Origin of the sequence: Pseudoalteromonas sp. S3178 (genome assembly GCF_005886985.1) — a bacterium.
Taxonomy (GTDB): Bacteria; Pseudomonadota; Gammaproteobacteria; order Enterobacterales; family Alteromonadaceae; genus Pseudoalteromonas; species Pseudoalteromonas carrageenovora.
In genome coordinates this window covers 1-57,671 of sequence record NZ_PNCW01000025.1, presented here as the reverse complement: position 1 = coordinate 57,671, position 57,671 = coordinate 1, and the positions used below count along the sequence as shown (strand labels likewise).

Here is a 57,671-nt window from a genome sequence, read left to right as displayed (position 1 = left end):
TTAATTAACCTTTTGGAATATTTTATTTACAAAAAATCGGTGATGAATTTATAACCGATTACTAGAGATTAGGATTATACCCATTTGTTAACAAGAAAAAACAAATTGGATAAAAATAAAACAGTAGGGTATCCAAAGTCTACAAAAAAGGGCTGTGCAAAAACTACTGTTTAATTGATATATTCATGGATGTAGTCATTTGAATCATAAAGTCGAAGCCATTTTCCTTTGATAATTGATACATCCACCAATCAAATAAGGTACTTAAAATAATCAGACTAATTCAAAGCGAAATTATATCATTTTCTAACCTTTCATCAATGTATGTGATACAGCAAAGCCAATAAAGTTCATAATTTGCTTGGTAATATTTATTTAATGTAATTAAATAATGTTACTTGTTTACCACATGCATTCTAAATGAGGTCATTAAATACTAATTCAAGGATAAATTTTAAATAAATGCACTTTTAAGTGATCTTTATTTAAGGAATCGTAATTATAAATCGAGTGCCGTGTTTCTCTTCAATATCAAACATTATTCTGCCACCTAGCGCTTGGGTAACTAAATTATAAACTAGGTGCATGCCCAAGCCGCTGGCGCCTTGCCCGCGTTTTGAGGTCACAAAAGGATCAAATATTCTGTTTTTAATATTTTTATCAACGCCTTGGCCGTTATCAGAATAAACAATAGTTAACTTTTTCCCTACCAGCTCTACATCAAAGCGAATTTCATTATTTTCTTTCCCTACAAAGCCATGTATTACAGAGTTCATAAGTAACTGCTGAAATACTTGTTGTAATGGCTCCGACTTACTTTGAATGGCTAAATCGGTAGGGCAGTTGATAACAACGACGGGTTTTTTAGGGAGCAACTCCGATTGTATTGATGTTAAAACATCACTAATTAATTTATGTATATTTATGTGAGTGTTAACCCCATCATCTTGAATAACAGCAACTTTTTTAAAGTTTGAAATGAGATCTGCTGCACGGTTTAGATTTCGATAAATTAAATCTAAGTTTTCAATACCTTCGTCAATAAAGCGTTTTAAGTGGCTTGAAGTCAGCTTTTTGTCATTAAAGCTTTGTTGAATATCAGCCAGCTTATCGCGTAGAAGAGTTGAGCCCGTTATACCGAGCCCTATAGGAGTATTAACTTCATGAGCAACACCTGCGACCATTTGTCCCAACGAGGCCATTTTTTCGTTTTCAACTATCTGTGTTTGGTATTGATGCATTCGCTCAAGGGTAGATAGTAGCTCTTGATTGGCCTCTCTAAGAGCGATAGTTCTTTGATTTACTTTTTCTTCGAGGCTTTGGTTTAGCTGCTTTATTTCTTGTTTGTCTTTTTCATGGCGCTCAAGTTGCTTTTTAGTGCGTGTAAGCATGATATTTAAACTGTTAGACAGGGCAGTAATTTCTTTTACATCAGTAATGGGAGCGCGTGCATCGTAATTATGATTTTTTGATACATCTTGCAATAACATACTTAATTGCTCTATCGGGCTGGCAATGCGGCGCTGAATTTTAGCTGCAATAAAGTACACAACTGCAAGTATCAACAGTGTGAGTAATACATCAATTAAGATTTTTTGCTCTATGTATACTTCTAGGCTTTCTAAACTGCCTCGCATATATACATAGCCAATTACCTTTTCATTATTATAAATAGGGCGTGTTAGCTCTATATGCTCGCTGGTAACTCGCGGCGTAGTTAGCTCATCTACACTATCAATTCTTAATGGTACTGGCGGGGTTTTTTTTGCATTAAAGCTGATAAAAAAAACGGGTTTTTGAGATGTTTTTTCTATTGAGTAAATATGAATGTTTTTTACTAAAGGAATATTTTCGAATGATTTAAGGCGTTTTTCTTCTGTTTTTCGATCATCTTTGGCTACTGAATCTCCGGCATCAAAAGCGACAATTTCCGAAAGGATCACAAGCTTATTGATAATTAACTGCTTTTGCTCTTTAACACTTAAGTATGTCGATATCGAAATAGATAACGACAGACAAATAGCTGTTATAAGCATAATCAAATTTATTAGTGCTTTTCGGATGCTACTTTGATGTACTTTTTTAGGCATTATTTCAATATCGCCTGAGTCAATATTAATTATTTAGAGTTTTAGTTTAGCAAAGACAGCAGAAAAGGAAGGAAAAAAACTAAATTAATTCTTATATTTATTCGAAAGTTAGCTTAAGCACTTTTAGTGCTCAAGCTTTTCGTAAAATCAAACTAGCTGCTATATACCGCAAATTTATTATTCTTAAATACTGTTTGATAGTTTTCAAACTGAGTTTCTAAAATTGGCGGGTATTTTAAAAAGCTATTAGCTACTATATTTAGCTTTCCTGCTTTAGTTAAGTGCTGTTTTGCATTAGCTAAAAATGTTTCTGCTACGGTGTAATCTGTTGCAATCCCTGTGTGAAACGGTGGGTTGCTCACTATTAAATCAAACTTACCAGTAATATTTTTAAGCCCATCACTTAATACCGCTTCGCCTTTAATATTATTTAGCTTTAGTGTTTGCTCTGTAGCGTAGGTAGCTAAAGCACTTACGTCTGAACATACAAATTCAAGTGCTGGGTTTTGTAGCCCTAAAAAGGTGGCAATTAAGCCAGCGCCGCAACCAAAATCAAGTACTTTGCCTTGCTTAACTGTTGGTGCATTTTCAAGTAGCATCTTTGTACCAGCATCTAATCCACCGTGGTTAAACACGCCTGGTACGCTAATAGCTGTAAAGGAAGTATTGGCTACATCAATAGTAAACTGCTTGTGATAAGTGCTTATATCAAAATGTGCATTTAGCTCAATGTCGCTAAAAGAATAAAGTACACAATGTTTTGCAGAGTCTATTTTATTGCTAAAGCCAGCCTTACCCGTTAATTGTTTTTCAATTGATTTAACACCACTTTTGTTCTCGCCAACCACGAGTAACTCAGCGTCTTTAGTTATTACCGCACGAATATTATCTAGCGCCATTAATAGTTCGGGCTTAGATTTAGGATAATAAAGAATAACTAAATCGTAACCTTCGCCATTAATAGTGTGGTTAATACATACATCAACACCTTTAACGTTTTTAGCAAAATCGCCATTGGCATGGTTGTAGCTAAACGCTGTAATATTACTTTGCGGGTTTAGTGCTTTAAGTTCATTTAAAAAGCCATCTTGAACAAAGTTGACCACCAAGATTGATTTACCCGTTAACTCTTCACTATTTCGAAGTAACAGTAAACTTGGGTTGGTTAATACGCTCATAAATGGCTTTGCCTTACAATGTGTTAAATTAATATAAAAGTGTAATTACTTAGTGCGTTCAAACATTAAGTCCCAAACGCCGTGACCTAATCGGTGGCCGCGTTGCTCAAACTTAGTAAGTGGACGTAAGTCAGGGCGAGGCACGTAATCGTTAGTCTCTGATTGGTTTTTATAACCGGGGGCAGCTTGCATTACTTCTAGCATATGTTCTGCGTAGTTTTCCCAATCAGTAGCCATATGAAAAACACCGCCTATTTTTAATTTAGAACGTAGTTTTTCAGCAAATTCAGTTTGTACAATACGGCGTTTATGATGGCGCTTTTTATGCCATGGATCTGGGAAGAATAATTGCAATGTAGTAAGGCTCTCATCACTTAAGCAATCAGCAAGCACTTCTACTGCGTCGTGTTCAAACACGCGTAAATTAGTTACACCAGCTTCATCGGCATCCATTAAACATGCGCCAACGCCCGGACGGTGTACTTCTATACCAATAAAGTTAAGGTGCGGTGCAATTTTTGCCATTTCAACAAGTGACTTGCCCATACCAAAACCAATTTCTAGCACCACATCGTTGTTGTTACCAAACACTTGGGTTAAATCAAGTAAGCCATTTTTGTGCTCAAGGCCCATAGTTGGCCAGCATTTTTCAATCGCAGCGGCCTGACCTTTGGTTAATCGGCCTTCGCGTTTTACAAAACTACGAATAGTGCGGATGTACTTACCTTCTTGCTTAGCTTGCTCAAGGTTGTTGTTACTTGATTCACTCATATTATTGGCCTGACAAAAACAATGTGTTTAAAAATGGTTGCGTATTATCCCTGACCAAGACGCCAATCACAAGTATTAGCGTATTATACAGCCCACATAGCTTGATCTTTTTATTAACTACAATAGACTGAGCCGCCATTGAGCATGAGTAAAAGCGTAATATGTTAGATTTAGATAAAAAGCAGTCTGATTGGTTTGCCAGCCAAGTAGTTGATTGGTATCACCTCCATGGGCGTAAAACATTGCCGTGGCAATTAGGTAAAACCCCTTATAAAGTGTGGGTATCTGAGGTGATGTTACAGCAAACCCAAGTTGTTACTGTAATCCCATATTTTGAAAAATTTATGGCAAGCTTTCCTGATATTGTTGCTTTAGCTAATGCTGATGAAGATTTAGTACTGCATCACTGGACTGGCTTAGGTTATTACGCGCGTGCGCGCAATCTACATAAAACCGCTAAAATAGTACGTGATAAGTACCATGGTGAGTTTCCGCAAACACTTGATGAGGTAATGGACTTACCAGGAATAGGGCGCTCTACAGCTGGAGCTGTGCTGTCGCTTTCGCTTGGACAGCATCATCCAATTTTAGATGGCAATGTTAAGCGTGTATTAGCACGTTACTTTATGATTGAAGGCTGGTACGGCGTTAAAAAAGTAGAAAACCAGTTATGGCATTTATCTAATCAGCTTACACCTAAAAATAGCGTAACTGAATTTAATCAAGCCATGATGGATTTAGGTGCAAGCCTTTGCTCTCGTAGCCGCTTTGATTGCCAGGCATGTCCGTTAAATTCAGGCTGTGGTGCTTTTAATGCAGGTAAGGTAAAAGAATTTCCGCACTCTAAACCTAAAAAAGCAGTCCCTAAAAAAAGCTGCCATCAATTAATTATTAAGTGTGATGAAAAAGTCTTAATGGAAAAGCGCCCAAGCAGTGGGATTTGGGGAGGTTTGTTTGGCTTTTTTGAATTTAACGAGTTCAGCGACCTTGAACTATTTTTAGCTCAGCAAGGCATTAATAGCGATCTCGATTTACTAGAACCTTTTACTCATGTTTTTTCGCATTTTGAATTAACTATTAATCCGCATGTACTTAATGTTAAGCAAATTCCAGATGTAGTAAACGATAAACAATTAGTGTGGTATCCGCTTGATCAATCTGTAGAGGTTGGCTTAGCTGCACCCACTAAAAAGTTGGTTAAACAAATTAGCCCAATAGGTTAAACTATTAGCATTTAGCGCTTAAGAGAGTCAATTATGGCACGTACAGTATTTTGTCAAAAGTTACAAAAAGAAGCCGAAGGGCTTGGTTTTCAGTTATACCCAGGTGAACTTGGCGAGAAAATTTTTAACAATATTTCTAAAGAAGCTTGGGGGCAGTGGCAGCATAAGCAAACAATGCTTATCAATGAAAAACACTTAAATATGATGGACCCAGAGCACCGTACATTTTTAGAAGAGCAAATGGTTGGCTTTTTGTTTGAAGATAAAGATGTTGAAATTGAAGGTTACCGACCGCCTGAAAAGTAACTCTATTATTTAAAGTTATAAAAAAAGGGCTATTTAGCCCTTTTTTATTATCAAATTAGCTTACTCGCGTTATTGTTAATCGGTCAGCTCGTCCTCTTGCTCATCTTCAGCTGTTCTTACTTGCTCTTTTAAAAATTGAGCTGCTTTAGAGTATTCAATTTCAAGCTTATCGCGTAAATCTATTAACTCATCAGTGCTTAGCTCATCTTCTTTACATTTATCTTCAAATGCATTTGCAAGCTCAGATACCATTTGTGCGCCAATTGTTTTAGAAATTGATTTTAATTGATGGCACCCATCAATGATCTCACTTAAATCGTTAACCATCACACCAGAGTTAATACTTTTAATTAGCCCTTGGCTTTGTTCTAAATACATTTTGAAAAAGCGAATTTGTTTAGCTGTATCGCCATTTACATATTTAGTAACGGCTTCCATATCAATAGGCAATGCTGTTGTTTGATGAATAATTACATTTTGGCTTTGGTTTTGCTTATCGCTCCAACGTTTTAAAGTATCTTCTAGTGCGTTAAGTTCAATAGGTTTAGTAATAAAGTCATTAATACCTACAGCTAAACATCGCTCTTTTTCACCTTTAAGTGCGTTTGCGGTTACAGCAATAATATAAGGTTGTGCATCTACTGATTCTAATAGCTCGGCTTCGTTACGAATTTTTTCGACCATATCGTAGCCCGACATTTTAGGCATATGTAGATCGGTTAAAATAAGTGAGTAGTCACCTTTTCTCCACATATCTAGACCTTCTTCACCGTTGTTAGCTATTTCAACGCCAAATCCTAGTATGTGTAATTGGTCAGTTAATACTTGCTGATTTAAGAGATTGTCTTCTACTAACAAAATTAACTTGTTAGATTTACGAGCTTGCTCAACATTTAAGTAGTTATTAAGTGACTTGGTTTTTTTAATTTGCTTAGGAGTGTGCAGACCCGCAGCAACTAAAATAGAAAGCATAAAATTAGATTTACACAAAGGTGAGGCATTTATATAAAAAATATTTTTATGATTTATAGCCGCTTCATCAAGCTTACTTAATACCACGACTTGTTGGTTATAATCTTCTAATGAATAAAATAAACGCCTAAGCAGTGCGTTAGTTTTATCCATGTTATCTATACCGTCAGCTACCCAAATAATATCTTGAGAGTATTGGTGCTCTTCTATTTCAGCTTCGCTATGCACATAAGTGATTTTAGCGCCCATAAACGATAAGTAACGATACATTACTTTTTCACGTTCAAGGTGGTTACTGGCAACAATAATTTGTTTACCCGCTAGCGCACCTTTGTGTGCGTATTTAATTTTACCGGATGTGCTAAATGGCAACTCAACAGTAAACTCACTGCCAATGCCTGCATGGCTCGTAACATGAATTGTACCAAGCATTAGCTCGGTTAAACTTTTACAAATAGAGAGGCCTAAACCTGTACCACCATATTCTCGGGTAATTGAGTTTTCGGCTTGTATGAATGGGTTAAATATTTCACGTAGTTGAGCTTGGGTCATCCCTTTACCATTATCAGTTACGCAAAAGCGTAAGGTAAAGTGATCAGCAGTATTATGAGCAACTTCTACTGATATTTTTACATGGCCCTGAGTTTTCTCATCGGTGCTTGTAAATTTAATTGCATTACTACATAGGTTATAAAGAACCTGACGAACGCGTACGCTGTCGCCTGTAAGGTTTGTCGGAATATCAGGCGCTATTGATAGCTCTAAATCAAGCTCTCGTTTTTTTGCAACAGAAGAGAGTACTCTAGCAACTTCTTCAATAGTATCGGTTACAGAAAACGGGGTGGGATCTATATTAAGTTTTCCGGCCTCAATTTTAGAAAAATCTAATATGTCATCCAAAATGCTTAATAGCGAAAATGCCGATTCACGAATAATCGTACTTAAGCGATGCTGTGCACCATCAAGCTCTGTTTGACGTAATAAATCAATAGTGCCTATAACGCCATTCATAGGTGTTCTTATTTCGTGGCTCATTGTGGCTAAAAAGGTTGTTTTAGTTTCGCTAGCTCGCTCAGCTTTTAAGGTTGCTTGTTCAAGGGCTAAAGTACGGTTTTGAACTTCGGCTTCAAGTCCATTTTGTAGTTTATAGAGCTCTTTTTGTGCGGCGTCGTTTTCACTCAACGCACTTTGCACTTTTTGCAGTAATAAATTAACGTGCTTTGCAACCACGCCTAAGCCAATGTCTAGCCGCTCATTAACACTGCTATCGTAATTAGCGTCTTCTGTTATTGCTTTTAATTCTTGAGTAAGCGAGTTGGTGCTTTTACGTAAACGCGTATTAATGTACATATTAAAAGCTAAAGTAAGTATAAATAGCGCAGCTACGCTTGCTATAGCAATAATGTAGGCAATAACTTGCGAGTCTTGGGCGCTTAGCGGTGGCGCCATTACCTTTTGCTTAATTATAAGCTCGCCAATTGGTTGATCATTCAGCGTTAATATATGATGTAAAATACCTTTCTCAACCAGATGCTGGTCGGTTTTAATTGAGTCTATAGCTGGTTGACTACTGCTGTATACTAGTTGAGTTTCCGAGGTAGCATTAAAACGATATAAAGTGTATTCGAAATCGTTATCTAGTAGGGACGTTAAATCAAGTAACTGCTTTACTTTACCTTGGCCGTACATAGTAAGTGCATCAACCATTGGTAAATTAAGTCTATTAGCAAGAGTTGTAATATTTATTGATGGCTCTGGCTGAACTGAGTTAGTTTCACTTTGTGTATAAAATGAATGTGCAATAATAGCGAGCGCTGTTACTGTAATATTAATGATTAAAAAAAGAGGTAGTAAGCCTTTTACCGGTGAAGAGAATTTACTCTGCATTGAATGTTCCCAGTTGGTATATTTAACTTCGGTAAGCCTTTACCGTATTATTATAGTAATCGTAACATTTACAAAAAATAATTCACTACGTTTTTAGTCTGGTTTAATTGATTATATAAGAGATTTTGAACTTTATTTGGTGGATAAATAAACATAAGTTTATAAAAAAGCCTCAGGTTGCTTGAAAACCGTTCAAACAGTTATAAAGAGTAAAAAAAAAGTTGACTTGTAAGGGCAAAACTCGTTTAATACGCCGCACGCCCAGATAGCTCAGTCGATAGAGCTGAGTGGGAATTGCATTAAAAATCCTTTAAGATTTTTAATTAGCACTGTTTAAGTGCCTCGATAGCTCAGTTGGTAGAGCAGAGGATTGAAAATCCTCGTGTCCCTGGTTCGATTCCGGGTCGAGGCACCATTTATTAAAGTAGTGGTGTTTAATCAATAGTTTAAACATTATTACGCGTGCCTTAGCACACAGTTTTGTGTGCCGACTTAGCTCAGCTGGTAGAGCAACTGACTTGTAATCAGTAGGTCAACCGTTCGACTCGGTTAGTCGGCACCATTTATTAAGTTAAAGATTAATTTTATTAATCGGTAACTAGCACAGTTTATGTGCCTCGATAGCTCAGTCGGTAGAGCAGAGGATTGAAAATCCTCGTGTCCGTGGTTCGATTCCGCGTCGAGGCACCATTTACTCAAAGTTCTCAATCTTTAAAATTGAACGTGCCTTAGCACACAGTTTTGTGTGCCGACTTAGCTCAGCTGGTAGAGCAACTGACTTGTAATCAGTAGGTCAACCGTTCGACTCGGTTAGTCGGCACCATTTATTTAAAGTAATTTGAAAAGAAAACTGTAATCAGTAGTCTGTTTAAGTTACCCGTCGACTCGGTTAGTCGGCACCATTTATTTAAGTTAATTGTTATTTTAACCGTTAACTAGCACAGTTTATGTGCCTCGATAGCTCAGTCGGTAGAGCAGAGGATTGAAAATCCTCGTGTCCGTGGTTCGATTCCGCGTCGAGGCACCATTTATTAAAAACCTTGCTTATTAGCAAGGTTTTTTGTTTTTAAATAGTGCTATAAAAGTTCTCAATCTTTAAAATTGAGCGTGCCTTAGCACACAGTTTTGTGTGCCGACTTAGCTCAGCTGGTAGAGCAACTGACTTGTAATCAGTAGGTCAACCGTTCGACTCGGTTAGTCGGCACCATTTATTTAAAAGCCTCGCTTATTGCGGGGCTTTTTTGTTTGCATTAAAGTATATGCAGTTGTTAATAAAACAACTGACTTGTAATCAGTAGTCTGTATAAGTTATCCGTTCGACTTAGTTTGTCGGCACCATTTATTTAAAAGCCTCGCTTATTGCGGGGCTTTTTTGTTTGCATTAAAGTACATGCAGTTGATAATAAAACAACTGACTTGTAATCAGTAGTCTGTATAAGTGATCCGTTCGACTTAGTTTGTCGGCACCATTTATTTAAAAGCTTCGCTTATTGCGGGGCTTTTTTTGTATTTGTGGTTTATTCAACATTATTATGGGCAATATCTTCCATATTAATTGGGTTGATCCCCTCTTTTTAAAAACTCTCACCTTTTGCACAATTAGCCTATCTACTCTCGCTGACTATTTTTATAAATGGCGATATAGCAACAAAATAAGTATGGGCTAATTATGATCACACAAATTGTTAAGTTTAATATTAAAGAACAAAATATTGAGCAGTTTAAAGCATTACTAGAAGACGATAAGCAAGGCGCTAAAGCCGAAACTGGCCTATTAGAAATGCGTTTATATCAAGATAAAAACGCACCGGGTGTATTTTTTGCTTATGAGCGTTTTGAAGATCAAAACGCGGTTGATTACCATGGCGCTCAAGGGTATACACACGCTTTATTACAAGTATTACCAGAAATTAGCCAATCTGCACCAGAGGTTATGCTTCTTGAAAACACAGCTCCCGCACCACTTCACAAAAGTAATCCAAAAGTTATAAGCCCAGAAGACGATGTGTTTATTTTATTTTTTATATTTAAAATTAAGCCAAGTTTTAAAGATCAGTTAATAGAGCGTTTTGAAACGCATGTAGAGCAAACTCGTAGCCAAGAGCCGGGTAATCTAGTGTTTGACTTATATAGCATTGAAAACAACAACGATACATTAGTTGTATACGAACATTGGCGAAATGAGTCGGCTCTATGGGATATTCACTTTAATCAGCCGTACGCGCTAGAAACAGCAAAATTGTTAGAGCAAGCTGTTATTGGTGATATGAAACAGTACATGAGCTTTGTTACTGAAATTTAAGCTTCTGCCAATTCGCTATAATACTGCCTTGTTAGTGACCTATTTTATTAATGCGATAATAGGTCACTAATTTTAATATAGCGTGTATAACTTCCCACCTAGCAAATGTTATACGTTATGACGTTTATTTTTTTACATTTAAACCTGATCAAACTCTCACTTTTACCGTATAACTGGCTATTATGTTAATTCATCGCAACGTATGTAATGTTATGTAAAGTAAGTTGAGCAAAATTTTCCAAAGTGCTTGAATTACATTCATAAATGGCAGTAATTTAGGTTTAAATATGATTTGGCAATACAAGCCAACTTTATTGGCAATTAGCGTGATGCTGCTTAGCGGCTGTGCGAGTAGTTTAAACTCGTCTCAGCGTTTAGAACAGCCCGATGATGTGCCAAAGCAGTGGCAACAAAAAGCATCAAATTCAGTATTAGCAGTGAAAAACGATTGGCTTACACAGTTACAAAACCCTACGCTTGATAAGTTTGTAAAACAAGCGCTTAAAAACAACCAGCAACTTTTACAAACAAGCTATGATGTTGAAATTCAAAAGCAGCAGCTAATAGTATCTGGCGCAGCACTTTGGCCAAGCCTAGATTTATCTGCTCGCACAAGTCGAAGTAAAGATAATCGTCCTGTTAGTTACGATAACGCAAGCTCAGTCAGTTTAGATTTAACTTATGAAGTTGATTTATGGGGTAAATTGTCTGATTCTAAGCGTGAGGCTAATCTTAATTATTTAGCTCAACAAGCACGCTTTGAGCAAGCCAAGCAGCAACTGGTCGCAGATGTTGTTACCAGTTGGTTTGATGTCGTTTCAGCGCAGCAGTTGCTAGATCTATTTAAACGCAGAGAAGAAAACGCCCAACAAAGCCTAGAAATAATTGAATCAGGCTATCGTCAGGGTATTAATGAAGCACTTGATGTGTACCTTGCTCGAAACGAGCTTAACACTGAGCGCACTCGCATAGCGACGCAGCAAGCCAATTTATCGGCTTCATCGCGTATTTTTGAACGCCTGCTAGGCGAATATCCAAAAGGTGCTATTAGCGCTAATAGTGACTTACCCGTTATTAATACCGCTATACCTTTAGGTTTACCATCAGAACTTATAACGCGCAAACCCACATTGCGTGCTAGCTGGTATGAGCTTTTAGCTACCGATGCAGCTTTAGCTTATGCACACAAACTGCGTTTTCCAAGTTTAAATTTAACTGCGTCTTTAAGTGATAGTACAGATAGAGTGAGCGATTTATTTTCTTCTTCAAGCCTCGCTTGGTCTTTACTTGGCAGTATTTCAACGCCACTTTTTGAAGGTGGGCGTTTAAAAGCAAACGAAGAAATAGCGCGCCTTAATACTCAAAAGCAAGAGCAGCTTTATTTACAAACGCTTTATGATGCGTTTGGCGATGTTGAAAACGCAATTTCACAGCAACAATCTCTTAAAGCGCAGTACACAAGTACTCTAGAAGCACAAGAAAACGCCCTTGCAGCAGAGCAGCTTTCGTTTGAGCAATATCAAAGTGGCTTGGTGACTTATACAACGGTACTTGATGCCCAAGATCGTTCTTTTGACGCGCAAAGTTCTTTAATTGAAATCAAAAATCAATTAATAGCTAACAGAATTAACTTACACATTGCCCTTGGTGGTGATTTTGCAAAACCCTCAAGTGAACTAAAGAGCAATAACGATGAAAACTAAAACTGCAAAAATTTTAATCCCTGCCGTAGTTATCGTGGCGACTTTATTAATTGTTATGTTTATTAAAGGTAATCCACCTGAAGCTAGGCGTTCAGGTAAGCCACCTAAAGCAATAATAAGTGTTTCAGCACTTGAGCTAAAACCGCAAAACTATCAAATTATGATAGACAGCTATGGCACGGTAAAACCGCGTACGCAAAGCTTATTGGTAGCCCAGGCTTCGGGGCAAATAATTGACGTAAGCGATGATTTTAGAGAAGGCGGTTTTTTTGAAAAAGGCGATGTACTTTTACAACTAGATGATAGAGATCATCAAGCTGAAGTTAAATCGGCACAAGCTAATTTATTAAGTGCAGAGCAAAGCTTACTTGAAGAAAAAGCCCGAGGACAGCAAGCCATAACTGATTGGCAGCGTTTAGGTGGCTCTGAAAAAGCAAGTAGCTTAGTGCTACGTGAACCACAATTAGCAGCCGCTGAGGCAGAAGTTTTGTCAGCGCAGGCTGCACTTGAAAAAGCACAGCTTGATTTAGAGCGTACAAAAGTAACAGCGCCTTACGCTGGACGTATACTTAGTCGCAGTGTTGATTTAGGGCAAGTGGTGAGTAATAACACGCAACTTGCCACCATTTATGCAATCGACAGTGTTGAGATCCGCCTACCTATTAAAAATAAAGACTTGTCGTTTGTTAATTTACCAGAGCAGTACCGTGATGGCGCTAAAAACCAAGCCGGTTCTTTAGTTGAGTTTACCTCTGATTTAGTAGGAGAGCAGCAATGGCAAGGGCAGCTTACACGCACCGAAGGCGCTATAGATGAAAATGCACAGCAACTTTATGTTGTTGCTAAAATTGATGACCCATACAAAGCGACAGCTAATAATCAATACCCTATAAAAATAGGCCAGTATATAAAGGCGCAAATTACAGGTAAAACAGTGTCTAATGCACTTATAATTCCTAATAGCACAATTTACCAAGGCACTTACGTTTACATAGTGCAAGAGGGTGTACTTAAACGCAAAGACATCACGCTTGCTTGGCAAAACGCAACACAGGCAATGATCAAAACAGGCCTAACTGCGGGCGATAAATTGGTGCTAACACCACTTGGACAAGTGAGTTCAGGTACTCAAGTGAGTATTTTAGGTGAGCAAAATGCAGAGCAAACCAAAGGGAAAAGTGCGCAGGGGCAAGGCAGAGGAAAACGCATGTCACCAGAGCAGCTTGAGGAAAAAGCAAAAGAGTTGGGTATTAGCGTTGAAGAGTTAATGAAAAAGCGCCGCGCTGAAAAACAAGGAGGCAGACCATGATAGCTTGGTTTACTAAAAACCATGTTGCTGCCAATTTATTATTAGTAACATTATTATTGTCGGGGCTTTTTAGTTTATCAAATAAGATACCGCTTGAAGTTTTTCCGTCTTTTGAAACTGATATGATAAGCGTAAATGTAAGCTTATTGGGCTCAACACCAGAAGATGTAGAGCAAGGGGTGACTATACGTATAGAAGAAGCAGTTCAAGACTTAGAGGGCATTAAACAAATATTTAGTCGCTCATCAGAAGGTTCTGGTTCTGTTACTATCGAAGTAGAAAGCGGCTACGACCCTCGTGAATTACTCGCTGATATAAAAAGTCGCGTAGATGCCATAAATACCTTTCCCGCTGATGCTGAAAAGCCTGTAGTGGCTCTTGCTGAGCGAATTAGAGATGTAATTGCTGTTACTGTATCAAGTGTTTATGGCGAAAAAGAAACCCTTGAATACGCCGAAAAAGTTCGCGATGATATTTTGCGTCTGCCCAACGTAACGCAAGTAGAGCTAAGTGGTGTTCGTGATTACGAAATTGCTATAGAAGTAAGCCAAGATACCCTTCGCCAGTACGATTTAAGCCTTGCAGAAATATCTAGCGCTGTCGCTAATTCGAGCAAAGATATTTCTGCCGGTAACTTAAAAACGCAAGGGGGAGATGTACTTATTAGCTCTAAAGGGCAAGCTTATCGTAAAGATGAATTTGCCAATATTGTGGTAAAAAACCAAGCTGATGGCACCATTATTCGTCTAGGGGATATTGCATTAATCAAAGATGACTTTGAAGAAACCCCAGTGCGTACTCGCTTTAATGGTAAGCAAGCGGCCTTTATTGATGTGTATCGAATTGGTCCGCAAAGCGCGATTGCAGTTGCGGATGATGTAAAAAATTACATTAAAGAGGAGCAAAGTTCGCTTCCTCAAGGATTCGAACTTAGTTATTGGGATGATGACTCGGAGCTTGTAAAAAGCCGTATTTCAACCTTAACGACCAATGCCCTACAAGGTGGTATTTTAGTACTGGCTTTACTAACTTTATTTTTACGCCCTGCCATTGCATTTTGGGTGTTTATTGGTATTCCGGTTTCATTTATGGGGGCATTTATTGCTATGCCGATATTTGGCGTAACGCTTAATATTATGAGTCTATTTGGCTTTATATTAGTGCTGGGAATTGTGGTAGATGATGCCATAGTAACGGGAGAGAACGTTTATACTCACCTCAAAACTGCTGAGTCGGGCGAACAAGCTGCTATTTTAGGCACGCAAGAAGTGGCAACACCGGTTACGTTTGGCGTGTTAACAACAGTAGCCGCCTTTTTACCTTTAGCGTTTATTGAAGGCGCACGCGGGGCTTTATTTGCACAAATTCCGGTGGTGGTTATTCCTGTATTACTATTCTCGTTAATTGAGTCTAAGTTTGTGCTACCTGCACATTTAAAATACATAAAACTTCGCAATCAAAAAACAAAATCATCAAAGTTTGATGTTCTTCAACAGCGTTTTGCAGATGGATTTGAAAACGCTATCTTGAAGTATTACCAACCAATATTAAATTTAGCACTACGTCATAAGCTGGCATCGGTTAGCTTATTTATCGGCGTGTTTTGTATCATATTAACGATGATCACCAGTGGTTGGACTAAGTTTGTATTTTTTCCACGTATCCCAAGCGAAACGATAAAAGTAGAGCTTACGCTACCTACCGGCACTCCGTTTGAAGTGACTAATAAATACGTGATTGATATGTCGCAAAAAGCGCAGCAATTACAAGAAAAATATCGCGACCCAGATACCGGAGAGAGCGTTATTTTAAATATATTAGCAACAACTGGCGGGCGTGGAGGCGTTTCTAATTCAGGCTCTGTGCGCTTTGAAATTACACCTGCTGAAGAGCGTGAATCTGACATAGGTTCAAGTGAGCTTGCAAGTGAGTGGCGTGATTTAATTGGGATTATACCAGGGGCAGAAAGCCTCACGTTCAGAGCTGAAATAGGGCGAAGTTCAGATCCAATAGATGTGCAGCTAAGCGGTACATCGTTAACTATTTTACAAGATGTAGCTGATCATATTAAAACACGCTTGGCGACTTACCCAACGGTATTTGATATTGCCGATAGTATGTCAGATGGTAAAGAAGAGTTACGCATAGAGCTAACCGACCAGGGTTTAGCGCTTGGGTTAAATAGATCCGATGTTGCAGGGCAGGTACGCAGCTCGTTTTATGGCTCGCAGGTACAGCGTATTCAACGTGGTCGCGATGATGTACGTGTAATGGTGCGCTTGCCTATTGATGAGCGTCGCTCAGTTGCTGATTTGAAAAACATATTAATAGATACCCCTTCAGGTGGCTCAGTACCGTTATCACATGTAGCTACGCTAAGCGCAGGGCAAAGCCCATCTACAATAAACCGTATAGACCGCTATCGTACTTTAAATATTACCGCTGATATTGAAAAAGATAACACCAACATGACGGTGCTTCAGGCTGATTTAGCTGAGTATTTAGATGGTTTAATGCAGCAATACCCAGGTGTTGATTACAAACTCGAAGGTGAAGCTAAAGAGCAAAGAGAGTCGTTTGGCTCACTTGGCTGGGCGCTCATTTTTGTGTTCTTTATAATTTATGCATTACTAGCTATACCGCTTAAATCGTACATGCAGCCAATTATTGTAATGAGCGTTATACCATTTGGAATGATTGGTGCCGTAGTGGGGCATTGGATCATGGGCATGGATTTAACCATTATGAGTTTGTTAGGTATGCTTGCACTCATTGGCGTTGTGGTAAATGACTCGCTGGTTTTAGTTGATTTTATTAATAAAAAACGCAGTGAAGGTGGCGCTATAATTGATGCGGTTAAGGCTGCTGGTGCATCACGCTTTCGCCCCGTAATGTTAACCAGTTTAACTACATTTATAGGCTTAATGCCGCTGTTATTTGAAAAGGCAACGCAAGCACAATTTTTAATTCCAATGGCGGTAAGCCTTGGGTTTGGGATTATCTTTGCAACCTTTATTACTCTATTGCTAGTACCCATAAACTATATGTTGATGGAGCGGTTTCAGGGTTGGTTTAAGTAACTAGAGTTAAAGCTAAATAAATTGAAAAGAGTTCTAGGACTAAGCTGTGAGTGAGAAATTGCTTACAGCTTTTTTTTGCTAAAGTTTATAGCAATTTTATTAAAAGCATGGTCAATTTATTGTATTAAATAGGCACTCACTGCGTTAAAAATTATTTATATACGACGCTATGGATGCATAAGCTAGAGCAATGCACGGAGTAATTAGCGATAACAACTCTATGTCATAGTTTTCGTTTTATAGTTGCATTATTTTCTAGGCGCTTTAATAAATAGCTAACTTAATACCATTGAAATTATAAAAATAATTTAGAAAGTTGTAACAAGGAAGATGAATAAATAATAAGAGGGATTATAAAACTAAGAAGGTGTTCCCCAAGATACGGTACCCGGTTTCAGTCCTGAAACCAGAAGGTTTCAGGGCGGAAATCTGCGGTTTACCGTAGGCTTCTCGGTACATGCCAAGCTTGCACAATAGTAGACGAACAGAAATCCTGGTATAAAATTTATCGGCTCAGGGACTTAACCAAGCTCCGGTACCCCAGGGAACAATTTAAGTATATAAGACATAATCCAATCCTTAAACCCTAAACGTAAAAAATTAAACCGTTCGCTTAGTTTTCCCCCAGGTTTAACTCATCATTTACTTTATCGCATGCTTTTTGAGCTTGATCATACAATTAATTGGAGTTGCTTTTTATCGAGTGGTAGCATTGCTTTAACTAGCAAAGTGAAGATATAAACATGAGCGATTTACCTGATTACGAAAAAGCCCAGCTGCTTTTAGAAAAAAACGAAATTTTTGTATCACCTGCAGAAGCACATGGCGTTATTAGTGGCTTATTAGCATGTGGGTTAAGTATTGACGATAAAGAATACTTAGGCTTATTAAGCGACGTATTTAACGATGGTGAATCGTTTAGTAACGATTTAAAGCAATTTTTTGGCACTATTTATAAGCAAGTAGTTGCAAGCTTTAACGATGAAGCCTTTGCGTTTGACTTATTTTTACCAAGTGACGACGAAACACTCATCGATCAGGCAAATGGCCTCGTATCATGGGTTGCAGGCTTTATGCTTGGCTTTGGCTTAAAGCAAAAAGATTACGGTAAGTTATCGGCAGACGTTAAAGAGGTTATTAGTGATTTTAGCGAGATCACTCGCCTAGATACCACCTTTGAAGAAACCGAAGAAGACAGCAATGCGCTTCATGAAGTGATTGAGTATGTTCGAGTGTCGGCACTGCTTTGCTTTGCAGAGTTAGGTAAAGAGCAAAAAACACAAACAACTAAAAAAACTCTGCACTAAACATTCACTTTTAAAACAGCAAAACGGGTTGGTAAATAATGGTTGAAATAGATAAGTCAGAATTTAAAGCACGTCGCGAGAGCTTACTGGCACAAATGGATGCAAACAGTGTGGCAATTATTCCTGCCGCCAGTGAAGTTACCCGCAGCCGCGACACTGAATATGCTTTTAGACAAGATAGCGACTTTTTTTATTTAACCGGTTTTAACGAACCCGATGCCGTTTTAGTGCTTAGTAATAACTGCGATATACCTAGTACACTATTTTGTCTTGATAAAGATAAACTAGCCGAAATTTGGCATGGCCGCAGAATTGGCTTTGATAAAGCTAAAAGTGACTACTTGTTTGATGAAGCTTACCCGCTAAGTGAGTTAAACGATAAGCTAGTAACTATGCTCAATGAAAAAGATGCAATTTATTTTGCACAAGGCGCTTATCCTTCATTTGATACTAAAGTATTATCGTTACTAGGTACGCTTAGAAGTGGCTCACGAAAAGGCCTTAAAGCACCAGGTACCATAAAAGAAATACGCGGTCTGATTCATGAAATGCGTTTGTTTAAATCGCCAAGCGAAGTAAACATTATGCGTGAAGGCTGTGAAATAAGTGCTCGTGGGCACATGCGAGCAATGCGCTATTCGCACCCCGGTGCTACTGAGTTTCAGCTAGAAGCAGAGCTGCATCATCATTATGCAATGAACGGTGCGCCGCACCCAGCTTATGGCACCATTGTTGGCAGTGGCGATAACGCTAATATTTTGCACTACACGCAAAATAGCGATGTGTTAAAAGCGGGCGACCTAGTATTAATTGACTCTGGCTGTGAGCTACAAGGCTACGCGGCTGATATTACGCGTACTTTTCCCGTAAATGGACAATTTAGCGAGCCGCAAGCCGCGCTTTATAACATTGTACTTAAAGCACAAGAAGTGGCTTTTGAAGAGGTTAAACCCGGCGGGTTTATGTCGCACGCTAATAAACGTGCAATGCAAGTGATGACCCAAGGTTTACTCGAACTAGGTATTTTAACCGGCGACTTTGATGAATTAATGGCAAAAGGAGCGTGCAAAGAATACTACATGCATGGTCTTGGTCATTGGTTAGGGCTAGATGTTCACGATGTAGGTGATTACAAACAAAATAATGTTGAACGCGCATTTGAGCCAGGCATGGTTTTAACCATAGAGCCCGGGCTTTATATAAGTGAAGATTCAAACGCACCACAGCAATATAAAGGCATTGGTATTCGTATTGAAGATAACCTTTTGATCACTGAATCAGGGCACGAAAACCTAACCCTAAGTGTGCCTAAAACCATAAACGATATTGAAACACTAATGCAAAGCGCTAAAAACGCATAAGCTTGGAGAGTAAAGTGGCTAAGCAGTTTGATGTTGTAGTTATTGGTGGCGGGCTTGCCGGTGCAAGCTGCGCGCTAAGTATTGCTAAAACAAATCCTTCACTCACTATTGCGGTAGTAGAAGCAAACCAAGTAACGGGCGATTACCACCCAAGCTTTGATGACAGAAGCATAGCCCTTGCTCAGCAATCTGTTGAGTATTTACAGCGCTTAAATTTGTTTGATAAAAATGCACCGTATACAGCAGCAATAAAAAAAGTAAGCGTGTCGGATCGTGGTCACTTTGGTAAAGCACATATTAATTGCGACGAATTTGCTAAGCCCTCATTAGGTTACGTAGTTGAGGTAAACCCGTTTGGGCGAGCACTCTATCAGCGATTAACACAGGCGAGCATTTCACTTTATTGCCCCGATAGCGTAAGCACTATTAAGCAAAACCTAAACAATAACGAAATTACTCTACAAAGCGGCGAGCAATTAAATACTAAGCTACTTGTTATTGCCGATGGTGCACAATCTCCAACCCGAAAATTACTCGGTTTACGCTTTAACACTCAGCCCTATGAGCAAGGCGCTATAATTGCAAATGTTGAAGTAGAAGGCGGGCATAACAACCATGCCTACGAGCGTTTTACTGAGCACGGGCCTATGGCGCTTTTACCAATGAGCAATAACCGTTACTCATTAGTGTGGTGTATGACAAAGCAGCAAGTTGAGCAGCATACCGCCTTAAGTGAAAGCGACTTTTTAAATGCGCTACAAAGTGCATTTGGTTACCGAGCAGGGCAATTTACAAAAGTGGGCACACGCACAAGCTACCCACTGGTTTATGGCCAAGCAGAATCATTAACGGCGCATCGTACAGTAGTAATTGGTAACGCCGCACATGCTATTCATCCTATTGCAGGGCAGGGCTTTAATTTAGGCCTGCGTGATGTACAAGTACTTAGTGATTTAATAGCAACAAGTAAAAACGAGTTAGGCTGTTATGCGTTTACCCGTGAGTATTCACAAAAGCGCAGTAGCGATATAAATACTGTAATGACATTAACCGACGCACTGGTTAGGCTTTTTTCAAACTCGTCACGGGTATTGGCGCTTGGGCGCAGCATTGGGCTTTTCTCAATGGATTTATTTCCCGCATTAAAAGCACCCTTGGCAAAGCAGCTAATGGGGCAAGTTAAACAAGGTAGGCATTTATGAAGCAAGCACAGGTTTGTATAGTGGGTGGTGGCTGCGTAGGCTTAACTCTCGCTTTAGGACTGGCAAAAGCCAATGTAAGTGTTGTGGTGTTAGATGCCGGGCCAAAACAAGCGCCCCCAACTGATGAATACGCCTTGCGCGTCAGTGCGCTGAGCATAGCAAGCCAAACCTTGTTTGAGCAACTTAATGTGTGGCCACATATAATAGCAGAGCGAACGTGTGCCTATACGCATATGGACGTACGCGACGCCGACAGCTTTGGTAAAATAGCCTTTAATAACGAGCAACTTGAGCTTGATCACTTAGGCCATATAGTAGAAAACGATATTATTCGCTTTGCACTTATAAAAGAGTTAGCGCAACAGCCAAGTGCCACACTCATGTTTGATACGCAGTATCAGCAAATACACCAAAGTGAGTCCGACGTATTTATAACGCTTAAAAGCGGCGAGCCTATTATTGCTAAGCTGCTGGTGGCGGCCGATGGTGCAAACTCGGCTATTCGCAAACAATTCAATATGGCGCTCAGCTTTAAAGATTACGACCACCACGCGCTAGTTGCTACGGTTAAAACTAAAGAGCCACATGCAAGCACCGCGCGCCAAGTGTTTTTACCAACTGGGCCACTGGCATTTTTACCACTAAGCGATGCCAACACCCACTCTATTGTATGGTCTACCAGCCCTAACCACTGTGATGAATTGCTAGCAATGGACGACACCGCCTTTAATAAAGCGGTAATGGCTGCAATAGATGGCCAATGCGGCCTGTGTGAAGTGCAAAGTAAACGCGCAGCATTTCCACTTAAAATGCGCTACGCCCAGCAATGGGTTAACGGTAAAGTAATGTTAATGGGCGATGCAGCTCATACCATTCACCCACTTGCAGGGCTGGGTATGAACTTAGGCCTAAAAGACGCCGCTTATTTAATTGAGCTTTTAACAAAGGATAGTAAAGAATTTGCAAGCACCCGTACACTTCGCGATTACGAGCGCACCCGCAAGCTCGACGCGCAAAAGCACATAGCCATGATGCAAGGGCTTAAAGAGTTATTTGAAGGTGCAAATCCGGTTAAAAAACTGATACGTGGAGTCGGGCTATCACTCGTTGATAACCTAGGCCCAATCAAACACCTGTTCGCCAAAGAAGCGATAGGAAAGTGATGAAGACAAGCCGGCAGTTTTTAGCTGTCAGCTTTCAGTCAGAGAAAAACCGATGTTTAGTTTAAATATCGGTTTTTTGTTTTTAAGCGGCTTTAAATAGATTAAAAGCTGCGCTTTTCACGCGAGCAAGCTCGGCGTTTACAATAAATCTTAATACCGAGTTTGGTTCTAATTGTTGGCGTGCAGCTTGCTGACGCGACGAGCGTAGCACGTAATTATTATCGTTAGTTAAAAAGCGCTTTACGTTAAATCAGCTACAAATTATTTTGTGCTTCATTCACCATATCTTTGAGTGCATCAACTAACATTGGGTCTCGCGAGTTTTGTTTAGCAAGTTCTAGTGCGTGTTTCATACTAGTGACGGCCTTTTTAAATTGTTTGTCAGCAGTGTAGCCTTGCGATAATCGCATGTGTGAGTAAGCAGCATTAGGGTAATCACGAGTAAATTGTTTAAGCGTAGCTATCGCTTTTTTAGTGTTGCCAAATTTTTGCTGGCTATGAGCAAATTCTACGTACACATCTTGTGGAATTTTAAGCTCAAAACCGTATTTATCACTCAGTGCTTGGTAGTAACCAGTAATAAGCGATACATCTGCAAATTTTCCGTGCTCGTCATTCACTTTAAATATTAGGTCACTAAATAAGGTAATTAGGCTATCGCTAAGTGCTGGTAGTATGGTGCCCATATGAGAAAAAGTAGGGTAATGCTTATACTCCCATTTTAGCTGCGTAGGCATTTGTTGTTCTAAATTTACTAACGTATTTAGTACACCTGTATAAAAGCGTGACCCTTCACTTGCTACACTAATAAATAACGATTGAGCGCCTTTAGGGTTTTTAGCGTATTTAATAATATTATTTTTTAACTCTCCGTCACTCCACCAACTATTTGGGCTAATAGCTATGTAGTTGTTAAATAATTCCGGCTGATTAACTAAAGTATAAAGCGCTAATGTACCTGCATTAGAGTGACCAATTAAGGTGTTGTAGCCGTTAGTTGAGTAATTACTGTTTATATAAGGCATGAGTTCGTCAGACACAAACTTTAAAAAATTGTCGGTTTGCCCAGCGTCAGGCCACTTATTTTTAACAAAGGTTTGAAATTCAGTTTTTGGCTCACCTTGTACTTTAGGTAAGTAATCACGAACGCGGTAGGTTGTATCAACACCAACAAGCATTGCATTAGGTATTTGCTCGTAATCAACAAGGGATTTAACTACACCAGAGGCTGTATGAAAGTGCTCAACACCATCAAGTAAATAAATAACATAAAGCGGCTGATCGTCTTTTACAGTGTCAGGTATAAAAATTCTGATAGGCCTGTCTTCGTTAAGTATTTTTGATTGTAGAATAACTTTTTTACCAACGGTTATGTCGGTTGTAGAGGTGTCTGCGTGGCTTAAAAGAGGTGTACTAAAAGTAAGTGCTAATATAAGCGATAGTAAGAGCTTCATAAATATCCTTATTTAATAATGTGTTGCTTAATAATTGCACGCCTTTAGGTTTGAGTAAATGTTTATATTTTAGGTGAAAGCGTAAAGTTTAAGTAATTAAAAGCTGCGCTTTTCAAGCGAGCAAGTTTGGCGCCTACTTATAGGCGTGCAGCCTGCTGGTGCGATGAGGAAAGCTCATAATAATTACCTTTAAATACTTATCTATAAAAGCTTAAAAAACCTGCTTGCTTAATTATCCATCTAAGCGTAAAATGCGCGCTCATTTCGGCTTTTAAACTATTAATTCCTTGCCTTAAACCGACCGGCCGAAACGGTAGAAGGCTCTATTAACCGTAAGGAATATCCATGCGTCATTACGAAATCGTATTCATGGTTCACCCTGATCAGAGTGAGCAAGTATCTGGTATGATCGAACGTTATACTGGTTCTATCACTGAAGCTGGTGGTACTATTCACCGTCTTGAAGACTGGGGCCGTCGTCAACTGGCTTACCCAATCAACAAGCTTCATAAAGCTCATTATGTTCTTATGAACGTTGAAGCACCTACTGAAGTAATCAGCGAGCTAGAAACTACTTTCCGCTACAACGATGCAGTGCTTCGTAACTTAGTTATGCGTACTAAAAATGCAGTAACTGAAGCGTCTCCTCTTGCAAGAGAAGAGAAGAAAGAAGCACCAGCTGCTTAATTGTTTTGAGTCCTAGCATGGCACGTAGTCAGCAGTTAGTGTAATGGTTAGCCCATATATGAATCAGCTGGTTATATCGGGGGTTGTTTGTAAAACACCCAAGTTTAGCCAAAGCCCTGCAGGCATACCGCATTGTATTTTTGTTGTAGAACATAAATCGATGCAAACCGAGGCAGATCTTAACCGTAATAGTTACGTTAGGCTTCAGGTTGTTGCCAGTGGTAAGCAAATGCAACAACAGACTCAACATTTGCACGTTGGGCAGGCATTGCAAGTGAGTGGTTTTTTAAATCGCCACGAAGGTCGTAACGGCCTTAGCCAATTGGTTTTGCATGCTCAGCATATAGAAAGAATTATTTGAGGAATTAATCTCATGGCACGTTATTTCAGACGTCGTAAGTTCTGCCGCTTTAAAGCGGAAGGCGTACAACAAATCGATTACAAAGATCTAGCTACTCTTAGAAACTATGTTACAGAAAGTGGCAAAATCGTACCTAGCCGTATTACAGGTACTAGCGCTAAATACCAGCGCCAGCTAGCAACTGCTATTAAGCGTGCTCGCTACTTAGCCCTTCTTCCATACACTGACTTACATAAGTAAGCAGCGGATTAACAGTTTTTAAAAGGTGTAGAAACATGCAAGTTATTCTACTAGATAAGATCGCTAACCTAGGTAGCCTAGGTGAACAGGTTGTAGTTAAATCTGGTTTCGCACGTAACTTCCTTTTCCCGCAAGGTAAGGCAGTTCCTGCGACTAAAGCTAACATTGAAACTTTTGACGCACGTCGCGCAGAACTTGAAGCGAAAATCGCTGAACAGTTAGTTGCTGCACAAGCACGCGCTGACAAACTAGAAGCATTAGCAGAAGTTACTTTAGTATCTAAAGCTGGTGACGAAGGTAAGTTATTCGGTTCAATCGGTACTCGTGACATCGCTGACGCTATCTCAGCTGTTGGTGTTGAAGTTGCTAAATCAGAAGTTCGTTTACCTCTAGGTACTATCCGTGAGACTGGCGAATTTGACGTTGCAATCGCAGTACACTCAGACGTAACAGCTACTATTAAAGTAATCGTTATTGCTGAAGCTTAATTTTTAATTAAGCCCAAAAAGCCGTGCTTTTAGCGCGGCTTTTTTGTGTCTAAAATTCCTCTAAACGCTTTCTAAATCTCCCGAGATAAATATTTTTATTATTTGTTTAAACCTTTTTTGTCTGTCTTTGCGTCTTACTAATCAATAAACTAAAAGCATAAAAATAACTAAAAGGCGATATCACGGATGTTACACGTTAAACCCGAAAACGCGCCCATGTGCGAAGCTGCATTAATTGAGCGAGTTAAATCGGGTGACCAAAGCGCATACAAAACGTTATATGAGCTGCACATAAAACGTGTTTACGGTTTATGTTTGCGCTTATTAGCCGACGAAGCGCACGCTGAAGACGCCGCCCAAGAGGTGTTTGTGCATGTATGGCACAAAATAGCGCAGTTTGACGGGCGTTCTCAGTTTTCTACTTGGTTATACAGTGTGGCAAGTAACGTGGCGATTAGTTATGTACGCAAGCACAAAAGCTGGTTAAACAAAGTAGTAAGTATTGAACAAAGCGGCATGGATGAGCAAAGCGCACAAAGTTGTAAAGGTTTAAACGGGTTAGATAAATTAATTGTTCGCTTACCAGAGCGCGCCCGTATGGTTTTTGTTTTATATGCTATTGAAGGCTACCGCCACGAAGAAATAGCTAAGCAATTAGGCATGGCTGTAGGGTCTAGTAAATCGCAATATCATCGCGCAAGGCAGTTATTACAAGAGTGTTACGAGTATGAGTAAGCAAAATTTTGATGACTACTTAAATGAGTCTTTAAATAATTTAAATAAAGACATCGCACCTAATAAACCGCTTTGGGCGGGAGTCGAGCACGCCATAGTGACGGCAAAGCCAAGTGCAAATAATAAATCATTGTGGCCAAAATTAACGGCTATTGCTGCTTGTAGTGTGGCCGCATTGCTTGCTGTAAATATGTTTATAAACAATAACGAGCCTAGCCAAGTAATGGTTATGAGCGATTATTTTAAAGCGCAAAAGCAAAATTTATTAGTGCAGTATAAAAACCAAGATGCACTTACCAATAACTGGCAGGCACAACTACAAGAACTTGAAGATGCAGAGCAGGCAATTAAACAAGCGCTTGAAAACGAACCACAAAACCAAGCGTTACTAACCATGCTGGCGCAAGTTTACCAGCAACAACTCGATTTAATAAACAAGGTGCATGCACCGCGTTGGCAGCAAATATAGGGGAATAACATGAAAGCAATTTTACTCGGATTAAGCCTATTACCACTAAGTGTTTTAGCGGGTGACAAAATAGATAAGCAAATAGAAGTACCAAGCGGTGGCACTATTTTTATTGAAAACCAGCGCGGCGACGTACACATAACTGGTTGGGATAAAAATGAGTTTAAAGTATCTGGTGAGCTTGATGATAAAGCACAAGGCTTTGAGCTAAAAACCACGGGCGATAAAACCGAGTTTATAGTAAAAATGCCAAGCAATTTGGGCTGGGGAAACAATGGTGATGGTTCTAAATTAACTGTATTTATGCCAAAAAGCAGTAGTTTAGAGTTTGCTGGAGTTAATGTATCTGTGGTTGCTAAAACCCTTAAAAACGGTGCTGAAGTAGATGTAGTTAATGGTGAAATTACCGTTGATGATATTACTGGCAACATTAAGCTCACTACGGTAAATGGTGATGTAAACGCAGAGAATTTAAACGGTAATATTCAATTTGAAACCGTAAACGGTGAAATTAACGATAGGCAATCAAGTGGCGAGCTACGTTTTAGCGCTGTAAATGGCGATATTAAATCAAACTCAACAGCAAGTGATGTACGATTAGAAAACGTTAATGGCGATATTGATTTTACATTATCGAGTATTAAAAATTTACGTATAAATACCGTAAATGGCGAAGCAGAAGTACACATTAAAGAGCTACTAAAAGGTGGCGATGTGCGTTTTGAGTCGGTTAGTGGCGATGGTGAGTTTTACTTCCCGCAAAGTGTATCGGCTAAATTTGAAATTAAAGCCCATGCTAATGGTAAAATTATTAATAAAATTACAAGCGATAAAGTAAGCAAAGCTAAATACGGCCCTTCAAGCGATTTAGAGTTTAGCGCAAATGGCGGCAATGCAAATGTTGAAATGGATACGATAAGCGGGCGCATAGAGCTTCGCACTAAATAGCGTATTTAGCGTGTATGATTACAAAAAGCAGGAAAAGATTTCCTGCTTTGCTATTTGCACAGCCCCGCCAAGTCGATAGAATAGAGCCATTCAATTTTAGTACTGTGAAGTTATGGCCAAACCAGATAAGCAAGTCGATACCCTTAAAGTTCCTCCCCATTCAATAGAAGCTGAACAATCTGTTTTAGGTGGCTTAATGCTTGATAATCAAGCCTTTGACCGCGTAGCTGAGCTTGTTGTATCGCAGGACTTTTATACCCGCACGCACAAGTTAATTTTTGAGGCGATGACGGCGCTTGCTGAAATTGGCGATCCGATAGATTTAATTACCATTTCTGAAAGCCTAGAAAAAAATAATCAACTTGCTGGTATTGGTGGTTTTGCTTATTTAGCTGAAATAGCTAAAAACACCCCAAGTGCTGCTAATATCGATGCTTACGCAAACATAGTACGCGAACGAGCCGTTGTTCGTGAAATGATAGGTGTTGCAAACGAAATAGCCGAAGCAGGCTTTAATACCGAAGGGCGCACCAGCCACGACTTATTAGATTTTGCCGAGAGTAAGGTATTTAAAATTGCCGAGCAGCGCTCAAAAAGCACTGAAGGCCCGCAAAGCATACACAACATACTCGAAAAAACCGTTGATAAAATAGAAGAGCTTTATCAATCACCACAAGATGGTGTTACCGGTGTAAGTACGGGTTATGCCGACCTTGATAAAATGACCACAGGCTTACAACCTTCTGATTTAATTATTGTTGCAGCACGTCCGTCGATGGGTAAAACCACCTTTGCGATGAACCTTGCAGAGCACGCAGCTATGACTCAAGACAAGCCAGTGCTTATTTACTCATTAGAGATGCCTTCAGAACAAATTATGATGAGGATGCTCGCATCACTTGGTCGTATAAATCAAACTAAGGTACGTACCGGCCAGCTAGATGATGACGATTGGGCGCGACTTTCATCAACCATGGGCTTGTTGATGGAAAAAGGCAAAATGTATGTTGATGACGCATCAGGGCTTACACCTACCGATGTACGCTCACGTGCAAGGCGTATAGCGCGAGATCATGGTGGTATTAGTATGATCATGGTCGATTACCTGCAGTTAATGCGTGTACCTAGTTTATCGGATAACCGAACACTTGAAATTGCAGAAATTTCGCGCTCTCTTAAGTCACTTGCAAAAGAGCTTAAATGTCCGGTTGTTGCGCTTTCGCAGCTAAACCGTACGCTTGAGCAACGTGCTGATAAACGCCCAATTAACTCAGATTTACGTGAATCTGGTTCAATAGAGCAAGATGCCGATTTAATCATGTTTATATACCGTGATGAAGTGTACAACGAAGACAGTACAGAAAAAGGCATCGCCGAAATCATCATAGGTAAACAGCGTAATGGTCCAATTGGTAAAGTACGCTTAACATTCCAAGGTCAATTTTCTCGCTTTGATAATTACGCGGGGCCAGCAGTAGATGACGAATATTAATGCGACTAGCCACAGCTGAAATAAATTTAACGGCACTTGCGCACAATCTAGCACAAGTGAAGCGTTTTGCGCCTAATAGCAAAATTATGGCGGTATTAAAAGCCAATGCATATGGGCATGGTTTAGTAACCATTGCTCAGCATTTAAATGGCGCTGATGCCTTTGCTGTTGCCCGTATTGATGAAGCCTTAGCGCTTCGTGCGGGCGGGCTAACAAAGCCAATAGTGCTACTAGAGGGCTTTTTTAATAAAGCCGATTTGCCTATTTTACTCGCGAATAATTTTCAAACCATTATTCACGATGAAAACCAATTAGCAGCACTTGAAAATGCCAAGCTTGATGCGCCAATAACATGCTGGCTAAAAGTAAATACAGGTATGCACCGACTAGGTATTGCACCTGAGCAGTTTGAAGAATTTTATAGTCGCTTGCAAAAAACAGCGAATGCAAAAAACACGATTAATTTAATGACTCATTTTTCGTGTGCTGATGATGTTGATAATTCAAAAACGGTTCAACAAATTACGTTATTTGATAACTTAGTAAATGGTATTAACCAAGCGCATTGCTTATCAAATTCGGCGGGAATTATTGCTTGGCCTAAAGGGCATGGTGATTGGGTGCGCCCTGGACTTATGCTTTATGGTGTATCGCCAATGGCTAATAAAGTGGGGCAGCAGCATCAGCTCAACCCCGTTATGCATTTAACAACTAAAGTGATTGCAGTACGTAATGTAGCTGCGCATGAGGCTGTTGGGTATGGTGGGCGCTGGCAAAGTGACAAACCAACCAAGCTTGCTGTTGTGGCAATGGGTTATGGTGATGGTTATCCGCGCCACGCAAAAGAAGGCACGCCCGTTATGATTGCAGGTCAACGCTACGGTATAGTGGGTAGTGTTTCTATGGATATGATCAGTATTGATATTGGCTTGAACGAGCACAATGTAAAAGTAGGCGACAGCGTTACAATGTGGGGGCCAGAGCTTCCTGTTGAAGAAATAGCACAATGCGCCGATACTATCCCTTACGAGTTATTGTGTAATATCACACCGCGCGTAAGTTATGAGTATCAGCCATAGTTAGTTTTTAGCGTATTATAATTACTCTTTAATAAAGTAAATATCGCTAAAGCCCATACGGGCAAATTCTTGGTCGCGAAAATTACGTACTGCTGATGACCCTTTAGAGGTCATTTCTATTTGGCGCACCATATTTAAGTAGTTTGTTAAATCGATACCTTCGGCAGCCGCAATAGCTTGATACATATCGTGGTATTTGTCTTTTGCGAAGTTAATTTCGCGCGGTTGGTTTTTAAATGTATAGGTTATTCTGCGTGCCATAATAAGCTCAGCTAAATTGAGTGTTAATGTAATTTTACACTGATTTGAACTGGCATTGAATGATTTGTTGAAATCAAATAATTAAAAGTAGAGTTTAAAATGAAATTATCAGTAGAGATCAGTAAATACCCGCTTCATCAAGATTACATCCCGTTTATTAAAGGCTTTATTGATCGCTTAAATGAATACGACAATTTAAAAGTAATCACTAATACACTTTCTACACAAATTTTTGGTGATTACGATTTAGTTATGCAAGTGCTTAATACCGAAATTAAACGCTCGTACGAAGAGTTTGGTAAGGCTATTTTTGTATGTAAGTTTTTATCTGGCGATTTATCTCCAGAGTAATCGCTCCTATTTAATTTGTATTTAAAACGGTAACCGCACACATGGACTTTTTAACGCAAACCTTAAGTGGTTTTACAGCAATGTCGCATTGGGAATATATTGCGGTAGTGTTGTCTATTGCTTATTTATTACTAGCAATAAAAGAGAGCTTATGGTGCTGGCCTGCCGCTTTTTTAAGTACACTTATTTACACCATAATGTACTGGAATGGTGCGCTACTTATGGAGTCATTACTTAATTTTTATTACATGTATATGGCTGTATTCGGTTGGACTGTATGGCGTAAAGGCAAAAAAAATAGCTTAAGTATCACATCGTGGTCGATGGACCGTCACGCTATACTTATAGCCGCTACAAGCGTTACGGCTATTGTTATTGGTTACGTAATGCAAAACTATACCCATGCTGATTTCGCCTATCTAGATAGCTTTACAACTTGTTTTGCTGTAGTGACCACTTATTTAGTTGCTAAAAAGGTGCTCGAAAACTGGTTATATTGGATAGTCATAGATGCAGCCTCAATGTATTTATATTACGAAAAAGGCTATTACCCAACGCTTGCGCTCTTTATTTTTTATACCATTATGGCTGCTTGGGGCTTTAAAACCTGGTACGAAGAATACGAGCAGAGCCAAGCTAAGCCATTAGCACAGCTTTAATTAATGATTGAGCATACTGAGCTAGTAAAAGTGTGTAGTGCGTTTATAGAGCCTTTAAGCATTGTTTCAACCGAGCGATTGCTTAATGGCTTTAGTAACGATAATTTTTTAATTCGCACTCAGCAAAGTGCCTATTTATTAAAATGTTATAAAACGCAGTGGCCAACAATTGGCTTACAAGCGCAGCAAGCACTCAGTAAGCAATTTATTTGTCCGAAACCAATATGGACAGATAAAAAAAATAACTACGCGGCTTTTAATTATATAGAAGGCGATATTGCTCAAAATAATACCCAGCAAAACCTCATTAGCAAACTTGCTAAAGTGCATGCCTATCCTGTAAAAACGCCCGCTATGAATATCGCGCAAGAGCTGCTTTACTATCAGCAAAGCGATATATATAAACATCACCAACTACAAATAGAGCACGCCTTAAAAAGCATTGCTAAAATGCCTTACAGTGAAGGGTTTTGTCATAATGATTTAGTGAAAGACAATATTATTGTGAATGCTTTGGGTATGTACTTAATTGATTTCGAATACGCTCAAACCAACGATGTTTACTTTGATTTAGCAGCACTGGCAGTTAGCTTTAATTTAAACGAGCAAAGTAGGGAAGCATTATTAAATAGTTATAAAGCCTGTTTAGAAAAAGAAGGTGAGTTTTACCTCTCGGCAAAGAAACTTAATTACTACAGCGTGTTATTTTTAGTGTTATGTATTGGTTGGTATGAGCAGCGCGACATAAATACAAAGTCTGCAGGGTTACGCGCGCAACTAATTAAACGTTTAGAGTATTTATAATGCGATTAAAGGCCACCAAAGCGTTCAGCTAATTCTTTATATTTTGCGACTTCTGCGGCATCAAACTGTGGCTCGCCGTTTTCGTCTTCTGATTTAGCTATTAGTAAACTCTCGCGGGCAAGACGCTTTACACGCTCAACTTTTACACCTAAAAATTCAGCGGTTTGCTCTGTAGACATTAAACTCATAATTATTTCCCTCGTATTAAATCAATTCGTATCACAATAACCATAGTAATAATGTTGCTAAAGCGTTACTGCTTTTTACCGAATATGAATAAATAGCGTGTTTTTAAGTCATTGTGAAGTGTTTTATTTAAAACAGCTTAATTAATAAGCATATAAGCTGATGTTACTGGTATTTATTTAAAGATCTCTTTATTATTGCGGATGCTAAAGCACTGATATCGCGAGTTGGTGTGGCGGCACAAATGTGCTCTCGTGGTGAAATGGATATCACGTGGCCCTCCGGAGGCTGAGTTGTAGGTTCGATCCCTACCGAGAGCGCCATTTGATTAAAACCTTTCTGCAATATATGTTTTTATTTTCTTACTTTATAAAACCTTCATAAGTAATCCTTTGTAGTCATTTATTACTGCGTGCAACTCAAAAACTAGACTTTTAAGCTTAATTAATGCTATTTAAGGTACATATTCTCAAATTCTAAAAAATCCTGCCTTTATGCTTATTACTTTGCCTATATCTGAGCTTACCCCTGGTATGTACGTCGATAGCGTAACTAAACAGCACGAAGGCATTAATAGCATTAAAATTAAGACCAGTGGTTTAGTGCGAGATAAATCAATCATTCAACGTTTAGTCGCTGAGGGGGTGTTAGAGCTTCTTATTGATTTTACTAAAGGCGATGCGGCTATTCCCGCTAAATACAAGCCGCAAAATAAACCTAAAACTTTTAATAGCCAACAAAAAGCTGAAAAAACACCTATAGCAATAACACTCGAACAAGAATTTGCAAAAGCGAGTGTTAATTACGATCAGCAAGGGCGTAAGCTGCAATCGCTTTATGGCGATTTAACATCAGGGCTTAGTTTAAATGTAAAAGTGCTTGATGAAATAGCCTGTGAAATAGTGAGTTCGGTATTTCGTAATGCAAACGCTATGACTATTCTTACCCGCATTAAAGACAAACACAGTTATAACTGGCGACACATGATCAACTGCGCCATTTTTACTGCAGTATTTGCTAAGTACCTTGGTTACAAAGAGCCTTTAGTGCAAGAGTTGGCTATGGGCGCATTGTTACATGATTTAGGCCAAGCAAAGCTCCCACAAGGTATTTTTTCTAAACCAAGTAAAGTAACCAATAACGAGCTTGTTGCTATAAAAAAGCATGTTGCACAAGGCCTTGGTCTAGTTAAAGGTGAAAAAGGCATTACGCCGCTTATGCTCGATATGATAGTAAATCACCATGAACGTTTAGATGGCTCTGGTTATCCGCGCGCTATACAAGGTGATAAAATAAGCCGACCAGCGCGTATTATGGCTATTGTAGATGTATATGATGCAATGACTGCCGATAGACCGCATCAAGATGGTGATGAGCCGATTAATGCGCTACGTTACTTGCTAGCGAATAAACAAATGTTTGATGCAGAGCTGGTACAGCGTTTTATTAAGTGCTTAGGAGTGCACCCTGTAGGGACAATAGTAAAGCTGACTAACGATCGTTTAGCGTTAGTACTTGAAGGTAATAAGCTTAATCCTATAAAGCCTAAAATTAAGCTATTTTATAATGCTAAGCATAGCCATCATATAACGCCAAAAAACATTGATTTAAGTGAGCACACCCACGACATAAAAATACTAGCGAGTGTAAAGCCACTCGACTATCAAATTAATTTGTCTCGCTTGTTAAAAGAGCATTTGCTGAATTAGCCTTACTACATTGCCTTTTTTTACTTTGCTTAGCCGAAATAAACGCCCCTAAAAAGCAACTTCCCATTAATGTTAACCATATTAAAGTGCCAAGCTCTACATGAAGCGCTATGCAACACAGAGCCAAAGAAATCAATGCATTTAACATTGCTCCTAGCCAATAATGATTTACCGGGTTATCACATTGCCCAGCTTGTGTGCATGCGCAATAATTTGCTTTGTAAAAGCAAAATACACTCGCACCACAAAATATTAGCCCTGCAATAATAAGTGAAATGATCACAGCATTACTTCCTTAGTGATTTTATAAAGAGTGTAATTTGCTCTATATTTCAAGTCAATCTAAATGATAATTAATTACAGTTAGAGCTTTAACTCTAATAACACATTTCTCATCCGATGAGTTTTAAATAGTTGTTAAAATGTCGTTAAATAACATGTTTTTTGCTGTTTTTTGACGCTTTCATAGAGTTTTTTACAAAAAATTAAGGTAGTGTAGCAAAGTTTCAAATCCTAATAACAACACACATAGCTACCCAAACAGTAGGTTTGGTTAAGGACTCAACAATGAAATTTTCTAAAACGCTTATCGCAGCCTCGCTTGCATTTGTTTCGGCTGATACTTTTGCAGCCGCGTTTCAATTATCAGAGCAAAATGCATCGGGTTTAGGCCGTGCATATGCTGGTGAAGCATCTATCGCAGACGACGCGTCTGTAGTTGCACGTAACCCAGCATTAATGACTTTATTTAAAGACAAGCAGCTAAGTGTTGCTGCTATTGGCGTAATTCCAGATGTAAGTATTGAAGGCGAAAGTACTAATAATGGTATTGATCCTAGTGCATTAGATGACGACAGCATTGCACCAAGTGCTGTTGTACCTGCTATTTACTTTACTATGCCTTACAACGATAAAGTATCAATTGGTTTTGGTGCGTTTTCTAACTTTGGTTTATCTACAGAGTTTAATGATGAATACGTTGCTGGCCAAATTGCTGGCGAAACAGAAATCTTCACTGTTAACCTTAATGCAAGCGTTGCTTATAAAGTAACTGAGCAATTTAGCTTTGGTATTGGCTTAAACGCTATTTATGCTGATGCAACTGTTATTCGTAAAGTGGGTGCTAATGCTAGCGGCATTGATTTTGGTGCTGATGCTGTAAACCTTCAAGGCGATGATACTGGTTTTGGTTTAAACGTAGGTTTAATGTACCAACTAGATGATAACAGCCGTTTTGGTTTTAACTACCGCAGCGAAACAGACATCACATTTGATGGTGATTTCTCAAACGAGTTACCAGTAGCTATTGGTGGCACAGGCGGCGCTCAGTTGCCGGGCTCTGTAGATCTAACACTACCAGCTATTGCTGAATTTTCTGGCTCACATCAGCTAGATGACAAGTTAGGCCTACATTACAGTGTATTATGGACAGGTTGGAGCAGCTTTGAATCACTAGAAGCACAAGTAACAGCTCCTACAGGTGACAAGTTTCTTGCGTTTGAAAAACAAGAGCAGTTTGATGACTCATTCCGATACTCTGTAGGTACTGATTACCAACTAAACGAAGACTTATTACTTCGTGCTGGTGTAGCATTTGATGAGTCTCCAGTATCGCAAACACACCTTTCTATCTCTATCCCAGATACAGATCGTTTTTGGTTCTCGTTTGGTGGTAACTACACAATCGATAAGCAATCAAATGTAGATTTAGGCGTGAGTATTATTCGTGGTAAAACTCAAACCTTTACTGAAGCTGATGACTCAGGCAGCCAATGGGGCTTCGAGTCTAAAGGCCATGCGGTATTACTTGGCGCTCAGTACAACTACAAGTTCTAATGTAGAAGTGCTTTGTAGTTAAATGCAAGGCACAAAAAAGCTGCTCACTTATTAAAGTGAGCGGCTTTTTTAATGCCTATTAACATCATTTAATAGGCATTCTTATGAAAGTTTATAAGCTTTCTATTTTAGTTTTTTGCTCAAGTAGCTTAGTTTTAGCATCGGTGAATTCAGCTAATTTAGCGTTTTCTTTTGCAAGTACGGCTTCAGGTGCATTGTTTACAAACTTTTCGTTCGCTAGTTTGTTTTGCACTTGTGCTAGGCCTTTTTCAGCTTTTTCGAGTTGCTTATTAATACGCGAAAGCTCGGCTTCCACATCAATTAAGCCCGCCATTGGGATCATAATTTCAAGGTTGCCAACATAAGACGTGGCACATGCTGGCGCGTCGTCTTTGTTTTCAAGCATTGTAAACTCTTCAATTTTTGCAAGTGATGCTAAAAATGATTTGTTTTCTTCAATGCGGCGCACGTCGTCGCTCGATGCGTTAGCAAGTAATACGCTAAGAGGTTTGCTTGGGCTAATATCCATTTCACCACGAATATTACGAATAGCTAAAATGAATTGTTTAACCCACTCTAAATCGTCCATTGCTTGTGCATCAACGCTTGCTTCATTATAAACAGGGAAGCCTTGTACCATAATGCTAGTGCCTGTAGTTTCAAGGCCTGCAAGTGGTGCTACACGTTGCCAAATTGTTTCTGTGATGTATGGCATCATTGGGTGCATTAGGCGTAGTAAGCTCTCAAGTACGGTAATAAGTGTATTACGTGTACCGCGCTGCTGTGCTTCACTGCCTTTAAATAATACGGGCTTAGTTAGCTCTAAGTACCAATCACAGAACTGGTTCCAAGTGAATTCGTAAAGTGTATTAGCGGCTAAATCAAAGCGGTAGTTATCAAGGTGCTCAGTGTAGGTTTTAACTGTTGCTTCATATTGGCCTAAAATCCAACGATCAGCTAACGAGAACTCTTTTTCAGCATCGTTTGCAAAACCACAGTCTTGCTCTTCTGTGTTCATTAATACGTAACGGCTCGCGTTCCATAGTTTATTACAGAAGTTACGGTAACCTTCAAGGCGATTCATGTCCCAGTTAATATCACGACCGGTAGATGCCATCGCAGCAAGGGTAAAGCGAAGTGCATCGGTACCGTGAGCTTCAATACCATTTGCAAATACTTTACGGGTATCTTTTTCGATTTTTGCAGCAAGTTTTGGCTGCATCATATTGCCAGTACGCTTTTGTACTAAGTCTTCAAGCTCAATGCCGTCAATCATGTCTAGCGGGTCAAGTACGTTACCTTTTGACTTAGACATTTTATCGCCATTGTCATCGCGTATTAAGCCCGTTACATACACGGTTTTAAACGGAACTTGTGGCTTGCCGTTTTCATCTTTTATAAAGTGCAGCGTCATCATGATCATGCGCGCAACCCAGAAAAAGATAATATCAAAACCTGTTACCAACACGTCAGACGGGTGGAAGGTTTTTAAATCATCGGTATTTTCAGGCCAACCTTGCGTAGAGAACGTCCAAAGCGCAGATGAGAACCAAGTATCAAGAACATCTTCGTCTTGGCTCAGCGCAACATCATCTGCGATGTTGTTCTCGCGGCGCACTTCTGCTTCATCGCGGCCAACGTATACGTTGCCTTCGCTGTCGTACCAAGCTGGGATACGGTGACCCCACCAAAGCTGGCGTGAAATACACCAATCTTGTAAGTCGTTCATCCACGAGAAGTACATGTTTTCGTATTGCTTAGGTACAAATTGAATGTCGCCGTTTTTAACTGCATCTTTTGCAGGTTCAGCAAGCGGTGCAACACGTACATACCATTGGTCGGTAAGTAGTGGCTCAATGACCACACCAGAGCGGTCACCGTAAGGAACGGTTAAACCATGGTCTTCAATTTTTTCAAGCAGGCCAAGTTCTTCAAATTCAGCCACAATCGCTTTACGTGCAGCAAAACGATCAAGCCCGTGCAAGCGCTCTGGAATTGGCGCGTCAAACTCAAGCTCTTTGCCGTCAAAGGTGTATGTTTCACCTTGCGTTAAAATAGCGGCGTCTTTATCGAAAATGTTGATCATCGGCATTTGATGACGCTTGCCCACTTCGTTATCGTTAAAGTCGTGCGCTGGGGTTATTTTTACACAACCTGTGCCTTTGTCTTTATCGGCATGTTCGTCAGCAACAATGGTAATACGACGATTAACGATAGGTAGTAAAATCTCTTTACCAATTAAGTCTGTGTAGCGCTCATCATCAGGGTTTACAGCAACACCTGAGTCACCCAACATGGTTTCTGGGCGAGTTGTAGCCACTACAATGTAGTCTTTACCGTCTTGTGTTTTAACGCCATCGGCTAGTGGGTAACGTAAGTTCCACATGTGGCCTTGTTTGTCTTTGTTTTCAACTTCAAGATCAGAAATAGCAGTGTGTAATTTTGGATCCCAGTTTACTAGGCGTTTACCACGGTAAATTAGGTTTTCTTTGTGAAGGCGTACGAATACTTCTTTAACAGCTTCAGATAGGCCATCGTCCATAGTAAAACGTTCACGGTCCCAATCAACCGACGCACCAAGGCGACGAAGCTGCTTGGTAATTGTGCCGCCAGATTCTTTTTTCCATTCCCAGATTTTATTAATAAAATCTTCGCGGCCTAAATCGTGGCGTGTTTTACCTTCTTCAGCATGTAGTTTACGCTCAACCAACATTTGCGTTGCAATACCTGCGTGGTCAGTACCTACTTGCCATAATGTGTTGTTACCTTGCATACGTTTAAAACGCGTTAGGGTATCCATTATTGTATCTTGGAAGGCGTGGCCCATGTGTAAGCTACCAGTAACATTTGGCGGCGGGATCATAATTGAATACGGTACGCCTTGGCCAGATGGCTTAAAGTAGCCTTTTTGTTCCCAGTCTTGATATAGAGACTGTTCAATATCTTGCGGATTGTAGGTTTTATCCATTACACAGAACCTTAAATAAGTACTTAAATTAGTTGGTTAGTTTGCCTGATTGGCTAGCTATTTATATCTTGCGTGGTGAGATTGGCACCGAGTTGGCGTAGCTTTTTAAAACGCTCGCGGGCTGCTTGTTTAGCAGCAGGTTCTACGGGGACAAAATCAAAAACTTGGTTAAATCGACGAATATAATCCGGTAACTGGGTAGCCAAGTTAATTAAAACTTTACGGTTGCCAACAGGTGGCGTAATGCCAATTTCTACAGGTGCGCCGCCTTTTGGGCCTTCACCTTGTAAATTATGTGGCACAAAACTATCTGGGTCGAATGCCCAAATTATTTCATCAATGGCACAGGCCGTTTCGTTATCGTTTACACAAATAAATACACGCTGCCCATTTCGATACTGATCGGCCGCAACTTGTGCAGCCAAAGCAAAATGATCATCAGCCTTGGCTTTAGACTCATCTTGTTGCTTTAGAACGAAAAATTTAGCGTTCATGTTCATTGTATCGGGGTTTCCCATGACATTGAATGTATACCAAGTTGATACACATAAATTAAGAGGCAGATTTTGCCATATAACCGAGTTTGCTTCAATTAATACACAAATAAATAAGGCGCCAAATGGCGCCTTATAAAGAGCTATTTTAAACGGTATGTTTAATCTTGAGCGGCTTCACTTACACCGGCTCTATTTAATAAATACTGAGTAAGCATAGGAACAGGGCGGCCAGTTGCGCCTTTTCTAGCGCCACTGCGCCATGCAGTACCGGCTACATCTAAATGTGCCCAGTTGTACTTTTTAGTAAACTTAGATAAGAAACACGCTGCGGTAATTGTGCCTGCAGAGCGCCCGCCTAAGTTTGTAAAGTCGGCAAATGGGCTATCTAGTTGATCTTGATAGTCATCCCACAGTGGTAACTGCCATGCACGGTCGCCACTTTGCTCAGAGGCTTTTAATAAGTCATGCGCTAGCGGGTTATGATTTGAAAGTAACCCTGTAGCATGAGCACCTAATGCCACAATACACGCACCCGTTAGTGTTGCTACGTCAATCACTGTATCTGGGTCAAAGCGCTCAACGTAAGTAAGTGCATCACATAATACTAAGCGCCCTTCAGCATCGGTATTAAGTACTTCAACAGTTTGCCCCGACATAGTTGTTAAAATATCACCTGGGCGATATGCATTAGAACTAGGCATGTTTTCACAGCCGGCTAAAACACCAATTACGTTAATAGGTAACTGCATTTGTGCCAGTGCGCGCATTGCGCCAATAACACCTGCTGCACCTCCCATGTCGTATTTCATTTCATCCATGGCTTCGCCAGGTTTAATAGAAATACCGCCTGAGTCAAACGTTAAACCTTTACCTACAAGTACAATTGGCGCTTGGTCATCGCTCGCGCCTTTGTAGTTAATAATCGACATAATAGATTCGTTATCACTACCTCGGCCCACTGCTAAGTATGAGTTCATACCGAGCTCAGCCATTTTTTCTTCGCCAATAATGTCAACGCTGATGTTATCAAAATTGGTAGCCAGCTCTTGAGCTTGCTCGCCTAAATACGCAGGGTTACAAATGTTAGGCGGCATGTTCGCTACGTCTTTACATAGCTTGCTACCTGCTGCAATAGCTAAACCGTGCTCAATAGCGCTTTCGCCAATAGTGAGTTCGCGACGAGTAGGTACGTTAAATACCATTTTACGAAGTGGACGACGTGGGTCTACTTTTTTACTTTTCAGCTGGTTAAACGTATATAAACAATCTTGTGTTGTTTCTACTGCTTGGCGTACTTTCCAGTAGGTATCGCGACCTTTAACGTGCTGCTCTGTTAAAAAGCAAACAGCTTCCATAGAACCTGTTTCGTTTAAGGTATTAATTGTTTTAGAAATAATTTGCTTATATTGCTTATCATCAAGCTCACGCTCTTTACCACAACCAACAAGCAATACGCGCTCGCTTAATACATTAGGTACATGATGCAATAATAAAACTTGCCCCGGCTTACCTTCTAGGTCGCCACGGCGAAGTAAATTTGAGATATAACCATCACTGATTTTATCGAGTTGTTCACCAATGGGGGATAACCTACGTGGCTCGTAAACGCCAACTACAATACATGCGCTGCGTTGTTTTTCTGGGCTACCACTTTTTACGTTAAATTCCATTGTTACTCCTGGTTTTGAGTCATTTAAGTTATAAATTGGGGCTAAAAAATTATTTTCTAGTCTAAATTACGTAACTTATGTAGAGATAGTTTTAATTTTAGCTGACTTTACTAGACTCTTACTGTGTAATTGAACTTTATATGCTTAAGGGCTACTAATGCAACATTATATCGTGCACTTAGGTAGGATAATTAATATTGATAGCTTATAATAATAGTCTATTTACCAGTTTTAACTGGGTAAAATAGCTATTTAACTATTCAACACTCACTATTGTAGTGAAATTCCATGTTTAACAGGGGCGAGCATTGCTTATTTTCCGTTATTTGACCGCTGAGGTTTTAAAATCGCAGGTCGCCGTATTTTTAACTTTGATGACTATTTTTTTGTCGCAAAAGTTTGTTGGCATTTTAGGCGATGCGTCTGAAGGAAGCATTCCTGCTAAGTTAGTTTTATCGATGATTGCGCTAAAGCTTCCGCAGCTAGCTTCGCTTATTTTACCTCTGAGTATATTTTTAGGCATTATTTTAGCCTACAGCCGAATTTACGCCGATAGCGAAATGACCGTGCTTAAAGCCTGTGGCGTAAGTGAATGGTACGTTGTACGAGTAACCCTGATTTCAAGCGTTGGTTTGGCTATATTGGCGGCTGCATTAACTATGTATATTGCCCCTTGGGCAAGCGAGCAAGAGTATCAATTAAAAGAACAAGCTAAAGCTGATGCCGGATTATCAGCGCTCAGAGCTGGGCGGTTTCAGGAAACCGGTAACGAAAAAGCCGTCGTGTTTATTCATAATATTGAAAAGGGCGGCAAAGAGCTAAACAAAGTGTTTGTAGCACAACTGCCTGATAGCGAAAAAGACAACCTAGCTCGCTTAGTATACGCCGAGCAAGGTGTCGTTGTAGAGTCAATCAGTGGCGAGCAACAACTTGTTCTTACTGATGGTAAACGCTACGAAACCGACGGTAAAACACCGGCACTTAATTTAACCGAATTTGACGGATACAGTGTGCAAATTCGTGAACAAGAAATAGAGCACCAGCGCCGTAAATTAGAAGCCGTACCCACTAATCAGCTACTTGCTTTAAATACCTCTGAGTCTATTGCTCAGTGGCAATGGCGTATTGCTATACCGCTTTCTATTCCTTTGCTTACTTTACTGGCCGTGCCATTAAGTGTGGTTAATCCTCGCCAAGGTAAATTTGCAAAATTAGTACCCGCAATTAGCTTGTATTTAGGGTATTTCATTTTACTTAATGCTGCAAAATTTGCAGTAGAAGATGGCAAAATCCCGCCTTCAATAGGCCTGTGGTGGATACATTTAAGTGCACTCTTTATTGGCAGTTTATTAATTATTAAGGGTCGCCCGTTAGGTGCTTGGCTTAAAGCTGTTATTACTAAGCGGGAGTTAGGCGCATGATGAAAACGCTTGATTGGTATTTAGGTCGTAGTGTTTTACAAACAACCGGCTTTGCATTGCTGGTACTTGTAGGTATTAGCACCTTAATTAAATTTATCGACCAGTTAAAATCGGTAGGGCGCGGCAGCTACGATTTAATGACTGCGATGCTTTATACTTTGTACTCTATACCTGGTGATTTAGTTATATTTTTCCCTATGGCGGCACTGATAGGTGGTTTAACGGGCTTAGGCGCACTTGCCTCAAATAGTGAGCTAGTTGTTATGCAAGCAGCGGGAATGTCGCGCTTACAAATTATTGGTTCAGTAATGAAAACCGCTGTATTTATGGCGGTATGTATGATGGCTTTAGGCGAGTGGGGCGCACCAGAAGCGCAGCTGCATGCCAAAGAAATGCGTAATCAAGCAATACATGGTGGCGATGTATTTAATGCTCAAAAAGGTGTCTGGGCAAAAGATGGCAATAACTTTATTAATATTGAAGATGTAGATCAAAACGGAAAGTTAAATGGTTTGCATATGTACCACTTTGATAAATCGTTAGATTTAACGCAAATCACAAAAGCCCGTGAGGCAGTAAGCCGAGATGAAGGCTGGTTATTACGTGATGTAAATAAAGTACATATAACAGATGATGAAATTAGCAGTGAACAAATAAAAGAAGAGTTTTACCCATCGCAATTAACAGCTGAAAAGCTAGGTGTGGTATCGGTAAAACCTGAGTCATTATCGTTTACTGGGCTTTGGTCATACTTAGGCTACTTAAAGCAAAACGAGCAAGATACTAGCACCTACGAACTAGCTCTATGGCGTAAGCTCATGCAGCCTGTATCGGTGGCAGTTATGCTGCTGGTGGCGTTGTCGTTTATTTTTGGCCCATTGCGCACTGTAACTATGGGCGCACGTATTATAATGGGTGTAGTAACTGGGATTATATTTCACTTAACTAACGAAATATTTGGCCCTGTGGTTATGGTTTACCAAATACCCGCCATTATAGGTGCTGTATTGCCAAGTGTTATATTTATAAGTTTTGCTACATACCTTATGAATAAGCGGGTTTAGTAATTTCTAGGCATTAAAAAGGGTGACCAATGGTCACCCTTTTTGCTTTTAGTTACTTTAATTCGTACTAATCAAGCTCTCGGTAAATACGTTTGTTTTCTTCTTTGGTAAGCGCTATGACCTCTGTTTTAGAGAGGTAATCTTGCAATGCTTTATTGTTTTTAAAATCAACTAATACCAGTAAATTACCCAAACCAAGTAATGCACAAAGGCTGCGAATAATAGCCTGTGGCCAGCTAATTAAGTTACCTTCAAGAGTTTGCACCTTTAAACGCCATGCACGCATACCGATTGTTTGACCGCTTTTAGTCCAAAAATAGCCAAAAAATACCAAGGTAACAATAACAAGTAGGGCACTTCTAATACTTGAAAATAATAACGATTCTTGAATAAGTGCCGATACATCTTCAGCGCCATTTAAACTAATAACATCGAGGATAATAAGCCCTTGTACGGCAAACAAATAGAGTACAACCGTTAACATAGCAAACGCAATAATGGCTAACGTATCGTAAACTAACGACGCAAAGCGACGCCAAAAACCAGCACGTGGAAACTCACCCGACATAAATATACTCTCACTATTAATATGCGCGCTAGTTTAGCAAAAAAGCTTACAAATACTAAGCGCTATAGTTTAGCGATACTATTTAACCTAATAATTACTTTTATAAATGTTAATAGGTGGCTAAATGTTAAGCGGTTGATCATGCTAATGTCATAAAACGCTTGCCGCTAACCCTATTGTTTGTATAATGCTTGGCATAGAGACGAAGGCACATAAATAATCCTGAGCTCTAAAGTGGTTTTTCTTTATCTTCTCGTGTTTAGAAGGTTAAAGAAAAATGACGCCAGCGTGATGAAATTGGTATACATGGGGGATTCAAAATCCCCTGCCGAAAGGCGTGCCGGTTCGAGCCCGGCCGCTGGTACCACTTTTTACAACCTCTGCTAGTTTTAGCAGAGGTTTTTTTATGTCTGAAATTTGTGTCGGGGCGGACTCGAGCGCCACTCAAGTGCGCTGCTATAAGTTAAAGTCCGGCCGCTGGTACCACTTTTTATAACCTCTACTAGATTTAGCAGAGGTTTTTTTATGTCTGAAATAAAGTGAATCAACTTATATCAATCCACATAAGGTTTGAATAACTTAATTAAGCCACTTACCAGCACTATTAAATTCTTTAGAGCAAGTGGAGATAAAAAATTGTCTGGTTAGTTTGCGTTTTTTATCGTTAAGTAGCTCCAATACTTTAACCAATTGATATTACCAATCGAGTATGAATTTTATATTTGGGTAACAGTAAGTGCGGTTTATGATTTTAGATGCACTATTATGAGCTTTGTTACGTATGTAAACGTGTAGGGTCTGAGTTTTTATGCTTACAGTATTGATTCAGGTATTATGTATTCAACTAAGTTTTAAGACATTATATATGACCCAATTAACTGCCAAACAGAACATTCAAGCGATTGTAAAAGCTATCAAGGCAGAAGAAGCATCACTTCGTCAAAGGCATCCATTACTTGCCCATCAAAATACCCTAGGGTTGATCATTTTAATACTGTCGCTGTGCGTACTTATTGGCGTTGGGGTTTTATATTATTTAGCCATAATACCTGCTTGGTTGTGTATAGTGCTTGCGGCTATTGCTGCGTCTATTTCCCATGAGTTAGAACACGACCTTATACATAAACAATACTTTAGTAACCAGCCGTTTATGCATAATTTTATGATGCTAACAGTATGGTTAATGCGGCCAAATACTATTAGCCCATGGTACCGACGTAAAATGCATTTACACCATCACAAAACCTCAGGCACACAACAGGACTTAGAAGAGCGCTTGGTAGGTAACGGTATTAAAAACCCATTTTTACGTGCGCTAGTTATTGTAGATGGGTTATTAGGGTTAGTTATTTCTACTAAACGTTTTAGAAAAGAAATTAATGGCTTTAGTTTTTCGAGTGTTTTTAATGCGGGGTTTCCGATAACTACTGCGTATTTCACTGTTTTATATAGTGTTATTGTGTTTCATGTCGTTAATTTATTTATACCACTTTCGCTAAATTCACCTAGCTGGTTGTTAAGTACAATGAACGTGTTTGAATTTTTAATGGTGGTGCTAATAGTGCCTAATATTGTTCGTTCAAGCTCGCTTAACTTTGTTACCTCAAGCATGCATTACTATGGCGGCGTTAGTAACATGCTAGAGCAAACTCATGTACTAACAAGCCGTTTGTTTATGCCGTTTCACTTGTTTTGTTTTAATTTTGGTAAAACGCATACCATCCATCACTTTGTACCAAATCAGCCGTTTTATTTACGCCAAATGCTAAGTGAAAAAATACTTAAAGTAATGGCGCAACATAACGTGCGCTTTAACGATTTTGACAGCATTAAGAATGCGAACGCATTTAAATAATTATCCCCAACATGAGGGGAGGTTCTACATTGCTATTCTTATTTTATAGTTTGAATAGCAATTATGTACCAAGCCTATTACTCGTTAACTTCCTCTATCCACCACCGCGCTTATTAAAACTCACTTTACGTGCGTTGGTTGATTATTAAATGCCATTTTTAAATCAACAAAAGCAAAAGTGGTAGGTTTTATTAGCGCTAAATCTTCAAACTAAAAATAGATAAAACCAGTGAAAAGTGAAGTGGCCCTTCATAGTTGGGCATCTAGCTTAAATGGGATTGATTATTGTGGAGCCTTCAGTAATAGTAGTTATAGAGCGAGCTAATTATGTTCTCAATAGTATATAAGGGCTCGTGCTCATCAATATTATAAAACCAATAAATATAATAAGGACAAACAGGATGAAAAAATCACTAATTTCAATAGCGCTGAGCTTTGCTGCCCTTAGTGCGCTTAATGCCAATGCAAACATTGATCAGCAAGTGAAAAAGGTAGAGCAACAGGTTATTGATTGGCGACGTGATTTTCATCAAAACCCTGAGCTTGGAAATCGCGAAACCCGCACCGCAGGTATTGTAGCTAAGCACTTAAAGTCGCTAGGTATGGAAGTACAAACGGGGATTGCTTTTACAGGCGTTGTGGGTTTATTAAAAGGTGCAAAGCCAGGTCCAACAGTAATGCTACGTGCAGATATGGACGCGCTTCCAGTTACTGAAAAAGCCGATGTTGCGTTTAAATCAACTAAAACCACTAATTACCGTGGTGTAGATGTAGGCATAATGCATGCTTGTGGGCACGACACGCACGTGGCTATGTTAATGGGCGCAGCCGAAGTATTAGCAAATATGAAAGATGAATTGCATGGCAACATCATGTTTGTGTTTCAACCTGCAGAAGAAGGCGCACCAGAGGGGGAAGAGGGTGGCGCTGAGTTAATGCTTAAAGAAGGCATATTTAAACAATACAAACCAGAGGCTGCTTTTGGGTTACACATAACATCTAGTTTGCACAGCGGTAAAATTGGTTATAGAAGTGGCCCTGCAATGGCCAGTGCAGACCGATTTGAAATAACAGTACATGGCAAGCAGGCACACGGCTCTGCACCGTGGACTGGGGTTGACCCTATTGCCGCAGCAGCGCAAATAGTAACAGGCGTAAATCATATTGTTAGTCGCCAAATCAACATTACCAAAGAGCCTGCTATTGTCTCGTTTGGTAAGATAGCGGGTGGGGTACGTAATAATATTATTCCTGAAGAAGTTGAAATGATAGGCACAATTCGTAACTTTGATATGGATAATCGTGCACAAATATTTGAAAAAATAAAAACCACAGCCACGCACATTGCTAAATCGTCAGGTGCAACTGCAGAGGTACACATTCACGAAGGTTATCCGGTAACGATTAATAACCCTGAGCTTACTGCGCAAATGTTACCTAGCCTTAAAAAAGCAGCAGGTAATGGAAACGTAGTGGAAATGGGGAAAATAACCGGCGCCGAAGACTTTTCGTTTTACGCATTAGAAGTGCCGAGTGTATTTGTATTTTTAGGCGGCACACCAAGTGAGCAAGATTTAAATACAGTGGCTAGTAATCACTCCCCTTATTTTTATGCCGACGAATCATCGTTTAAAGTAGGCACTAAAGCACTCAGCTTATTAGCCGTTGATTATTTAAACGCACATAAAAAGTAATTTACACGCACCACGTTACGCTATTAGCTTAACGTGGTATTGCTGTTTTATTTAAAACATCGGATCATGTTTGTAGCACTTGTTCAACGTTGAAAATCACTCTCAAAATTAAAAATCTAACCGAATATAAAAATGAACCAGCGAGCAGTTTTTTTATATTATTAAAAATAATGAATCTATATTGCCGGTCTTATATCTCGATTCAATCTTCATAAGCATTAAGGATTTAAATAATGGAAATTACTGGAAGCTGTTACTGTGGTGAAATTAAATACCAAGCAAAGTCTCAAAATAACAACGCACTTGTTTGCCATTGTAGCGATTGCCAACGTATGTCGAGCGGCCCATTTAGAGTTGTTATAATTGCAGAGCCAAACTCGGTTGTGTTTACCCAAGGTGAGCCAAAAGAGTTTGTTAAAACGGCCCAAAGTGGTAACAAGCGTGCGCAGGGCTTTTGTGGCACATGTGGTACAACACTCTATGCTACAAATGCAGAAAAAGAAGGTCGTGTTTATGGATTGCGTATTGGTGCGGTTGATCAGCGCGATGAGTTTAAACCGTCTGCACAAATTTGGTCACAATCAACGCTTACATGGTTAAATAATTTACACGAAGTTCCTGCTTTTGAAACCACACCACAAAAATAAGGTAAGCCAGATGATGAACTCACTGATGAAAACAGCCTTATTAGCAAGCGTACTACTTACTGGTTTTGCGCAGGCAAAACCCAGTAATGTCGACTTTTTAAATACAGGTAAAGCTAATCCTAATTTACCATTTTCGCAAATAGTAAAAGCCGGTAATACGCTTTATATGTCGGGTCAAATAGGGATTAACCCTGCAACAGGTAAGTTAGCAGCGGGTGGTTTTGAAGGTGAAGCTAAACAAACACTTGAAAATATTAAACGCACTTTAGAGCAATATAACTATAGCATGAGCAATATTGTAAAGTGCACCGTTATGCTGACGGACATTAATGACTTTAAAGCGTTTAACGCTATTTATACGCAATATTTTAGTGCGCCGTATCCTGCACGTAGTGCTTTTGCTGTAAAGGCGTTAGCTCTTGATTCTTTAGTAGAAGTTGAGTGTATAGGTGCTGTTTAGTTGATACTCAGCAGTATTACTTCTAAAAAGTAATACTGCTTTTGAAATTTTATATACAAAAAGGCTGTCTATTTGAGTAGTTACATAACAGAGGAAATATTATGTGTAGTTCACCTAAAAGCAGCCGAGCAGTTAAAAAATCAGCCATTAACTTTAATGACGAGCTAACCCAAGAGCAGCGCCTGCGTTTTGTAGCAAAAGCTAATTTAGCACAAGAGCGCCGCGCACAACGCGAAGCCACTAATAAACGCTATGAGAAAAAGCATACCGTTGTAAAAAAGCCAGCAACGGGCTTGTTTTCATGGTTACAGCAGTTAGTAAGCTAGTTACAGCAGTAAAAAATCAACTGTTATTAAGCGTGGTATTTTTACCGCTAAACCACCCACATAGAGCACATAACACGCCCGCAATAGCACATAGCCATAGTGGCGCACTCCAACTTCCGGTTGCTGTATGCAATGCCCCTGCAACCATAGGGCCAATAGCCGCAAGCAAATAACCAATACTTTGTGACATACCCGAAAGCGATGCCGCTTGCGTGGAGTTATCAGTACGTAGGCTAATAAACGATAGTCCTAAAATAAAACACGCTCCAGAGCTAAAACCAAGTAGCAGCGTCCATACCAAGGCAAAACTTGGCATATACAACAAACCAAGCGCACATGTTGCACTAAGTGATGCAAGTATAAAGCTAAGCGCGCTTTGATCTTTGAGCTTGGCAAGTAACGGTATAAGCACAAGCCCAGGTATGGCGGTCGCAATTTGAAAAGCCCCATGATAGGCGCCTGCTTGCGTAGCGCTTTGGCCCGCTTCGGTTAAAATGCCCGGCAACCACGTAATGATGATGTAGTTTAAAAACGAATTTAAACCTAGCAATAGTGTAATTTGCCATGCAAGAGCATAACGCCAAATGCTTTTAGTCAGTGTTGAGGTATGCGCTGTTTGTGTAGGTTTTGTGTGTTTATTTAATTGTGCCATCCATACAATTAAAGTGGTGATTGTAATAAGTGCACTTGCGCCTAAAGCAAACTGCCAGCCCAAGCCTTCATATTGGCTAAGCGGGTAAACTAACGCTGAAAACCCACCCGATGTAACGCCCATAGTAAGTACATAAGCTGAGGTCATAACGGCGACTTTTGCGGCAAAGTCGCGTTTTATTAAACTCGGTAATAAAACGTTAGCTATAGCAATACCCGCACCAATAATGGCAGTGCCAACAAACAGCATTATTGACGAATTAAACACCCGCCCAGCAATACCCATTAATATTAAAAATACAGCAAAAAACAAAGTACGCTCAAGCCCTTGGCGTTTAGCTAGGCTTGCTGCCATGGGCGATATAATCGCAAATGCAATAAGCGGTAACGTGGTGATAAACCCCGCCTGCGAAGCGGTTAAACCAAAGTGCGCAATTATTTGATCAAGCACCGGTGCAACACCTGTAAAAGGTGCACGTAAATTGGCGGCAATAAGTAAAATGCCTATTACCAGTAGTATGCTCGAAAAGCGCGACGTGCCGGTATTGCTTTGAGGTGTGTGTGTCATTATTAAAAATAAGTTAGCTAATTATTGGCGCTAGTATAATTAAATCAGCACTATTATAATTTAGCCATACTGACATTAAATTGCTAAAAACAGACAAAACTATGTTTGAACCTAAAGGGTGGGGCTACCTGCAAAATTATGAGCATATGGTACAGCCCATAATCGCTAAAGTAGATACCGCACAAGGCAGTAAAGAATACCCTTTACATACTCACCCAAAGGGGCAATTAATATTAGCGCTTGATGGCTATGTAACCTGTGAAGCGGCAAGTAAAATGTGGATGGTGCCAACTCACAGCGCTATTTGGGTGCCTGCTAATACGTGCCACAGTAATCGCGCATCAGATAACGCCAATTTATGCTTTGTATTTATTGATGCCAGCCTAAAAGGCATGCCCACGCATACCTGTACTTTGGCTATAACTCCCCTTGTTAAAAGTTTAATGCTTAAGCTGGCAAGCGAAAACCAAGCTTATAGCGAAGGTGATAAAACAGCGCGTTTAGCCCAAGTATTGTTTGATTTATTAATAGAAATGCCAGCGCAGCCGCTTGATTTTGCGCTTTCTAAGCATGCGGTTATACAAACCATGAGCCGGGAGCTAATTGAGCATCCCAATAACCGCAAAACTCTTGCGCAATGGGCAGTACAATTTGCATTAACCGAGCGTACGTTGGCACGACTTATAAAAAAGCAAACCGGCATGACCTTTGGTAAGTGGCGAACGCAGTTACATATAATTACCGCGCTGCAGGCACTTTCAGATGGGCAAAGCGTACAGCAAGTGTCGGAGTTATTAGGGTATGAATCGGTGAGTGCGTTTATAACTATGTTTAAAAAGGTAATGGGAAAATCGCCCACTAAATACATGGGCGATTTAAATTAAGCTAAATGTGTGTTTTACCAAGTATACGTGGCTGAGAGCATAGCGTTACGTGGCTTACCAGGAAAGTACCTGTCGCCAGTAAAACTAGTGAAATCGGCACGCTCTGCGTAAGCTTCATCGGTAAGGTTTATTACACGGGCAAGCACTTCTAGGTTATTACTAACTTGCCATTTAGCACGCAAACTTAAAATGTCATGTCCGTCGTAGCTATGAAGGTTTTCTGGGTCAGTAAAGTAGCTACTCACATGGTGCCATTGCAATGAAAAGCCTACGTTACTAAAGGCTTGCCAATTTAAATCAAGATTAGCAATGTTGCGCGGCGCGGTATCTACCTCGTTGCCGTTAATATTTAAGCCACTCACTAACTGGTTATTAGTATACGTATGCTTTGCATGTGTACCTGCAAATTGTAAGTTAAGTGTTTTACTTAATGTGTAATCTACTTCAAGCTCAATACCACGATGGCGAGAGCTGCCATTATTAACGTTAAAAAAGTCGCTATCGCGATAAATAGTGTTGTGCTTACTCATGGCATACACAGCCAATGCGTACCTCACATTAGAGTGGTAACCCTTTAAACCAAGCTCGGCATTATTTGCTATTTCTGGGTTTAAATTAGCGGTGGTTTGCTCGCGTTGTAATTGATATAGCTCAGCGGCTTGGGGCGCTCTGTAACCACGCGAAAAGTTAGCATATACAGTATTATTGTTATTAACCTTATAGCTTACCCCTAGCTTAGGCGATGTATTGCTAAAGCTATTTTTACCACTTGCTGGGCGGCTATAGCGGCAACCGCCAAAGCCACATTCACTGCCGTCGTCTTTTGTGCGGCCACTAAGCATATTGTTAGTGTAATCGTACTGCATATGCTCATACCTTAGGCCAGCGCTAATAAACCACTTATTTAATTGCCAATCAATAGATGCAAATGGTGCATACAGTGTTGCGTTTACGTCGTAATCGTAGTGCTTGCCTTGCGGTACTGTGGCTACTAAAAATGCAGAGCCCTGAGTTGGCTCGTTTTGGCTTTGTGTAAAATCGCTGCGGGTATATTCGCCATCAAGCCCTAGGTTTACTTTTATATTACTTTGTAAATTGTGCTGATAAAGCGATTGCACACCAAAACCTGTTTGGCTATTGGTTTCAAGTGGGGTGCCGGGTAAAAAGTGCTTAAAAAAGTCCATGCTTTGGTCGCGCACATAAGGCGTAATAGAAAGCACATTGCCGTTTTTTAATTGCCACTGGGCGTTGCTCCACGCTCTAAATGAGCGGGCTTGTCTAAAGGCGTCGGGGTCGAAGTTTTGTTGCGCTATGTCTTCGTTTTTATAGCTTTCAAAGCCTGTAATAAAGCCCGCTGTTTGCTGATCTAAATTTGTGTATGTAAGGCCAGAGGTCAGTAACAGGTTGGTGTTTTCATAGCGGTGGCGAATATTTACCTTTTGCTGTTTAACGCTTTCACCGTCGCGATAACCTGTGTCGTCGGTAACACTTGCGTTAATGCCAATCCCACTGTTGCCATAGTCTTTCCCTGCGCGTAATTTATAACGAGCATAACCGTATGAGCCGTAATCAACGCCAACAAGTCCGCCGCCTTGGGTGGTGTCAGCCGTTATTACATTAATAACACCATGCACTGCGTTAGAGCCATAAAGGGCAGAGCCAGGGCCTTTTAATACTTCAATGCGCTTTGCCATTTCACTATGCGCTTCAAATAGCTCGTTTATATTACAAAAGCCAGCAGCGCGAAGTGGTATGCCATCTTCAAGGGTTAATATGCCGCCACATGCTGCCGCGCCCGAAAGCACTGGCGAGCGAAGTGCAGGTAAATACTCTTGCCCGTTACCCCGTTGTACATTTGCGCCAGCAATGCGCTGTAATGATTCTTCAACATGCGTTGGCGCAATACTGTTTAATTGCGCTTCAGATAAGGTGCTAATAGTAAGAGGAAGGGGTGTGGCAAGTGCTTCTGTACGTGATGCGGTGGTTGTTATGGTTTCTATTGCATCATCGTTTTGATTATCAGCAATTGCAACATGGCTTAGTGGCAATAACAGCGGCAAAAAATAAGGTTTCATACATTCCTTTAAGGTGAGTAACGCTTTATTAACGCCATGGTAAGGTGTTTTAAACAGTTTTTAAACCGATTGCGTTAAAGTGCGCGTACTCTATAAACCCTATACGTTACTGATAAAACAAAGCACGCCAGTGCAGGCACCACTAAAGCGAGTATTGAGTAATACTCAAATAAAATAAATCCAGTAATACCGCCAAGTAAAAAACCAATAATAATAAGTAAAAACATAACACCTTTTCGGGTATCAAAGGTTTCGCCTTTAAGTGCTTTACCTAGCATTAGGCCAAGGTCGGTAAAAATACCGGTTAAGTGAGTAGTACGCACTACAGCGCCGCTATAGTTAGTGGCTAACGCGTTTTGCAAACCGCATGCAGCACTGGCAAGCGTAATACCATAAACATAAGACTGATTGAGTAAATAGGCACTTAAAAGTAATAAAAGGCCTTCAATAAATAATAGGGTGTCGTAATGGCGACCAAGCTTTAACGAGCCGCCAGTAAGTAAAAAGCCAGAAAGCGCCGAGCCCAGCATAAAGCTTAAAACTATACTCATTAGTAGTAACGCAGCAGAGGTACTGCTCATTAGTTTTATACCAAGTAAAGTAACACTGCCCGAAAGGTGAGAAATAGCCTGATGCTCAAATCCTAATAACCCTACAGCATTCACAATGCCAGCAATAAAGGCGAGCGCAAATGCGCCGTATTCAACCCACTTTGGTAATTTTGTAAACATTAGATATCTCGTAAATATAATCGTGGTTATTATTTTTGATTTTTAAAACGTATTATTTGCTCATCAACCAACTTGGTGTTTATTACGCCGTGTTTAAAAGCAATATAAACAGGAAGAGTAAACTCGTTTAACTGCCTAGCGGTTATGTTTTTATGGTTTTTTGCATACCATAATCCGGCCTGATAATTAGTTATTGCGTAATCAACGCGGTTTTTATCAAGTAGCTCAAAAGTGGCTTTAGTGGAGAGTGAATGCATTAAATTACTATCATCAATATTGTAATGCGCAGCAATAATGTTAGGTAAAGCAACCCCTCTTAACATAGCTATACGAGCAGCTGATAAGTCATCTGTGAGTTGATTAGCCTTATGAATTGTAAATAAACCAAATTGAGTGGTGTGCAGCGGCTCACTGGTGAAATCTAAATATTTAGCGCGATCTTTGTTATTTGCCAGTGAAAAATAGCAATCGTAATACCCTAGAGTCATTTCTTTTTTAACGCGCGCCCACGGCAAGTGAACTACATCAATGTTTAAATTTAAATTACGTTCAATAAACTCTAGGTACTCTATATCTAAGCCAGTAAAGGTGTTTTTTTGCTCATCGTATATTGTAAAAGGAGGGTAGTGGGTGGTTACGCAGCGAAGGGTTTTATTAGGCGCAGCCAATAATAGCTGAGAAAAAGTTAAGGCTAAAAACATCAATACAGCGCGCATAAACACAAATCCAAAAGTTTTTATAAGTATATAACCTGAGCGCTTATTATACAGATTAATTGCCTTTAATTGTGTTGATCTATGTATTTTTAAATCGCGTATAAAATAAATTTGTGAGAGCCACATGTTTAACGCAGAGCAGCAATCGCGCATTATAGAAATGGCGTGGGAAGATAGAACACCATACGAGGCAATAGAGCAGTTATACGGTCTTAAATATCCGCAGCTGGTGGTATTTATGCGCGAACATATTTCAAAAGGAAGTTTTAAAGTGTGGCGCAAACGCCACGCAGGGCGTACTACAAAACATTTAAAACTTCGCGACCCTTCAATAATGCGCAGCCATTGTAAAACACAATATAAACATCGCTAGTTTTAAACTCGTTGTTTCATACAATGTTCAGTCGTGTTTGTTAATCTTTAGGTATTAACTACACAAGAGATTATGTATGAAAGCATCTATTTACACTGCTTTAATGGCCTTTGCTTTATTTTCAATGAGCGCTGATGCAAAACCACATAAAGAAAAGCATGGTTACAAGCACGGCCATAATAAGCATTACTCAAGTAAACACTATGACGATAATCACCTTTCTAAAAAAGAAGAAAAAAAGCTGATACGCGCAGGGTGGACGCCACCAGGCTTGAGTAAACGTTATCATCGAGGTGATTTTTTAGAGCGTGATATATATAAGCAAGGTAGAGTGATTGAACGCTCTAGAGATAATGGTACAGTAAGTATAGAGATTGACCGTACGATTATTCATATGGTCCACGATACGCGAGAAATACTTTCTATTTTAAGTCGTTAAGTTAACTTTATAAGGATATTTAAATGCTTATTGTATTGGCTATAATTGCAGGCTTTTTTTTACTAGTCACCTTATTACCTATGTCATACAGCCAGCATTATTTAGTACGTAGCTGTGACTTTGTGCGCCTACAAGTTTTTTATATAGCTAGCTTTGTTGGAGTGGCTTCACTTTTATTACTTTGGCAAAGCGGTAATACAGGGTATTTACTCACGGCTTTAACGTCACTCGTCATTATGGTACTACAAGGGAAGTGGATTTTTCCTTATACATGGCTTGCTAAAAAAGAAGTTAAAACAGCTTCTGTGAGCGAAGATCACAGTGTAAGAATAATGTCGGCTAATGTACTTATGTCAAACCACAATAGTGAACAGCTTATTTCACTTGTTGATAAGCACCAGCCTGATTTATTAATAACACTTGAAAGTGATAGCTGGTGGGAAAACAAGTTATCGGTACTAAAAAAACACTACCCATACTTTATAGAGTGCCCAAAAGACAACCGCTATGGCATGCACTTATACAGTAAATTTAAAATTCTTGATGCTCAAATATGTGAGTTAATTGAAGATGATATACCCTCAATTCATATATTGTTTGAAAACGATGAAGGCCTGCAAATGCAAGGGCACTTTATTCACCCCGCACCACCAAGCCCCACTGAAGAAGACTCATCGCGCCCACGCGACTCGGAGCTAATAATGGTGGCTAAAGCACTTAAAAACCCAACCAGGCCGACAATTGTAGCCGGCGATTTAAACGACGTGGCATGGTCACGCAGCACGCGTTTATTTATGCAAATAAGTGGTTTTTTAGACCCGCGCAAAGGCCGTGGTTTTTATAATACCTTTCACGCGAGTTACTTTTTTATGCGTTGGCCGCTCGATCATTTATTTCATAGCCAAGGCTTTAAAGTAAAACGCATTAAGCGCCTTGCTAAATATGGCTCAGACCACTTTGCACTGCTTACTGAGCTGGTGTTTGAAAACGCCAAGCAGCATTCATTAGAAGATAAATCCGATGAACTTAAGCAAGAAGAAATACAAGAGCTGGCTATGAGCAAAGCCGATAAGCGAAAGGTACCAAGGTTTGAAAAAGAGTCCTAGCTATTAGCTTATGTAGGTCGGATAAGCGAAGCGTAATCCGACACAGTAAAATACCCTGCCAATTATTAGCAATATTTTATGTTTTCGAGTGGCTGGAAAGTGCTATAAGCGAACTCTCGCAACCTTATACTCTTGTATGGATAATAAACCCATAAATTAATTATTATTTTAACCTAGTTCGGGTAATGTGAGGCCCAAGCTTTGGCTGCAACCAAAGCCTTTTATACAGTAGTTCGATTGATTGAAGGCTCCTCTATTGAGAGACCGGTAACAAGTTAGAACGCTGTATAAACTCCAAGCATTAAACTCGGATAGTCAACGGGGCCTCGAGCCCGAATAGCAAGGCAGAGTCAGCTTATTATGAATACAAAAAATAATCAAAATGAAATTAACGTCGGTGTCGATACAGGTAAAAAACAACTCGATATCTATATCAGGCCTTTAGACATTTACTTTACTGTAGAAAACAATCAAAGTGGCATTAAACACGCCATTCAAATTTTAAAAAAACACCCCGTAACGCGCGTCACTATTGAGGCGACTGGACGTCTTGAACAGCCTTTTATTATAGCCTGCGCTGAGGCGAATATTCCCTTCGTTGTTGCTAATCCCGTGAACATAAAACGCTTCGCAGGCGCTATCGGCCAAAAAGCAAAAACGGATAAACTTGATGCACAACTTATTGCTCACTTTGGTGAAGCGATTAAACCGCCTTTATCATCTTTAAAGCCAGAACAAATGCGCTTGATGAGCGATTTACTCTCGAGAAGACGCCAGTTAATGGATATGCAAACGATGGAGAAAAATCGCTCTCAAATAATGCCAAAAACACTATCGTCACTCATAAAACCTATCTTAACTACACTGAAAAACCAAATAGATAAAGTCGATTTAAAACTTCAAAAACTGATTGAACAATGTGACGAATACAAAGCAAAAAATGCCATTATCCAAAGTGTGCCTGGTGTTGGCAATGTGGTCGCGTTTAACTTGCTTAGTGATATGCCTGAGTTAGGTTATGTGAACAACAAAGAGGCAGCTTCTTTAGTGGGTGTAGCCCCATTTAATCGTGAAAGTGGCGTGTATCAAGGTAAGCGAATGATACGTGGCGGCCGTCCTAAAATAAGAACTGCCATGTATATGGCGATGATGTCAGCCATTCAGTGCAACTCTAAATTTAAAGACCTTTATCAACGTATGGTCAAAGCAGGAAAGCCTAAAAAAGTGGCCATTATTGCGTGTATACGAAAGCTGGTAGTGATCATAAATTCTATGGTGAGGGATGGTGTCATGTGGGATCCTAAAATGGTTTAAAATTAGGATTTGACACCATAGTCACTTGTTA

At 39.8% G+C, this 57,671-nt stretch carries 52 protein-coding genes, 8 tRNA genes and 1 other RNA gene; 44 read left to right on the top strand and 17 right to left on the bottom strand.

Features of this window, described 5'->3' with window-relative positions:
- Positions 1–485: 485 nt before the first annotated feature.
- The 3 genes from CWC11_RS07120 to trmB form a co-directional block, all read right to left on the bottom strand.
- On the bottom strand, positions 486–2,090 hold the full coding sequence (locus CWC11_RS07120) for a sensor histidine kinase (RefSeq protein WP_138682139.1): 1,605 nt from the start codon (positions 2,088–2,090) through the stop codon (positions 486–488).
- 152 nt (positions 2,091–2,242) lie between these two features.
- Positions 2,243–3,268: a methyltransferase gene (locus tag CWC11_RS07115; RefSeq protein WP_138682138.1), complete on the bottom strand. Its 1,026-nt coding sequence runs from the start codon at positions 3,266–3,268 to the stop codon at positions 2,243–2,245.
- 45 nt (positions 3,269–3,313) lie between these two features.
- Positions 3,314–4,039 (bottom strand): tRNA (guanosine(46)-N7)-methyltransferase TrmB, encoded by a 726-nt coding sequence (gene trmB / locus CWC11_RS07110; protein ID WP_138682137.1) that lies wholly within the window; start codon positions 4,037–4,039, stop codon positions 3,314–3,316.
- A gap of 161 nt (positions 4,040–4,200) precedes the next feature.
- Here trmB and mutY point away from each other — a divergent pair, with 161 nt between their 5' ends.
- Complete coding sequence (mutY, locus tag CWC11_RS07105) at positions 4,201–5,262, top strand: A/G-specific adenine glycosylase (protein WP_138682136.1); 1,062 nt, start codon at positions 4,201–4,203, stop codon at positions 5,260–5,262.
- A 33-nt stretch (positions 5,263–5,295) separates the two neighbouring features.
- A complete protein-coding gene (locus CWC11_RS07100) occupies positions 5,296–5,568 on the top strand; it encodes an oxidative damage protection protein (RefSeq protein WP_004587535.1) in 273 nt (90 codons plus the stop codon).
- 75 nt (positions 5,569–5,643) lie between these two features.
- Here CWC11_RS07100 and CWC11_RS07095 read toward each other — a convergent pair whose 3' ends face one another.
- Positions 5,644–8,427 (bottom strand): hybrid sensor histidine kinase/response regulator, encoded by a 2,784-nt coding sequence (locus CWC11_RS07095; protein WP_138682135.1) that lies wholly within the window; start codon positions 8,425–8,427, stop codon positions 5,644–5,646.
- Positions 8,428–8,766: 339 nt separating this feature from the next.
- Here CWC11_RS07095 and CWC11_RS07090 point away from each other — a divergent pair.
- The 10 genes from CWC11_RS07090 (at position 8,767) to CWC11_RS07045 (ending at position 16,821) form a co-directional block, all read left to right on the top strand.
- A tRNA-Phe gene (locus CWC11_RS07090) sits at positions 8,767–8,842 on the top strand.
- A gap of 71 nt (positions 8,843–8,913) precedes the next feature.
- Positions 8,914–8,989: transfer RNA gene (locus CWC11_RS07085), tRNA-Thr, on the top strand.
- Between the two features lie 52 nt (positions 8,990–9,041).
- A tRNA-Phe gene (locus CWC11_RS07080) sits at positions 9,042–9,117 on the top strand.
- A 57-nt stretch (positions 9,118–9,174) separates the two neighbouring features.
- Positions 9,175–9,250, top strand: a tRNA-Thr gene (locus tag CWC11_RS07075).
- Between the two features lie 128 nt (positions 9,251–9,378).
- Positions 9,379–9,454 (top strand) — tRNA-Phe (locus tag CWC11_RS07070).
- 104 nt (positions 9,455–9,558) lie between these two features.
- Positions 9,559–9,634, top strand: a tRNA-Thr gene (locus tag CWC11_RS07065).
- Positions 9,635–10,096: 462 nt separating this feature from the next.
- The gene (locus CWC11_RS07060) at positions 10,097–10,729 is read left to right on the top strand and encodes a putative quinol monooxygenase (protein WP_138682134.1); all 633 of its coding nucleotides are present in this window, start codon (positions 10,097–10,099) and stop codon (positions 10,727–10,729) included.
- A 287-nt stretch (positions 10,730–11,016) separates the two neighbouring features.
- Positions 11,017–12,432, top strand: coding sequence for a TolC family protein (locus tag CWC11_RS07055; protein WP_138682133.1), 1,416 nt, complete (start codon positions 11,017–11,019; stop codon positions 12,430–12,432).
- Positions 12,422–13,741 carry an efflux RND transporter periplasmic adaptor subunit gene (locus CWC11_RS07050; protein WP_138682132.1) on the top strand — a complete coding sequence of 440 codons (1,320 nt, stop codon included), beginning with the start codon at positions 12,422–12,424 and terminating at the stop codon, positions 13,739–13,741. Before CWC11_RS07055 ends, CWC11_RS07050 begins: the two co-directional genes overlap by 11 nt.
- Entirely contained in the window at positions 13,738–16,821 is a 3,084-nt protein-coding gene (locus CWC11_RS07045) for an efflux RND transporter permease subunit (protein WP_138682131.1), read from the top strand. The genes CWC11_RS07050 and CWC11_RS07045 overlap by 4 nt, the downstream gene beginning before the upstream one ends.
- Before the next feature lie 367 nt (positions 16,822–17,188).
- On the opposite strand, the gene ssrS is transcribed toward CWC11_RS07045, so the two are convergent.
- Positions 17,189–17,371, bottom strand: a non-coding RNA gene (gene ssrS / locus CWC11_RS07040) — 6S RNA.
- A gap of 193 nt (positions 17,372–17,564) precedes the next feature.
- On the opposite strand from ssrS, the gene CWC11_RS07035 reads away from it, so the two are divergent.
- The 4 genes from CWC11_RS07035 to CWC11_RS07020 are packed head-to-tail and all read left to right on the top strand — an operon-like array spanning position 17,565 to position 21,854.
- Entirely contained in the window at positions 17,565–18,128 is a 564-nt protein-coding gene (locus tag CWC11_RS07035) for a UPF0149 family protein (RefSeq protein ID WP_058548079.1), read from the top strand.
- Between the two features lie 38 nt (positions 18,129–18,166).
- Complete coding sequence (gene pepP, locus CWC11_RS07030) at positions 18,167–19,489, top strand: Xaa-Pro aminopeptidase (protein ID WP_138682130.1); 1,323 nt, start codon at positions 18,167–18,169, stop codon at positions 19,487–19,489.
- A gap of 14 nt (positions 19,490–19,503) precedes the next feature.
- Positions 19,504–20,691 carry a 2-octaprenyl-6-methoxyphenyl hydroxylase gene (gene ubiH, locus CWC11_RS07025; RefSeq protein ID WP_138682129.1) on the top strand — a complete coding sequence of 396 codons (1,188 nt, stop codon included), beginning with the start codon at positions 19,504–19,506 and terminating at the stop codon, positions 20,689–20,691.
- Complete coding sequence (locus CWC11_RS07020; RefSeq protein WP_138682128.1) at positions 20,688–21,854, top strand: FAD-dependent oxidoreductase; 1,167 nt, start codon at positions 20,688–20,690, stop codon at positions 21,852–21,854. The genes ubiH and CWC11_RS07020 overlap by 4 nt, the downstream gene beginning before the upstream one ends.
- A 254-nt stretch (positions 21,855–22,108) precedes the next feature.
- Here the strand turns inward: CWC11_RS07020 and CWC11_RS07015 are convergent, their stop codons facing one another.
- Positions 22,109–23,308, bottom strand: coding sequence for an alpha/beta hydrolase-fold protein (locus CWC11_RS07015; protein ID WP_138682127.1), 1,200 nt, complete (start codon positions 23,306–23,308; stop codon positions 22,109–22,111).
- Between the two features lie 345 nt (positions 23,309–23,653).
- Between CWC11_RS07015 and rpsF the strand changes: the two genes are divergently transcribed.
- The 9 genes from rpsF to alr all read left to right on the top strand — a co-directional run bounded on the left by rpsF (position 23,654) and on the right by alr (position 29,807).
- A complete protein-coding gene (rpsF, locus tag CWC11_RS07010; RefSeq protein WP_004588455.1) occupies positions 23,654–23,995 on the top strand; it encodes a 30S ribosomal protein S6 in 342 nt (113 codons plus the stop codon).
- A gap of 43 nt (positions 23,996–24,038) precedes the next feature.
- Positions 24,039–24,356: a primosomal replication protein N gene (priB, locus tag CWC11_RS07005; RefSeq protein ID WP_004588456.1), complete on the top strand. Its 318-nt coding sequence runs from the start codon at positions 24,039–24,041 to the stop codon at positions 24,354–24,356.
- Positions 24,357–24,368: 12 nt separating this feature from the next.
- On the top strand, positions 24,369–24,596 hold the full coding sequence (gene rpsR, locus CWC11_RS07000) for a 30S ribosomal protein S18 (RefSeq protein ID WP_002962753.1): 228 nt from the start codon (positions 24,369–24,371) through the stop codon (positions 24,594–24,596).
- 35 nt (positions 24,597–24,631) lie between these two features.
- Entirely contained in the window at positions 24,632–25,084 is a 453-nt protein-coding gene (gene rplI, locus CWC11_RS06995; RefSeq protein ID WP_058548074.1) for a 50S ribosomal protein L9, read from the top strand.
- Between the two features lie 186 nt (positions 25,085–25,270).
- Complete coding sequence (locus tag CWC11_RS06990; RefSeq protein ID WP_138682126.1) at positions 25,271–25,819, top strand: RNA polymerase sigma factor; 549 nt, start codon at positions 25,271–25,273, stop codon at positions 25,817–25,819.
- Positions 25,812–26,288: a hypothetical protein gene (locus CWC11_RS06985; protein WP_138682125.1), complete on the top strand. Its 477-nt coding sequence runs from the start codon at positions 25,812–25,814 to the stop codon at positions 26,286–26,288. Before CWC11_RS06990 ends, CWC11_RS06985 begins: the two co-directional genes overlap by 8 nt.
- Before the next feature lie 9 nt (positions 26,289–26,297).
- Positions 26,298–27,236, top strand: coding sequence for a DUF4097 family beta strand repeat-containing protein (locus CWC11_RS06980; protein WP_138682124.1), 939 nt, complete (start codon positions 26,298–26,300; stop codon positions 27,234–27,236).
- A 112-nt stretch (positions 27,237–27,348) separates the two neighbouring features.
- Positions 27,349–28,728, top strand: a complete 1,380-nt coding sequence (gene dnaB, locus CWC11_RS06975; protein WP_058548071.1) for a replicative DNA helicase — start codon at positions 27,349–27,351, stop codon at positions 28,726–28,728.
- A complete protein-coding gene (gene alr / locus CWC11_RS06970) occupies positions 28,728–29,807 on the top strand; it encodes an alanine racemase (RefSeq protein WP_138682123.1) in 1,080 nt (359 codons plus the stop codon). The genes dnaB and alr overlap by 1 nt, the downstream gene beginning before the upstream one ends.
- 21 nt (positions 29,808–29,828) lie before the next feature.
- Here the strand turns inward: alr and CWC11_RS06965 are convergent, their stop codons facing one another.
- Complete coding sequence (locus tag CWC11_RS06965) at positions 29,829–30,068, bottom strand: DUF2960 domain-containing protein (protein WP_004588463.1); 240 nt, start codon at positions 30,066–30,068, stop codon at positions 29,829–29,831.
- Between the two features lie 99 nt (positions 30,069–30,167).
- On the opposite strand from CWC11_RS06965, the gene CWC11_RS06960 reads away from it, so the two are divergent.
- From CWC11_RS06960 to CWC11_RS06950, 3 genes are read left to right on the top strand one after another with little or no spacing between them, the layout of a single operon-like run.
- Positions 30,168–30,419: a hypothetical protein gene (locus tag CWC11_RS06960; protein WP_004588464.1), complete on the top strand. Its 252-nt coding sequence runs from the start codon at positions 30,168–30,170 to the stop codon at positions 30,417–30,419.
- Between the two features lie 41 nt (positions 30,420–30,460).
- Positions 30,461–31,078 (top strand): nicotinamide riboside transporter PnuC, encoded by a 618-nt coding sequence (pnuC, locus tag CWC11_RS06955; protein WP_138682122.1) that lies wholly within the window; start codon positions 30,461–30,463, stop codon positions 31,076–31,078.
- A gap of 3 nt (positions 31,079–31,081) precedes the next feature.
- Positions 31,082–31,882 (top strand): phosphotransferase, encoded by an 801-nt coding sequence (locus tag CWC11_RS06950; protein WP_138682121.1) that lies wholly within the window; start codon positions 31,082–31,084, stop codon positions 31,880–31,882.
- A 5-nt stretch (positions 31,883–31,887) separates the two neighbouring features.
- On the opposite strand, the gene CWC11_RS06945 is transcribed toward CWC11_RS06950, so the two are convergent.
- Entirely contained in the window at positions 31,888–32,070 is a 183-nt protein-coding gene (locus tag CWC11_RS06945; protein ID WP_002963040.1) for a hypothetical protein, read from the bottom strand.
- A gap of 246 nt (positions 32,071–32,316) precedes the next feature.
- On the opposite strand from CWC11_RS06945, the gene CWC11_RS06940 reads away from it, so the two are divergent.
- Positions 32,317–32,391: transfer RNA gene (locus CWC11_RS06940), tRNA-Arg, on the top strand.
- Between the two features lie 171 nt (positions 32,392–32,562).
- Positions 32,563–33,777, top strand: a complete 1,215-nt coding sequence (locus CWC11_RS06935; protein ID WP_138682120.1) for a cyclic di-GMP phosphodiesterase — start codon at positions 32,563–32,565, stop codon at positions 33,775–33,777.
- Here the strand turns inward: CWC11_RS06935 and CWC11_RS23285 are convergent.
- Entirely contained in the window at positions 33,737–34,060 is a 324-nt protein-coding gene (locus CWC11_RS23285) for a hypothetical protein (protein WP_138682119.1), read from the bottom strand. The two genes, CWC11_RS06935 and CWC11_RS23285, sit on opposite strands and share 41 nt — an antisense overlap.
- A gap of 284 nt (positions 34,061–34,344) precedes the next feature.
- Here CWC11_RS23285 and CWC11_RS06925 point away from each other — a divergent pair, with 284 nt between their 5' ends.
- Positions 34,345–35,613, top strand: a complete 1,269-nt coding sequence (locus tag CWC11_RS06925) for an outer membrane protein transport protein (protein ID WP_138682118.1) — start codon at positions 34,345–34,347, stop codon at positions 35,611–35,613.
- Between the two features lie 112 nt (positions 35,614–35,725).
- Here the strand turns inward: CWC11_RS06925 and CWC11_RS06920 are convergent, their stop codons facing one another.
- The 3 genes from CWC11_RS06920 to pepA form a co-directional block, all read right to left on the bottom strand.
- Positions 35,726–38,581, bottom strand: coding sequence for a valine--tRNA ligase (locus CWC11_RS06920; protein WP_138682117.1), 2,856 nt, complete (start codon positions 38,579–38,581; stop codon positions 35,726–35,728).
- Between the two features lie 53 nt (positions 38,582–38,634).
- Positions 38,635–39,081, bottom strand: coding sequence for a DNA polymerase III subunit chi (locus tag CWC11_RS06915; protein ID WP_104643670.1), 447 nt, complete (start codon positions 39,079–39,081; stop codon positions 38,635–38,637).
- A gap of 155 nt (positions 39,082–39,236) precedes the next feature.
- On the bottom strand, positions 39,237–40,748 hold the full coding sequence (gene pepA / locus CWC11_RS06910) for a leucyl aminopeptidase (protein ID WP_138682116.1): 1,512 nt from the start codon (positions 40,746–40,748) through the stop codon (positions 39,237–39,239).
- A gap of 308 nt (positions 40,749–41,056) precedes the next feature.
- Here pepA and lptF point away from each other — a divergent pair, with 308 nt between their 5' ends.
- Together lptF and lptG are read left to right on the top strand one after the other, a co-directional pair.
- Entirely contained in the window at positions 41,057–42,169 is a 1,113-nt protein-coding gene (lptF, locus tag CWC11_RS06905) for an LPS export ABC transporter permease LptF (RefSeq protein WP_138682115.1), read from the top strand.
- A complete protein-coding gene (lptG, locus tag CWC11_RS06900) occupies positions 42,166–43,233 on the top strand; it encodes an LPS export ABC transporter permease LptG (RefSeq protein ID WP_138682114.1) in 1,068 nt (355 codons plus the stop codon). Before lptF ends, lptG begins: the two co-directional genes overlap by 4 nt.
- 67 nt (positions 43,234–43,300) lie before the next feature.
- On the opposite strand, the gene CWC11_RS06895 is transcribed toward lptG, so the two are convergent.
- Positions 43,301–43,801, bottom strand: coding sequence for an RDD family protein (locus CWC11_RS06895; RefSeq protein WP_138682113.1), 501 nt, complete (start codon positions 43,799–43,801; stop codon positions 43,301–43,303).
- A gap of 282 nt (positions 43,802–44,083) precedes the next feature.
- On the opposite strand from CWC11_RS06895, the gene CWC11_RS06890 reads away from it, so the two are divergent.
- The 6 genes from CWC11_RS06890 (at position 44,084) to CWC11_RS06865 (ending at position 48,783) form a co-directional block, all read left to right on the top strand.
- A tRNA-Leu gene (locus CWC11_RS06890) sits at positions 44,084–44,168 on the top strand.
- Between the two features lie 498 nt (positions 44,169–44,666).
- On the top strand, positions 44,667–45,656 hold the full coding sequence (locus CWC11_RS06885; RefSeq protein WP_138682112.1) for a fatty acid desaturase: 990 nt from the start codon (positions 44,667–44,669) through the stop codon (positions 45,654–45,656).
- Positions 45,657–46,057: 401 nt separating this feature from the next.
- Entirely contained in the window at positions 46,058–47,350 is a 1,293-nt protein-coding gene (locus CWC11_RS06880; protein WP_138682111.1) for an amidohydrolase, read from the top strand.
- Between the two features lie 233 nt (positions 47,351–47,583).
- Entirely contained in the window at positions 47,584–47,997 is a 414-nt protein-coding gene (locus CWC11_RS06875; RefSeq protein WP_138682110.1) for a GFA family protein, read from the top strand.
- 10 nt (positions 47,998–48,007) lie between these two features.
- Positions 48,008–48,457 (top strand): RidA family protein, encoded by a 450-nt coding sequence (locus tag CWC11_RS06870; protein WP_249330685.1) that lies wholly within the window; start codon positions 48,008–48,010, stop codon positions 48,455–48,457.
- A 101-nt stretch (positions 48,458–48,558) separates the two neighbouring features.
- Positions 48,559–48,783, top strand: a complete 225-nt coding sequence (locus tag CWC11_RS06865) for a hypothetical protein (protein ID WP_138682109.1) — start codon at positions 48,559–48,561, stop codon at positions 48,781–48,783.
- A gap of 16 nt (positions 48,784–48,799) precedes the next feature.
- On the opposite strand, the gene CWC11_RS06860 is transcribed toward CWC11_RS06865, so the two are convergent.
- The gene (locus tag CWC11_RS06860; protein WP_138682108.1) at positions 48,800–50,002 is read right to left on the bottom strand and encodes an MFS transporter; all 1,203 of its coding nucleotides are present in this window, start codon (positions 50,000–50,002) and stop codon (positions 48,800–48,802) included.
- Between the two features lie 101 nt (positions 50,003–50,103).
- Between CWC11_RS06860 and CWC11_RS06855 the strand changes: the two genes are divergently transcribed.
- Positions 50,104–50,886, top strand: a complete 783-nt coding sequence (locus tag CWC11_RS06855) for an AraC family transcriptional regulator (RefSeq protein ID WP_138682107.1) — start codon at positions 50,104–50,106, stop codon at positions 50,884–50,886.
- A 14-nt stretch (positions 50,887–50,900) separates the two neighbouring features.
- Here the strand turns inward: CWC11_RS06855 and CWC11_RS06850 are convergent, their stop codons facing one another.
- The 3 genes from CWC11_RS06850 to CWC11_RS06840 all read right to left on the bottom strand — a co-directional run bounded on the left by CWC11_RS06850 (position 50,901) and on the right by CWC11_RS06840 (position 54,408).
- The gene (locus tag CWC11_RS06850; RefSeq protein ID WP_138682106.1) at positions 50,901–52,961 is read right to left on the bottom strand and encodes a TonB-dependent receptor; all 2,061 of its coding nucleotides are present in this window, start codon (positions 52,959–52,961) and stop codon (positions 50,901–50,903) included.
- Between the two features lie 74 nt (positions 52,962–53,035).
- The gene (locus tag CWC11_RS06845; protein ID WP_138682105.1) at positions 53,036–53,692 is read right to left on the bottom strand and encodes a YoaK family protein; all 657 of its coding nucleotides are present in this window, start codon (positions 53,690–53,692) and stop codon (positions 53,036–53,038) included.
- A 29-nt stretch (positions 53,693–53,721) separates the two neighbouring features.
- Positions 53,722–54,408, bottom strand: coding sequence for a substrate-binding periplasmic protein (locus tag CWC11_RS06840; RefSeq protein WP_138682104.1), 687 nt, complete (start codon positions 54,406–54,408; stop codon positions 53,722–53,724).
- Between the two features lie 124 nt (positions 54,409–54,532).
- Between CWC11_RS06840 and CWC11_RS06835 the strand changes: the two genes are divergently transcribed.
- The 4 genes from CWC11_RS06835 (at position 54,533) to CWC11_RS06820 (ending at position 57,640) form a co-directional block, all read left to right on the top strand.
- Entirely contained in the window at positions 54,533–54,781 is a 249-nt protein-coding gene (locus CWC11_RS06835) for a TIGR03643 family protein (protein ID WP_058548047.1), read from the top strand.
- 76 nt (positions 54,782–54,857) lie between these two features.
- Positions 54,858–55,220: a hypothetical protein gene (locus tag CWC11_RS06830; protein ID WP_138682103.1), complete on the top strand. Its 363-nt coding sequence runs from the start codon at positions 54,858–54,860 to the stop codon at positions 55,218–55,220.
- 23 nt (positions 55,221–55,243) lie between these two features.
- A complete protein-coding gene (locus CWC11_RS06825; RefSeq protein ID WP_138682102.1) occupies positions 55,244–56,326 on the top strand; it encodes an endonuclease/exonuclease/phosphatase family protein in 1,083 nt (360 codons plus the stop codon).
- Between the two features lie 360 nt (positions 56,327–56,686).
- The gene (locus tag CWC11_RS06820; protein ID WP_138682101.1) at positions 56,687–57,640 is read left to right on the top strand and encodes an IS110 family RNA-guided transposase; all 954 of its coding nucleotides are present in this window, start codon (positions 56,687–56,689) and stop codon (positions 57,638–57,640) included.
- Positions 57,641–57,671: the final 31 nt, after the last annotated feature.

Excerpts from the sequence above, each read along its gene's own strand:
- CWC11_RS07120 (WP_138682139.1), bottom strand. The coding sequence starts at position 2,090 with ATGCCTAAAAAAGTACATCAAAGTAGCATCCGAAAAGCACTAATAAAT.
- CWC11_RS07115 (WP_138682138.1), bottom strand. The coding sequence starts at position 3,268 with ATGAGCGTATTAACCAACCCAAGTTTACTGTTACTTCGAAATAGTGAA.
- trmB (WP_138682137.1), bottom strand. The coding sequence starts at position 4,039 with ATGAGTGAATCAAGTAACAACAACCTTGAGCAAGCTAAGCAAGAAGGT.
- mutY (WP_138682136.1), top strand. The coding sequence starts at position 4,201 with ATGTTAGATTTAGATAAAAAGCAGTCTGATTGGTTTGCCAGCCAAGTA.
- CWC11_RS07100 (WP_004587535.1), top strand. The coding sequence starts at position 5,296 with ATGGCACGTACAGTATTTTGTCAAAAGTTACAAAAAGAAGCCGAAGGG.
- CWC11_RS07095 (WP_138682135.1), bottom strand. The coding sequence starts at position 8,427 with ATGCAGAGTAAATTCTCTTCACCGGTAAAAGGCTTACTACCTCTTTTT.
- CWC11_RS07060 (WP_138682134.1), top strand. The coding sequence starts at position 10,097 with ATGATCACACAAATTGTTAAGTTTAATATTAAAGAACAAAATATTGAG.
- CWC11_RS07055 (WP_138682133.1), top strand. The coding sequence starts at position 11,017 with ATGATTTGGCAATACAAGCCAACTTTATTGGCAATTAGCGTGATGCTG.
- CWC11_RS07050 (WP_138682132.1), top strand. The coding sequence starts at position 12,422 with ATGAAAACTAAAACTGCAAAAATTTTAATCCCTGCCGTAGTTATCGTG.
- CWC11_RS07045 (WP_138682131.1), top strand. The coding sequence starts at position 13,738 with ATGATAGCTTGGTTTACTAAAAACCATGTTGCTGCCAATTTATTATTA.
- CWC11_RS07035 (WP_058548079.1), top strand. The coding sequence starts at position 17,565 with ATGAGCGATTTACCTGATTACGAAAAAGCCCAGCTGCTTTTAGAAAAA.
- pepP (WP_138682130.1), top strand. The coding sequence starts at position 18,167 with ATGGTTGAAATAGATAAGTCAGAATTTAAAGCACGTCGCGAGAGCTTA.
- CWC11_RS07020 (WP_138682128.1), top strand. The coding sequence starts at position 20,688 with ATGAAGCAAGCACAGGTTTGTATAGTGGGTGGTGGCTGCGTAGGCTTA.
- CWC11_RS07015 (WP_138682127.1), bottom strand. The coding sequence starts at position 23,308 with ATGAAGCTCTTACTATCGCTTATATTAGCACTTACTTTTAGTACACCT.
- rpsF (WP_004588455.1), top strand. The coding sequence starts at position 23,654 with ATGCGTCATTACGAAATCGTATTCATGGTTCACCCTGATCAGAGTGAG.
- priB (WP_004588456.1), top strand. The coding sequence starts at position 24,039 with ATGGTTAGCCCATATATGAATCAGCTGGTTATATCGGGGGTTGTTTGT.
- rpsR (WP_002962753.1), top strand. The coding sequence starts at position 24,369 with ATGGCACGTTATTTCAGACGTCGTAAGTTCTGCCGCTTTAAAGCGGAA.
- rplI (WP_058548074.1), top strand. The coding sequence starts at position 24,632 with ATGCAAGTTATTCTACTAGATAAGATCGCTAACCTAGGTAGCCTAGGT.
- CWC11_RS06990 (WP_138682126.1), top strand. The coding sequence starts at position 25,271 with ATGTTACACGTTAAACCCGAAAACGCGCCCATGTGCGAAGCTGCATTA.
- CWC11_RS06985 (WP_138682125.1), top strand. The coding sequence starts at position 25,812 with ATGAGTAAGCAAAATTTTGATGACTACTTAAATGAGTCTTTAAATAAT.
- CWC11_RS06980 (WP_138682124.1), top strand. The coding sequence starts at position 26,298 with ATGAAAGCAATTTTACTCGGATTAAGCCTATTACCACTAAGTGTTTTA.
- dnaB (WP_058548071.1), top strand. The coding sequence starts at position 27,349 with ATGGCCAAACCAGATAAGCAAGTCGATACCCTTAAAGTTCCTCCCCAT.
- alr (WP_138682123.1), top strand. The coding sequence starts at position 28,728 with ATGCGACTAGCCACAGCTGAAATAAATTTAACGGCACTTGCGCACAAT.
- CWC11_RS06965 (WP_004588463.1), bottom strand. The coding sequence starts at position 30,068 with ATGGCACGCAGAATAACCTATACATTTAAAAACCAACCGCGCGAAATT.
- CWC11_RS06960 (WP_004588464.1), top strand. The coding sequence starts at position 30,168 with ATGAAATTATCAGTAGAGATCAGTAAATACCCGCTTCATCAAGATTAC.
- pnuC (WP_138682122.1), top strand. The coding sequence starts at position 30,461 with ATGGACTTTTTAACGCAAACCTTAAGTGGTTTTACAGCAATGTCGCAT.
- CWC11_RS06950 (WP_138682121.1), top strand. The coding sequence starts at position 31,082 with ATGATTGAGCATACTGAGCTAGTAAAAGTGTGTAGTGCGTTTATAGAG.
- CWC11_RS06945 (WP_002963040.1), bottom strand. The coding sequence starts at position 32,070 with ATGAGTTTAATGTCTACAGAGCAAACCGCTGAATTTTTAGGTGTAAAA.
- CWC11_RS06935 (WP_138682120.1), top strand. The coding sequence starts at position 32,563 with ATGCTTATTACTTTGCCTATATCTGAGCTTACCCCTGGTATGTACGTC.
- CWC11_RS06925 (WP_138682118.1), top strand. The coding sequence starts at position 34,345 with ATGAAATTTTCTAAAACGCTTATCGCAGCCTCGCTTGCATTTGTTTCG.
- CWC11_RS06920 (WP_138682117.1), bottom strand. The coding sequence starts at position 38,581 with ATGGATAAAACCTACAATCCGCAAGATATTGAACAGTCTCTATATCAA.
- CWC11_RS06915 (WP_104643670.1), bottom strand. The coding sequence starts at position 39,081 with ATGAACATGAACGCTAAATTTTTCGTTCTAAAGCAACAAGATGAGTCT.
- pepA (WP_138682116.1), bottom strand. The coding sequence starts at position 40,748 with ATGGAATTTAACGTAAAAAGTGGTAGCCCAGAAAAACAACGCAGCGCA.
- lptG (WP_138682114.1), top strand. The coding sequence starts at position 42,166 with ATGATGAAAACGCTTGATTGGTATTTAGGTCGTAGTGTTTTACAAACA.
- CWC11_RS06895 (WP_138682113.1), bottom strand. The coding sequence starts at position 43,801 with ATGTCGGGTGAGTTTCCACGTGCTGGTTTTTGGCGTCGCTTTGCGTCG.
- CWC11_RS06885 (WP_138682112.1), top strand. The coding sequence starts at position 44,667 with ATGACCCAATTAACTGCCAAACAGAACATTCAAGCGATTGTAAAAGCT.
- CWC11_RS06880 (WP_138682111.1), top strand. The coding sequence starts at position 46,058 with ATGAAAAAATCACTAATTTCAATAGCGCTGAGCTTTGCTGCCCTTAGT.
- CWC11_RS06875 (WP_138682110.1), top strand. The coding sequence starts at position 47,584 with ATGGAAATTACTGGAAGCTGTTACTGTGGTGAAATTAAATACCAAGCA.
- CWC11_RS06870 (WP_249330685.1), top strand. The coding sequence starts at position 48,008 with ATGATGAACTCACTGATGAAAACAGCCTTATTAGCAAGCGTACTACTT.
- CWC11_RS06865 (WP_138682109.1), top strand. The coding sequence starts at position 48,559 with ATGTGTAGTTCACCTAAAAGCAGCCGAGCAGTTAAAAAATCAGCCATT.
- CWC11_RS06860 (WP_138682108.1), bottom strand. The coding sequence starts at position 50,002 with ATGACACACACACCTCAAAGCAATACCGGCACGTCGCGCTTTTCGAGC.
- CWC11_RS06855 (WP_138682107.1), top strand. The coding sequence starts at position 50,104 with ATGTTTGAACCTAAAGGGTGGGGCTACCTGCAAAATTATGAGCATATG.
- CWC11_RS06850 (WP_138682106.1), bottom strand. The coding sequence starts at position 52,961 with ATGAAACCTTATTTTTTGCCGCTGTTATTGCCACTAAGCCATGTTGCA.
- CWC11_RS06845 (WP_138682105.1), bottom strand. The coding sequence starts at position 53,692 with ATGTTTACAAAATTACCAAAGTGGGTTGAATACGGCGCATTTGCGCTC.
- CWC11_RS06840 (WP_138682104.1), bottom strand. The coding sequence starts at position 54,408 with ATGCGCGCTGTATTGATGTTTTTAGCCTTAACTTTTTCTCAGCTATTA.
- CWC11_RS06835 (WP_058548047.1), top strand. The coding sequence starts at position 54,533 with ATGTTTAACGCAGAGCAGCAATCGCGCATTATAGAAATGGCGTGGGAA.
- CWC11_RS06830 (WP_138682103.1), top strand. The coding sequence starts at position 54,858 with ATGAAAGCATCTATTTACACTGCTTTAATGGCCTTTGCTTTATTTTCA.
- CWC11_RS06825 (WP_138682102.1), top strand. The coding sequence starts at position 55,244 with ATGCTTATTGTATTGGCTATAATTGCAGGCTTTTTTTTACTAGTCACC.
- CWC11_RS06820 (WP_138682101.1), top strand. The coding sequence starts at position 56,687 with ATGAATACAAAAAATAATCAAAATGAAATTAACGTCGGTGTCGATACA.